The 53413-nt window shown below is 69.7% G+C and carries 60 protein-coding genes and 5 pseudogenes (2 of these 65 cut by a window edge); 35 read left to right on the top strand and 30 right to left on the bottom strand.

Going from position 1 to position 53413, the window contains the following annotated elements:
- The 3 genes from ACWFR3_RS06770 to ACWFR3_RS06760 all read right to left on the bottom strand — a co-directional run.
- Nucleotides 1–304, bottom strand: the 5' portion of a protein-coding gene (locus tag ACWFR3_RS06770) for a hypothetical protein (protein ID WP_453733475.1). 818 nt of this gene lie to the left of the window's left edge; only the first 304 of its 1122 coding nucleotides appear in the window; its start codon is at nucleotides 302–304; the stop codon falls past the left edge of the window.
- Nucleotides 305–491: 187 nt separating this feature from the next.
- A complete protein-coding gene (locus ACWFR3_RS06765; RefSeq protein ID WP_453733474.1) occupies nucleotides 492–1541 on the bottom strand; it encodes an AraC family transcriptional regulator in 1050 nt (349 codons plus the stop codon).
- A 530-nt stretch (nucleotides 1542–2071) separates the two neighbouring features.
- A complete protein-coding gene (locus tag ACWFR3_RS06760; protein ID WP_453733473.1) occupies nucleotides 2072–2221 on the bottom strand; it encodes a hypothetical protein in 150 nt (49 codons plus the stop codon).
- A gap of 339 nt (nucleotides 2222–2560) precedes the next feature.
- Between ACWFR3_RS06760 and ACWFR3_RS06755 the strand changes: the two genes are divergently transcribed.
- The gene (locus tag ACWFR3_RS06755) at nucleotides 2561–5053 is read left to right on the top strand and encodes an ATP-dependent Clp protease ATP-binding subunit (protein WP_453733472.1); all 2493 of its coding nucleotides are present in this window, start codon (nucleotides 2561–2563) and stop codon (nucleotides 5051–5053) included.
- Nucleotides 5052–5270, top strand: a pseudogene (locus tag ACWFR3_RS06750) (ATP-binding protein); the annotation flags it as partial. The gene ACWFR3_RS06755 and the pseudogene ACWFR3_RS06750, both read left to right, overlap by 2 nt.
- Nucleotides 5271–5339: 69 nt before the next feature.
- On the opposite strand, the gene ACWFR3_RS06745 reads toward ACWFR3_RS06750, so the two are convergent.
- The gene (locus ACWFR3_RS06745) at nucleotides 5340–5654 is read right to left on the bottom strand and encodes a DUF1330 domain-containing protein (RefSeq protein WP_453733471.1); all 315 of its coding nucleotides are present in this window, start codon (nucleotides 5652–5654) and stop codon (nucleotides 5340–5342) included.
- A 188-nt stretch (nucleotides 5655–5842) separates the two neighbouring features.
- Here ACWFR3_RS06745 and ACWFR3_RS06740 point away from each other — a divergent pair, with 188 nt between their 5' ends.
- Entirely contained in the window at nucleotides 5843–6745 is a 903-nt protein-coding gene (locus ACWFR3_RS06740; RefSeq protein ID WP_453733470.1) for a LysR family transcriptional regulator, read from the top strand.
- 165 nt (nucleotides 6746–6910) lie between these two features.
- On the opposite strand, the gene ACWFR3_RS06735 is transcribed toward ACWFR3_RS06740, so the two are convergent.
- On the bottom strand, nucleotides 6911–7336 hold the full coding sequence (locus tag ACWFR3_RS06735; protein ID WP_453733469.1) for a hypothetical protein: 426 nt from the start codon (nucleotides 7334–7336) through the stop codon (nucleotides 6911–6913).
- A 1132-nt stretch (nucleotides 7337–8468) separates the two neighbouring features.
- On the opposite strand from ACWFR3_RS06735, the gene ACWFR3_RS06730 reads away from it, so the two are divergent.
- Entirely contained in the window at nucleotides 8469–8795 is a 327-nt protein-coding gene (locus ACWFR3_RS06730; protein ID WP_453733468.1) for a hypothetical protein, read from the top strand.
- A 54-nt stretch (nucleotides 8796–8849) separates the two neighbouring features.
- On the opposite strand, the gene ACWFR3_RS06725 is transcribed toward ACWFR3_RS06730, so the two are convergent.
- Entirely contained in the window at nucleotides 8850–8993 is a 144-nt protein-coding gene (locus ACWFR3_RS06725) for a hypothetical protein (protein ID WP_453733467.1), read from the bottom strand.
- Nucleotides 8994–9359: 366 nt separating this feature from the next.
- A complete protein-coding gene (locus tag ACWFR3_RS06720) occupies nucleotides 9360–9800 on the bottom strand; it encodes a MarR family winged helix-turn-helix transcriptional regulator (RefSeq protein ID WP_453733466.1) in 441 nt (146 codons plus the stop codon).
- A 107-nt stretch (nucleotides 9801–9907) separates the two neighbouring features.
- Between ACWFR3_RS06720 and ACWFR3_RS06715 the strand changes: the two genes are divergently transcribed.
- A complete protein-coding gene (locus ACWFR3_RS06715) occupies nucleotides 9908–10822 on the top strand; it encodes an alpha/beta hydrolase (RefSeq protein ID WP_453733465.1) in 915 nt (304 codons plus the stop codon).
- 1 nt (nucleotide 10823) lies between these two features.
- On the opposite strand, the gene ACWFR3_RS06710 is transcribed toward ACWFR3_RS06715, so the two are convergent.
- The 6 genes from ACWFR3_RS06710 to ACWFR3_RS06685 all read right to left on the bottom strand — a co-directional run bounded on the left by ACWFR3_RS06710 (nucleotide 10824) and on the right by ACWFR3_RS06685 (nucleotide 15352).
- Nucleotides 10824–11255, bottom strand: coding sequence for a (R)-mandelonitrile lyase (locus ACWFR3_RS06710; protein ID WP_453733464.1), 432 nt, complete (start codon nucleotides 11253–11255; stop codon nucleotides 10824–10826).
- Nucleotides 11256–11302: 47 nt separating this feature from the next.
- Nucleotides 11303–11626: a carboxymuconolactone decarboxylase family protein gene (locus ACWFR3_RS06705; RefSeq protein WP_453733463.1), complete on the bottom strand. Its 324-nt coding sequence runs from the start codon at nucleotides 11624–11626 to the stop codon at nucleotides 11303–11305.
- A 169-nt stretch (nucleotides 11627–11795) separates the two neighbouring features.
- A complete protein-coding gene (locus tag ACWFR3_RS06700) occupies nucleotides 11796–13049 on the bottom strand; it encodes an MFS transporter (protein WP_453733462.1) in 1254 nt (417 codons plus the stop codon).
- 36 nt (nucleotides 13050–13085) lie between these two features.
- Complete coding sequence (locus ACWFR3_RS06695; RefSeq protein ID WP_453733461.1) at nucleotides 13086–13616, bottom strand: cyclophilin-like fold protein; 531 nt, start codon at nucleotides 13614–13616, stop codon at nucleotides 13086–13088.
- On the bottom strand, nucleotides 13613–14281 hold the full coding sequence (locus ACWFR3_RS06690) for an SDR family NAD(P)-dependent oxidoreductase (RefSeq protein ID WP_453733460.1): 669 nt from the start codon (nucleotides 14279–14281) through the stop codon (nucleotides 13613–13615). Before ACWFR3_RS06690 ends, ACWFR3_RS06695 begins: the two co-directional genes overlap by 4 nt.
- Nucleotides 14282–14335: 54 nt before the next feature.
- Nucleotides 14336–15352, bottom strand: a complete 1017-nt coding sequence (locus ACWFR3_RS06685; protein ID WP_453733459.1) for a zinc-dependent alcohol dehydrogenase family protein — start codon at nucleotides 15350–15352, stop codon at nucleotides 14336–14338.
- A gap of 248 nt (nucleotides 15353–15600) precedes the next feature.
- Between ACWFR3_RS06685 and ACWFR3_RS06680 the strand changes: the two genes are divergently transcribed.
- On the top strand, nucleotides 15601–16497 hold the full coding sequence (locus tag ACWFR3_RS06680) for a helix-turn-helix transcriptional regulator (RefSeq protein WP_453733458.1): 897 nt from the start codon (nucleotides 15601–15603) through the stop codon (nucleotides 16495–16497).
- A gap of 104 nt (nucleotides 16498–16601) precedes the next feature.
- A pseudogene (locus ACWFR3_RS06675) lies at nucleotides 16602–16895 on the top strand (EF-Tu C-terminal domain-related protein); the annotation flags it as partial.
- Nucleotides 16896–16983: 88 nt separating this feature from the next.
- Here the strand turns inward: ACWFR3_RS06675 and ACWFR3_RS06670 are convergent.
- From ACWFR3_RS06670 to ACWFR3_RS06660, 3 genes are all read right to left on the bottom strand, one after another.
- Nucleotides 16984–17316: an STAS domain-containing protein gene (locus ACWFR3_RS06670; protein ID WP_453733457.1), complete on the bottom strand. Its 333-nt coding sequence runs from the start codon at nucleotides 17314–17316 to the stop codon at nucleotides 16984–16986.
- A 264-nt stretch (nucleotides 17317–17580) separates the two neighbouring features.
- Nucleotides 17581–18309, bottom strand: a complete 729-nt coding sequence (locus ACWFR3_RS06665; protein ID WP_453733456.1) for an ANTAR domain-containing protein — start codon at nucleotides 18307–18309, stop codon at nucleotides 17581–17583.
- Nucleotides 18310–19107: 798 nt separating this feature from the next.
- On the bottom strand, nucleotides 19108–19341 hold the full coding sequence (locus ACWFR3_RS06660) for a hypothetical protein (protein WP_453733455.1): 234 nt from the start codon (nucleotides 19339–19341) through the stop codon (nucleotides 19108–19110).
- A 369-nt stretch (nucleotides 19342–19710) separates the two neighbouring features.
- Here ACWFR3_RS06660 and ACWFR3_RS06655 point away from each other — a divergent pair, with 369 nt between their 5' ends.
- Together ACWFR3_RS06655 and ACWFR3_RS06650 are read left to right on the top strand one after the other, a co-directional pair.
- Nucleotides 19711–20445, top strand: a complete 735-nt coding sequence (locus tag ACWFR3_RS06655) for a hypothetical protein (protein ID WP_453733454.1) — start codon at nucleotides 19711–19713, stop codon at nucleotides 20443–20445.
- A 19-nt stretch (nucleotides 20446–20464) separates the two neighbouring features.
- Complete coding sequence (locus ACWFR3_RS06650) at nucleotides 20465–20857, top strand: hypothetical protein (protein ID WP_453733453.1); 393 nt, start codon at nucleotides 20465–20467, stop codon at nucleotides 20855–20857.
- A gap of 82 nt (nucleotides 20858–20939) precedes the next feature.
- Here the strand turns inward: ACWFR3_RS06650 and ACWFR3_RS06645 are convergent, their stop codons facing one another.
- The 5 genes and pseudogenes from ACWFR3_RS06645 to ACWFR3_RS06625 form a co-directional block, all read right to left on the bottom strand.
- Nucleotides 20940–21086 (bottom strand): DUF6233 domain-containing protein, encoded by a 147-nt coding sequence (locus tag ACWFR3_RS06645; protein ID WP_453733452.1) that lies wholly within the window; start codon nucleotides 21084–21086, stop codon nucleotides 20940–20942.
- Nucleotides 21016–21823 (bottom strand): annotated as a pseudogene (locus ACWFR3_RS06640) (Tn3 family transposase); the annotation flags it as partial. The pseudogene ACWFR3_RS06640 and the gene ACWFR3_RS06645, both read right to left, overlap by 71 nt.
- 69 nt (nucleotides 21824–21892) lie before the next feature.
- A complete protein-coding gene (locus ACWFR3_RS06635; RefSeq protein WP_453733451.1) occupies nucleotides 21893–22597 on the bottom strand; it encodes a class I SAM-dependent DNA methyltransferase in 705 nt (234 codons plus the stop codon).
- Between the two features lie 602 nt (nucleotides 22598–23199).
- Nucleotides 23200–23859, bottom strand: coding sequence for a response regulator (locus tag ACWFR3_RS06630; protein WP_453733450.1), 660 nt, complete (start codon nucleotides 23857–23859; stop codon nucleotides 23200–23202).
- Nucleotides 23856–25046, bottom strand: a complete 1191-nt coding sequence (locus tag ACWFR3_RS06625) for a sensor histidine kinase (protein ID WP_453733449.1) — start codon at nucleotides 25044–25046, stop codon at nucleotides 23856–23858. The genes ACWFR3_RS06630 and ACWFR3_RS06625 overlap by 4 nt, the downstream gene beginning before the upstream one ends.
- Nucleotides 25047–25261: 215 nt before the next feature.
- On the opposite strand from ACWFR3_RS06625, the gene ACWFR3_RS06620 reads away from it, so the two are divergent.
- The 4 genes and pseudogenes from ACWFR3_RS06620 to ACWFR3_RS06605 form a co-directional block, all read left to right on the top strand.
- Complete coding sequence (locus ACWFR3_RS06620; RefSeq protein WP_453733448.1) at nucleotides 25262–25519, top strand: hypothetical protein; 258 nt, start codon at nucleotides 25262–25264, stop codon at nucleotides 25517–25519.
- Between the two features lie 8 nt (nucleotides 25520–25527).
- Complete coding sequence (locus tag ACWFR3_RS06615) at nucleotides 25528–26277, top strand: polysaccharide deacetylase family protein (RefSeq protein ID WP_453733447.1); 750 nt, start codon at nucleotides 25528–25530, stop codon at nucleotides 26275–26277.
- Between the two features lie 202 nt (nucleotides 26278–26479).
- The gene (locus ACWFR3_RS06610; protein ID WP_453733446.1) at nucleotides 26480–26944 is read left to right on the top strand and encodes an SRPBCC family protein; all 465 of its coding nucleotides are present in this window, start codon (nucleotides 26480–26482) and stop codon (nucleotides 26942–26944) included.
- Nucleotides 26937–27035 (top strand): annotated as a pseudogene (locus tag ACWFR3_RS06605) (FAD-dependent monooxygenase); the annotation flags it as partial. The gene ACWFR3_RS06610 and the pseudogene ACWFR3_RS06605, both read left to right, overlap by 8 nt.
- A 450-nt stretch (nucleotides 27036–27485) precedes the next feature.
- On the opposite strand, the gene ACWFR3_RS06600 reads toward ACWFR3_RS06605, so the two are convergent.
- On the bottom strand, nucleotides 27486–27947 hold the full coding sequence (locus tag ACWFR3_RS06600) for an SRPBCC family protein (protein WP_453733445.1): 462 nt from the start codon (nucleotides 27945–27947) through the stop codon (nucleotides 27486–27488).
- A 631-nt stretch (nucleotides 27948–28578) separates the two neighbouring features.
- Nucleotides 28579–29556: an esterase/lipase family protein gene (locus ACWFR3_RS06595; protein ID WP_453733444.1), complete on the bottom strand. Its 978-nt coding sequence runs from the start codon at nucleotides 29554–29556 to the stop codon at nucleotides 28579–28581.
- 665 nt (nucleotides 29557–30221) lie between these two features.
- Between ACWFR3_RS06595 and gvpO the strand changes: the two genes are divergently transcribed.
- The 10 genes from gvpO to ACWFR3_RS06545 are packed head-to-tail and all read left to right on the top strand — an operon-like array spanning nucleotide 30222 to nucleotide 35684.
- The gene (gene gvpO, locus ACWFR3_RS06590; RefSeq protein WP_453733443.1) at nucleotides 30222–30542 is read left to right on the top strand and encodes a gas vesicle protein GvpO; all 321 of its coding nucleotides are present in this window, start codon (nucleotides 30222–30224) and stop codon (nucleotides 30540–30542) included.
- 31 nt (nucleotides 30543–30573) lie between these two features.
- Nucleotides 30574–31038 (top strand): gas vesicle structural protein GvpA, encoded by a 465-nt coding sequence (locus ACWFR3_RS06585; protein WP_453733442.1) that lies wholly within the window; start codon nucleotides 30574–30576, stop codon nucleotides 31036–31038.
- A 2-nt stretch (nucleotides 31039–31040) separates the two neighbouring features.
- Nucleotides 31041–31793 (top strand): GvpL/GvpF family gas vesicle protein, encoded by a 753-nt coding sequence (locus ACWFR3_RS06580; protein WP_453733441.1) that lies wholly within the window; start codon nucleotides 31041–31043, stop codon nucleotides 31791–31793.
- Between the two features lie 2 nt (nucleotides 31794–31795).
- On the top strand, nucleotides 31796–32050 hold the full coding sequence (locus tag ACWFR3_RS06575) for a gas vesicle protein GvpG (RefSeq protein WP_453733440.1): 255 nt from the start codon (nucleotides 31796–31798) through the stop codon (nucleotides 32048–32050).
- Nucleotides 32051–32055: 5 nt separating this feature from the next.
- Nucleotides 32056–32892 (top strand): histone protein, encoded by an 837-nt coding sequence (locus tag ACWFR3_RS06570; RefSeq protein WP_453733439.1) that lies wholly within the window; start codon nucleotides 32056–32058, stop codon nucleotides 32890–32892.
- A gap of 6 nt (nucleotides 32893–32898) precedes the next feature.
- Nucleotides 32899–33960, top strand: coding sequence for an SRPBCC family protein (locus tag ACWFR3_RS06565; protein ID WP_453733438.1), 1062 nt, complete (start codon nucleotides 32899–32901; stop codon nucleotides 33958–33960).
- Nucleotides 33957–34346, top strand: a complete 390-nt coding sequence (locus ACWFR3_RS06560; RefSeq protein WP_453733437.1) for a gas vesicle protein — start codon at nucleotides 33957–33959, stop codon at nucleotides 34344–34346. Before ACWFR3_RS06565 ends, ACWFR3_RS06560 begins: the two co-directional genes overlap by 4 nt.
- The gene (locus tag ACWFR3_RS06555; RefSeq protein WP_453733436.1) at nucleotides 34343–35179 is read left to right on the top strand and encodes a GvpL/GvpF family gas vesicle protein; all 837 of its coding nucleotides are present in this window, start codon (nucleotides 34343–34345) and stop codon (nucleotides 35177–35179) included. Before ACWFR3_RS06560 ends, ACWFR3_RS06555 begins: the two co-directional genes overlap by 4 nt.
- A gap of 2 nt (nucleotides 35180–35181) precedes the next feature.
- On the top strand, nucleotides 35182–35409 hold the full coding sequence (locus ACWFR3_RS06550; RefSeq protein WP_453733435.1) for a gas vesicle protein: 228 nt from the start codon (nucleotides 35182–35184) through the stop codon (nucleotides 35407–35409).
- Nucleotides 35406–35684, top strand: coding sequence for a gas vesicle protein K (locus ACWFR3_RS06545; RefSeq protein ID WP_453733434.1), 279 nt, complete (start codon nucleotides 35406–35408; stop codon nucleotides 35682–35684). The genes ACWFR3_RS06550 and ACWFR3_RS06545 overlap by 4 nt, the downstream gene beginning before the upstream one ends.
- Before the next feature lie 262 nt (nucleotides 35685–35946).
- On the opposite strand, the gene ACWFR3_RS06540 is transcribed toward ACWFR3_RS06545, so the two are convergent.
- Both ACWFR3_RS06540 and ACWFR3_RS06535 read right to left on the bottom strand, forming a co-directional pair.
- Nucleotides 35947–36459: an ATP-binding protein gene (locus ACWFR3_RS06540; protein ID WP_453733433.1), complete on the bottom strand. Its 513-nt coding sequence runs from the start codon at nucleotides 36457–36459 to the stop codon at nucleotides 35947–35949.
- A complete protein-coding gene (locus ACWFR3_RS06535; protein ID WP_453733432.1) occupies nucleotides 36456–36884 on the bottom strand; it encodes a hypothetical protein in 429 nt (142 codons plus the stop codon). The genes ACWFR3_RS06540 and ACWFR3_RS06535 overlap by 4 nt, the downstream gene beginning before the upstream one ends.
- Before the next feature lie 272 nt (nucleotides 36885–37156).
- Between ACWFR3_RS06535 and ACWFR3_RS06530 the strand changes: the two genes are divergently transcribed.
- The 3 genes and pseudogenes from ACWFR3_RS06530 to ACWFR3_RS06520 form a co-directional block, all read left to right on the top strand.
- A complete protein-coding gene (locus ACWFR3_RS06530; RefSeq protein ID WP_453733431.1) occupies nucleotides 37157–38434 on the top strand; it encodes a hypothetical protein in 1278 nt (425 codons plus the stop codon).
- On the top strand, nucleotides 38431–38979 hold the full coding sequence (locus ACWFR3_RS06525; RefSeq protein ID WP_453733430.1) for an N-acetyltransferase family protein: 549 nt from the start codon (nucleotides 38431–38433) through the stop codon (nucleotides 38977–38979). The genes ACWFR3_RS06530 and ACWFR3_RS06525 overlap by 4 nt, the downstream gene beginning before the upstream one ends.
- A gap of 55 nt (nucleotides 38980–39034) precedes the next feature.
- A pseudogene (locus tag ACWFR3_RS06520) lies at nucleotides 39035–39222 on the top strand (IS5/IS1182 family transposase); the annotation flags it as partial.
- Nucleotides 39223–39231: 9 nt separating this feature from the next.
- Here ACWFR3_RS06520 and ACWFR3_RS06515 read toward each other — a convergent pair.
- Together ACWFR3_RS06515 and ACWFR3_RS06510 are read right to left on the bottom strand one after the other, a co-directional pair.
- Nucleotides 39232–41358: an ATP-binding protein gene (locus ACWFR3_RS06515; protein ID WP_453733429.1), complete on the bottom strand. Its 2127-nt coding sequence runs from the start codon at nucleotides 41356–41358 to the stop codon at nucleotides 39232–39234.
- A gap of 419 nt (nucleotides 41359–41777) precedes the next feature.
- Nucleotides 41778–42371, bottom strand: coding sequence for a TetR/AcrR family transcriptional regulator C-terminal domain-containing protein (locus ACWFR3_RS06510; RefSeq protein ID WP_453733570.1), 594 nt, complete (start codon nucleotides 42369–42371; stop codon nucleotides 41778–41780).
- A gap of 80 nt (nucleotides 42372–42451) precedes the next feature.
- On the opposite strand from ACWFR3_RS06510, the gene ACWFR3_RS06505 reads away from it, so the two are divergent.
- The 6 genes from ACWFR3_RS06505 to ACWFR3_RS06480 all read left to right on the top strand — a co-directional run bounded on the left by ACWFR3_RS06505 (nucleotide 42452) and on the right by ACWFR3_RS06480 (nucleotide 48927).
- Nucleotides 42452–43696: an FAD-dependent monooxygenase gene (locus tag ACWFR3_RS06505; RefSeq protein WP_453733428.1), complete on the top strand. Its 1245-nt coding sequence runs from the start codon at nucleotides 42452–42454 to the stop codon at nucleotides 43694–43696.
- Nucleotides 43697–44857: 1161 nt separating this feature from the next.
- Nucleotides 44858–45286: a hypothetical protein gene (locus ACWFR3_RS06500; RefSeq protein ID WP_453733427.1), complete on the top strand. Its 429-nt coding sequence runs from the start codon at nucleotides 44858–44860 to the stop codon at nucleotides 45284–45286.
- Nucleotides 45287–46035: 749 nt separating this feature from the next.
- The gene (locus ACWFR3_RS06495) at nucleotides 46036–46284 is read left to right on the top strand and encodes a hypothetical protein (RefSeq protein WP_453733426.1); all 249 of its coding nucleotides are present in this window, start codon (nucleotides 46036–46038) and stop codon (nucleotides 46282–46284) included.
- 203 nt (nucleotides 46285–46487) lie between these two features.
- On the top strand, nucleotides 46488–47288 hold the full coding sequence (locus tag ACWFR3_RS06490) for an alpha/beta fold hydrolase (protein ID WP_453733425.1): 801 nt from the start codon (nucleotides 46488–46490) through the stop codon (nucleotides 47286–47288).
- A complete protein-coding gene (locus tag ACWFR3_RS06485; protein ID WP_453733424.1) occupies nucleotides 47288–48577 on the top strand; it encodes a PP2C family protein-serine/threonine phosphatase in 1290 nt (429 codons plus the stop codon). The genes ACWFR3_RS06490 and ACWFR3_RS06485 overlap by 1 nt, the downstream gene beginning before the upstream one ends.
- Nucleotides 48574–48927: an STAS domain-containing protein gene (locus ACWFR3_RS06480; RefSeq protein ID WP_453733423.1), complete on the top strand. Its 354-nt coding sequence runs from the start codon at nucleotides 48574–48576 to the stop codon at nucleotides 48925–48927. Before ACWFR3_RS06485 ends, ACWFR3_RS06480 begins: the two co-directional genes overlap by 4 nt.
- On the opposite strand, the gene ACWFR3_RS06475 is transcribed toward ACWFR3_RS06480, so the two are convergent.
- On the bottom strand, nucleotides 48872–49249 hold the full coding sequence (locus ACWFR3_RS06475; protein WP_453733569.1) for a barstar family protein: 378 nt from the start codon (nucleotides 49247–49249) through the stop codon (nucleotides 48872–48874). The two genes, ACWFR3_RS06480 and ACWFR3_RS06475, sit on opposite strands and share 56 nt — an antisense overlap.
- A 488-nt stretch (nucleotides 49250–49737) precedes the next feature.
- Here ACWFR3_RS06475 and ACWFR3_RS06470 point away from each other — a divergent pair, with 488 nt between their 5' ends.
- The 3 genes from ACWFR3_RS06470 to ACWFR3_RS06460 all read left to right on the top strand — a co-directional run bounded on the left by ACWFR3_RS06470 (nucleotide 49738) and on the right by ACWFR3_RS06460 (nucleotide 52076).
- Nucleotides 49738–50352, top strand: coding sequence for an NUDIX hydrolase (locus ACWFR3_RS06470; RefSeq protein WP_453733422.1), 615 nt, complete (start codon nucleotides 49738–49740; stop codon nucleotides 50350–50352).
- Between the two features lie 172 nt (nucleotides 50353–50524).
- Nucleotides 50525–50713 carry a hypothetical protein gene (locus ACWFR3_RS06465; RefSeq protein WP_453733421.1) on the top strand — a complete coding sequence of 63 codons (189 nt, stop codon included), beginning with the start codon at nucleotides 50525–50527 and terminating at the stop codon, nucleotides 50711–50713.
- A 1003-nt stretch (nucleotides 50714–51716) separates the two neighbouring features.
- A complete protein-coding gene (locus ACWFR3_RS06460; protein ID WP_453733420.1) occupies nucleotides 51717–52076 on the top strand; it encodes a hypothetical protein in 360 nt (119 codons plus the stop codon).
- A gap of 337 nt (nucleotides 52077–52413) precedes the next feature.
- On the opposite strand, the gene ACWFR3_RS06455 is transcribed toward ACWFR3_RS06460, so the two are convergent.
- A complete protein-coding gene (locus ACWFR3_RS06455) occupies nucleotides 52414–53388 on the bottom strand; it encodes a transporter (protein ID WP_453733419.1) in 975 nt (324 codons plus the stop codon).
- Nucleotides 53385–53413, bottom strand: partial view of an ABC transporter ATP-binding protein gene (locus ACWFR3_RS06450; protein WP_453733418.1) — the 3' portion only. The gene runs 868 nt beyond the window's last position; the window shows 29 of its 897 coding nt (coding positions 869–897); its start codon lies beyond the right edge, outside the window; its stop codon occupies nucleotides 53385–53387. The genes ACWFR3_RS06455 and ACWFR3_RS06450 overlap by 4 nt, the downstream gene beginning before the upstream one ends.

The raw sequence follows: 53413 nt of genomic DNA, 5'->3' as shown, positions 1-53413 counted from the left end.
CGCGCTGCACGCCCACGACCAACGTGTGCCCGTCGGCGTGCAGGGGAAGGTCGGTGAGAGCCACGACGACGTCCCAGTTCTCCGCACTTGCGCGGGCCCTGATCCGGCTCATCAGCGTGGGCGGGTCCTCGCTGCCCGAGGTGAAGGGCTCGCTCACCACCTCGACGTCGAACCGTCGTCCCGGGCCGGATCTGCCGGCGAGCCGAGCCGGGAGGACGCGTGCCATCCGCCGCGCGACCTCTGTCGGCGCGTCCGGATCCGCCAGAAGAGCGACGACGGTGACCCTCGAAGACGAGATCCGCACGGCCCGACCCCTCACGGCTGCTGCTGGAGCACATGTGCCGACAGGATGCCCCACCGGGGGCCGGGATTCGCGGTGACACGCTTCCCCGCACACATGGTGCCGCCTTCGTCGTCGCGGTCGCGGTGGTGCTGCTCGTACTGGTTCTCCGCGCTGCTCTCCGGATCGGCCGGAGCGGGGTTCGCCGCTCCTACGGGCGCGTCTCGGACAGGGTTGTCGAGGGTGTCACGCCATAGCGCTGACGGTAGGCGGCGGCGAACCTGCCCAGGTGGGTGAAGCCCCAGCGGAAGGCGACATCAGTGACGGTCACCTGACCTGGTTCCTTCGCGCGCAGCTCCTCATAGACACGTGCCAGCCGTGCCCGGCGCAGGTAATCCATGGGAGACATGCCCACGTGGTGGCCAAATCCCTGCTGCAGCCGTCGAATGCCCACCCCGGCGATCTCCGCGAGGGCCGCCACGGTGAACGGATGCTCCGGGTGTGCCTCCATGGCGTCGATGGCGCGTTTTACGGGGGCAGGACGGCTGGGCCGGACCGGACGCGCCAGCTCTTCGCGGTAAGGATGATCCGCTGCCAGCAGCAGGCCGATCAGCAGCGCCTCGTGCAGTCGGTCGGCCACCAGTTCCTGCCCGGTGAGCCCTTGGGATGTCTGAGCGTCCTCCGCCGCCATCTGGGCCATCCGGACCCAACTGCGCCCATGGCCGCGAGAGATGTCCATGGCGGGGCGCAGCCGTAGGGGCAAGCGGATCGGGGCGTCGAGCAGACGCTCCATCTGGAGTTCCAGCGCGGGCCGCTCGATCTTCACCGCGAGAAGCCTGCAGTCAGCGCTCCACCGGTCCAGCACCGTGGTGCGGCCCGGCTGGAAGACGGCGGCTTCGTCCACAGTCGCCACAAGTGGATCGAGGTGTCCCTGGTGCCATGCCACGGCCCCGGAAAGGGGTATGTCGACGTGGTAGGCGCCAAGCTCGCCGAACCGCATCCGCAGATCCGCACCAAAGTGCAGGACGCCGAGCGTCACGCCGCGCAGCCGACTGACCGCGAAGTGCCCGGAGAGGGCGTCCGCCGGCTGGAGCAGGTCGACAGCATTGCCGTAGAAGTTCTGCTCGATGATCTGCCGGGCCTCGTCCAGGTCGCCGGTGCGGAACCGGACCGGCGACCTGGCTTCGGCACGGAGAGCCGCACCCGCCCGAGCGGCCGGGCGGGCCGGCGGCTCTGACGTCTCATGCCTGCAGGCCGACATGGGGTGCTTGTCTGTCTCAACATCTAGGCGCAATGCCGTGACTCCGTCTGTGACATGGGCGGGGCTGGTACGAGAGCGATCCGGACGGAGGACGCGGTCCTCCCCGGCAGCCGGCTCGCGGGCCGACGCCGGGTCGGCAGGCCGGGGCCAGAGCGGCGGAATCACGCATTCCTGGGGAACACCGGCCACAGAATAGTTCGGCATTCATACAAGTCTGCCGTGCTGGCGCCCCAGTTCACGCCGGGCCTCCGCCCCAGCGATGAAACAGTTGCGCTTAAAGGATCATGTCGTGCGCTGACCGGATCATGTCTGCCGGGAGCACTGCCTAACGTGGGACCAGGGCGATCTCCAGCCCTTCCGCAGTACCGGCCAAAGGCACACCGCTCCGTGCGCCCGCGGCCGCCGCGTCCCGGGTGCCCGGACCCCGCACCCGGGACGTGGGACTGCCCGGCGTCGGCATCGGCATCGGCATCGGCATCGGCATCGGCATCGGCAGCTGATAGCGTCCGCGCCCCCGCCGGACGGCTGCGTCACACCGTACGGTCCACGCCGGCCGGGACAGGAGCCGTGCGCCCGGATCCGGACTTCCCGTACAGGAACCGAGCACCGCCGTCCGCGATCAGCGAGCCGTGCGCCCCGTCCGGCGCCCGCCGTTCCGGCTCGTCCACCGGTTCAGCCATGATCCGCTTGCCCGGCCCCGAGATCCTCCGCAACCGAAGGGCAGGGCGTCGCGGGTGACATACCGGCCAGAGGCCTCGCCCCGGGCTCCCCCGGACGCGAGTGCCGCGCCGCGCACACTCCGCCGAAAAGCGCGAGGCACCCGCGTGGTCGAACGGCGCGGCGGCCGACGTGCGCAGACACTGCCCGGCTCCCAAGGTGGGAAAAGGCCCGCACACCGGCAGCCCCTGACACCGCCGGACAGCATGACTCCCGTGCCCGCGAGCCGCCTCCTTCTCGACAACGAATACGGCATCCGGCACGTCAGGCGGACCGGATGCCGTCATGATCGGACATCCGCTGTGACCACTTCGCCCTTCGGGTCCGGTGACCCTTTCTCGGACCTGTTCAACCGCTTCTTCGGCACGAGTCCGGCGGCCTCCCCGCCGGCGGTCCAGCGAGTGCCCATCGGCCGCCTGCTCAGTGATGCCTCCCAGGAACTCCTGGCGACGGCCGGCGGGCGTGCCGCCGAGGACGGGGCCGATCTCGACACCGTGCACCTGCTGTGGGCCGCCACCCAGGCCGAGCCCGGCCGCCAACTGCTCGCACAGGCAGGCGCCGACCCCGACGCGCTGGCAGCCGAGGCGGAGCAGTCGCTGCCCACCGGCGGCGCGGTGGAGGAACCGCGGCTGACCCCGGCGGCGAAGCGGGCCCTGCTCAGGGCCCACGCCAAGTCCCAGGAGGCGGGTGCCTCGTACATCGGACCCGAGCACATCCTGGCCGCGGTCGTCGAGGACCCCTCGTCCGGCGCGGCCGGCGTCCTGGGACCGGCCGGTGGTGCGGGAACGCGCCGCGGAGGCGGGGGCCATGGCGGGGCCGGCGGGCCGGCGGCGGGCGGGTCCACTGCCACGCCCACGCTGGACGAGTACGGTCGCGATCTCACGGACGAGGCCCGCGCAGGGCAGTTGGACCCGGTGGTGGGCCGGGCGCAGGAGATCGAGCAGACGGTGGAGATCCTCTCCCGGCGTTCGAAGAACAACCCGGTACTGCTGGGCGATCCAGGAGTCGGCAAGACCGCCATCGTGGAGGGTCTCGCACAGCGCGTCGTCTCCGGCGACGTGCCCAAGACCCTGCGGGACCGGCGGGTGGTGGCCCTGGACCTGTCGGGTCTGGTGGCCGGTTCGAAGTACCGCGGAGAGTTCGAGGAGCGCCTGAAGAAGGTCATCGACGAGGTCACCGACGCGCAGGAGAGCATCATCCTGTTCATCGACGAACTCCACACGGTCGTCGGCGCCGGTGGCGGCGGTGAGGGCGCCATGGACGCGGGCAACATCCTCAAACCCGCTCTGGCGCGCGGCGACCTCAGCCTGGTCGGCGCCACGACCTTGGACGAGTACCGCAAGAACATCGAGAAGGACGCCGCACTCGCACGCCGTTTCCAGCCGGTCATCGTGCCCGAACCCACGGTTGAGGAGACCGTGGAGATCCTTCAGGGCCTGCGCGACTCCTACGAGGCCCACCACGGCGTCCGCTTCACCGACACGGCACTGGAGAGCGCGGCCACCCTCTCCGACCGCTACATCACCGACCGCTTCCTGCCCGACAAGGCCATCGACCTGATGGACCAGGCCGGCGCCCGGGTGGCGCTGCGCGGCGGCGCCGACAGCCCCGAGGCGGACGAGATCCACCAAGAACTGACCCGGCTGAACCGGGAGAAGGACGAGGCCGTCCACAACGAGGACTACGAGCGAGCCGCCGGGCTCAAGAAACAGATCGGCGAGTCGGAGGGCAGGCTCTCGGCCCTGGACGGCGAACGGGCACCCGCCGCCGAGGTCACCGAGGAAGACATCGCCGAAGTCGTCTCCCGGCGCACCGGTATCCCCGTCGCCCAGTTGACGGCCACCGAGCGCGAACGCCTGATCCGCCTCGAGGAGACCCTGCACGAGCGGGTAATCGGCCAGGACGAGGCGGTCACCGCGGTGGCACAGGCGGTACGGCGCGGCCGTGCCGGGATGGGCGATCCCGACCGGCCCACCGGCAGCTTCCTCTTCCTCGGCCCCACCGGCGTCGGCAAGACCGAACTCGCCAAAGCCATCGCCGACATCCTCTTCGGCCAGGAGGACCGGCTGATCCGCTTCGACATGAGCGAGTTCCAGGAACGCCACACCGTCTCACGCCTCGTCGGTTCTCCCCCGGGGTACGTGGGCTACGACGAAGCCGGCCAGCTCACCGAGGCCGTCCGCCGCAAGCCCTACAGCGTGGTGTTGTTCGACGAGGTGGAGAAGGCGCACCCGGACGTCTTCAACCTGCTGCTGCAAGTACTCGACGACGGGCGGCTGACCGACGCACAAGGCCGTACCATCGACTTCCGCCAAACGGTCGTCATCATGACCAGCAACCTCGCCTCCCAACTCATCCTGAACCACCAGGGCGCCGTGGAGGAGATCCGCGACGAGCTGATGGCCGAGCTGCGCAGCCACTTCCGTCCCGAGTTCCTCAACCGCATCGACGAGGTGGTCGTCTTCCACGCGCTCACCCGCGATGACCTCGTGCGGATCGTCGACCTGCTCCTGGAACGCAGCCGCCGCAGGCTGCACGCCCAGCAGGTCTCTCTGCAGGTGACCGACGCAGCCAAGGAATGGCTCGCAAACCAGGGCTACCAGCCGGAGTTCGGGGCCAGGCCGCTGCGCCGCACCATCCAGACCGAACTCGACAACCGGCTGTCCACCATGCTCCTCGACGGACAGGTGAGTCCCGGCGACACCGTCACCTGCGACGTGCGGGACGGCCAGATCCAGTGCACGGTCTCACCCGGCAACCGCGAGGAGTCCGGCGAACCGGCCACAACGGACTGACAAGACAGCCGACGCGCGCAGCCGACGCCTGTGCCCAGCCCTCCCCCAGGACAAGCCGCTGAGGGCCTTCGACTTCGCCTTCGCTGCCAACCCCAATACCGACCCGTCCACGGCCAACACACTGGCCACCTGCGACTGGGTCAAGAAGGGCGAGCCGCTCTGCCTGCTCGGCGACACCGGCACCGGCACCGGCAAATCCCACCTGCTGATCGCGCTGAGGAGCCTGTGGTGTGGCTGGCCGGCCGGCTCCGGCTTACGGATGCTCAGCGACGGCTGGGCCCGACGGTCAGTCGATGCCGTCGACGCCGTCGATGATGCGGAAGTCGCGCTCGACGCCGTCGGGGAGGGCCACCAGCGCCTTCTGGTATGCCTCGCTCTCGTATGCCGCGACGGCCTGTTCGAAGCTGTCGAACTCGATCAGAACGACGCGTTGCGTGAGTCCGGCCTCGTGGGCGACGACCCGCCCGCCACGGGACGGGAGGCGGGACAGGACGCGCCCGCCCCCGGCCTGGACAGCCGGACCGGCCAGCTTGTCGTAGGCAGTCAGCCTCTCAGGGTCGGAAATGGCGGGGTAGACACTCACCCAATACCCCTTAGCCATGGAGACCTCCTGTGTTCGGCCGGACACGCCCAGCGTCGAACTGACACTCGGATCGACCGGTCCCGGCGACGGGCACTGCGGGCAGTGGAATCGTCATACGCGCAGGTTAGGGCTTGATATGAGGTCAGGGGAAAGACCGGTACGGGATAGACTCAGAACGGATCGTTATCAATCGACAGGGAGGAAACGTGGCGCCGGATACGGTGAGCCTGCGCTACTTCCTGGTGCTGGCGCAGGAGTTGAACTTCACCCGCGCGGCCGCACGGATCGGCATCGCACAACCCGCACTCAGCGCCCGGATGCGCCGGCTGGAGGCGCAACTCGGTACGGCCCTGCTGGTCCGCAACACGCGCAGCGTCGTACTGACCACGGCCGGTGCGGCTTTGGCGGAGTCCGCGCCGCCCGCGCTGGCGGCGCTTGACCGGGCATGGGACACCGCCCGGAGCGCGGCGGCCGGTGAACTGGGCACGCTGCGCATCGGATACAGCCTCAGCACCGGATCCCAGACGACCCCCGCCCTGGTGAACAGACTGATTCGCAGCAACAGCGGACTCGAGGTCGGCGCGGTCCCGATGGCGACACCGGAGATCACCCCCGCGGTCGCCGACGGCCGCATCGACGCCGGGATCACCCGCGGTGAACAGCCGGGCCGTGGCGTGCGCCGGTCCCTGCTGCGGCGTGCGCGCATCGGAGTCCAGCTGGCGCAGCACCATCCGCTGGCCGAACACCCGGAGATCGAGATCGCCGACGCGGCCGCGTATCCGCTGCGACTCCCGGATCGCGCGGCCAACCCCGTGATCCACGATCAGCTGTCCGCACTGTTCCGAGACACCCGGCCACACCCCCAATTCCTCACGCCCGCAGACTCTTTCGACATGTCCCAGCGGGACCTGCGCGACGGGCTCACCCTCGCCCCGGCCGGAGAAGCCGCAGCCACGGCACAACCGGCCGGCCTCACCTGGCGACCGCTGCGGGGCGCGCCCAGCCTGACGATCCACCTGGTCCTCCCCCGCGAGCAGTCGCCGCTGCACCGCCGCCTCCGTGCCGTCGCCAAAACCCTGGCGCACGAGCTGCACTGGCTGCCGGACTGAGGCGCAAGAGATCAAGCGGGACGGATGCCTGCAGTGGCAGGGACGAGGACCCTGCGCCCGGCGGACTTCGCGGTGACCATCCCCGCGTGCGCGGGGGTGCAGATCGGCCAGCAACCGCACCACCCACAGGCCTTGGAGTCATCCCGGCACGGGCCCGGCGGACGGTCACTCTCTTGCGTACCGACGTACAGACTCCCGGAACGCTGTGACGCCTGCCTCGTAGTCGTCCACGAGGCCTGCCGGCACCCCGTCATGCGCAGCCACGGCGCCCTGCACGGCGATAGCAAGCGCATGCACTTGTGCGGCTGTTGTGTACACCGCTCTGTGGTCGTGAAGGCGTGAGTACGCCGCCAGCCTGCCCAGTTCACGGATCTGGTCGTGGGTAGCACTCTCACTGAGGAAGAGACGGCTCAGCTCCTCCGCCACGGCCAGGAGTTCCGCGTTCCGATCACGCCGCGCCTGCCGCTTGCGACTGCCCTCCTCTCGCTCCCACTGACGCCGCTGAATAAGAGCCGTGAGGAGACCGCCAGTCCACACCCCTGTCAGCGTCGCGCCCGCCGTGATCAGAACCGTCCACGTGTTGTCGGCCATCGTTGCATCGTCTGGCGCGACCGGAGTTCCCGGAAGTGCTCAACCAACAGCAAGGCTTGGCTGCCACCGACGCGCGTCCGTCAAGTCACGCGGGCGGCCGGCGGGCCGGGGCCTCCGACCATCCGGTCGGCGCCGAACATACCGATCGTCCTCGGGCGGCAAGGCCTTGCCCCGCCCACGCTCCCCGCGAGCCGCCCGTGGAGCGGTGCGGCGTTCTGGCCGCCGCAACGGCGGCAGACGCAGACGGGAGTTCACGGCGGTGAAGCGGGGTCCGCCAACTGTGCGGCACCGTCGATGTGGCAGCAATCCGTCTGTGGCTACGATCCCGATCGTGCATGGACCGTCTGCTTCCGCAATCTGACCCACGCGGCGAAATCCTCTATGCCGTCGATGAGCGCCTCGAAGCGGAAGGAGTGGAAGAGGTCGAAGGCGTGCTGCCCGCCGGGGAGTTCGGCGTAGACGACCGGGGAGGTGGAGACGGAGCGCAGGGCAGTAACGAGGGCTCGGTGTCCACCAGTTCGTCCAGGTCGCCGTGCGCGATGAGGAAGGCTGGTGCATCTGCCGTGACGAGGTTCACCGGCGAGGTCGCGGGGTCCCCCTCGAAGTACGCCCCGAGGAAGCCGTTGAACGCGATGGCGGCAGTCACCGAGGCGTCCGGTTCCCCGAGCAGTACGAAGGGACCGGGCGTTGGGGTTGGGGGGTGCGCCGCACTGCAATACACAGGTGCTGCCCCCGACCGGCACCCACATACCCCACTCCCCGCAACGCCGCGTTGAGGCGACGGCGGCGGCGAAGGCACCCACCGCCGCAAGCAGTTCGAGGGGAATCACCCAGGCGCTGGACAGAATGGCCGGCACATACCAACCCCGCAGCAATCGACGAGGATTTCGAGTGCTCTTGCCGTTGCTCGCACTGGAGTGGTCAGGGATGACCTGCTGGCGGCGTCTGGCGGCCTGGAATGAGGCCGACGACTGGGACCCGCTCCACGTCGGGCGCGTCCGGGGAGGTCCGGGACACGGCCCGGACATGTCCCGGACAGGATCGGTCTTGAGCGGCTTCCCGGCGGCCGAGAAGAGTGGCGATCCATCAGGCCCCGGCATCACCGGGCCCCACTCCCGACAGAGGAGCTTTCATGCGTATCCGTATGCTCGCAGCGGCAGGAGTTCTCGCCGGCACCGCGCTGACCGCGACGGCGGTAGTCCCCGCCCAGGCAGCACCCACCCAGCCTGCGCCCGCCTCGGCGGCCGCCGCGCAGGGGGCGGTCGGCTGGGACATGTCGATCGGCGGGCCCATCAGGAGCTGTGCGGCCGCCAGTTGCGGCGTCGTCTACCAGACGTCGTACGGGCAGGACGTCTACTGGGACTACAGCCGGATCAACTCCGCCGGCAACCGCTGGTACCACGTCACGTCCCCCGCCACCGGCTGGATCTACTGCGCCAACATCAGCGCTCCCTGCTGACCGCACAGCCCGTTCGCACGGGTTGACTGCGCGGATCACGATTCCCGGAGCGGGTCAGACCGGGCGATCGCTGCCGTCCACGTACTCACCTTCGTGGTCGCGGCGGGGCCCGGTGCACTCCCGCGCCACCAGGCCGTCGACCGTACGGTCTGCATGCCGCACCGTGTGCTGCAGGGCCAGCAGGTAGTCGCCGGACATGACCGCGCCGGCGGGTGCTTGCTGCCGGCGGCGCCATACGCTGCCTCGCGCACGGCGATCCGGCGGGCCAAGAACCCACCGGGGCGGGCGGGCGGCGCTGCGCTGGGGGCCGCGGTGCCAGCAGATTAACGCCCGGGCGGCCGGCTTGTGTGCGTCGCAGGCCGGACAGAGTTCCCTTCACACGCCGGTCATCAGCGGTCCGTGCCGGTGCAGCAGGAGATCGGTGCCGCTGCGTGAGCAGGGCCAGGCCGGCTGATCGTCGCCGTCAGCGTCCCGTTCGGCACGCACCTGCCCGCGCAGCCTCAATGATCTGACGCATCCATGCGGCCGCAGACCGTACGTGCGGCGGGCCACCGGACGGCCGTATCACTCGCGCGTACGGTCTGAAGCAGAAGCAGGCGAGGCGAGCATCGCCATGAGAATGCGTTGCAGCTCGACGCGGTCCCGGGGGGTGATCCTGGCCAGCCTGCGGTCGTATTCCGCCGCAAGGGCTGCCAGTGCTCGATCGCGCGCCTGTGTGCCTTCGGCGGTCAGCACGAGCCGATGGCGCCGCAGGTCCGCGTCGTCGATCTCGCGGCGGATGAAGCCTTTGGCCACGAGGTTGCGAACATAGACCGTCACGCTGGCCTTTGGGAGCAGCAGTGCAGTCGCAATCTGGGCCGGGTACGGCGAGGCTTCCACTTCGGCCAGGACGAAAAACTCTTTCGTCTCCAAACCGCACTCGGCCAGCTCCTGCGTGCAGGCATCCATCACGACGCCCAGCAGCCGCTGATTCAGCGTCCACAACTGCGCCCCGTCGACCGGCATACGAGCCCTCCACCCAGGTGGTACCGTTTCGTAGTAGTTCCAAACTGTACCAGTTGCTGTCTCGTGCTGGACGTTTATGAACAACGTCCTCCGGAAGGGCGCCACACATGGTCAAGCACCTCACGATCCCGCGCGGTCCCATCGAACTCGCAGCCGACCTCCACCTGCCCGACAACGCCGACAGCAGCGTGCCGCTGCGCGCCGTCGTGCTGTCCACCCCGGGCAGCAGCGTGAAGGAACAGATCGGTGCCAACTACGCCTCGCGTCTGGCCGCCCGCGGCATCGCGGCGCTCGTTTTCGACCCCGCCCACCAGGGCCAGAGCGGTGGCGAGCCCCGCGACCTCGAAGACCCCTACCGCCGGGGCGAGGACATCTCCTACGCCATCGACGCGCTCACGACGATCCCCGGCATCGATCACCGTCGCATCGGCGTTCTGGGCATCTGCGCCGGTGGCGGCTACGCCGTGCACACCGCCCGCACCGACCACCGCATCAGGGCGGTCAGCACGGTCGTCCCCGGCAACATGGGCACCTCGTTCCGCAGCTTCCAGCCCGACGGCCCGGCCGCCGCACTCAATACCCTCGCCGACGCACGTATCGAAGAGACCCGCTCGGGCGAGCCGACCCGGGTGAACTGGCTGCCCGACACCCTGGAGGACGCCGCGGCGGCGGGCCTGACCGACATCGACACCACCCAGGCCATCACGTACTACCGCACCGAGCGCGGCGGCAACGAGCACTCCACCAACCGCCGCCTCGCGCGCAGCGACTCCCTCCTGCTGGGCTACGACGCGTTCTACCTGGCCGATCAGCTCATGACCCAGCCCCTACAGGTCGTCCTCGCCGGACGCATCGGCAACACCGGCTCCTACGACACCGGCATGCAACTGTGGAAGCTGGCCCCCAACCCCGCCGACCTCTTGGTCATCGACGGCGCCGGCCACTACGAGATGTATGACGAGCCCGAGTACGTCGACGCCGCCGTCGAACGGATCACCGAGTTCTGTCTCGCCCACCTGTAAGTCATCTGCCCGTCGGTACAGGTGCTGCGGTGTTGTTGAGGGCCATGGCGTACTGCTCGTCGGTGACCGGCTCCAGCCATGTGGTGCCATCACCCGCGCCGTCGCCGACGACCATGGCGATGTGGGCCATGAGGGTGGTGTCCGTGCCGCCGTGCCAGTGTTCCTCACCGGGCGGGCACCTGACGATCTGTCCGGCGCTGACCCGCACGACGCTGCCGTCGCGGGTACCGACCAGGCCGGTGCCGTCGGTGATGTAGAGGGTCTGGCCGTTGGCGTGGCGGTGCCAGTTGGTGCGGGCTCCGGGGGTGAAGCGGACCAGTGCGGTGGCCAGGCGGGCGGGCTCGGTGGGGGCCTCGATCATGTTGAGGTAGACGTCGCCGGTGAACCGCTCGGCCGGGGCCTTGGCCGTGGAGGTCGAGGTGATGTGATCCATGCCGGTTTTCCTTGTCGCTCGCGGATGCTGGGGGGGGTGGGGTGGGTTCAGGAGGAGTTGCGCTGCTCGGCGATGTTCTTGAGCTGGGTGATGGCGGTCATGGCGTTGGGCCAGCCGGCGTAGAAGGCGAGGTGGGTGATGGCTTCGGACAGTTCCTCCACGCTCAGTCCGTTGTCCAGGGCGACGCCGAGGTGGTAGCCGAGTTGTTCGGTGCGGTAGAGCGCGGCCAGCGTGCTCACCGTGACCAGGCTTCGGTCGCGAGGTGAGAGGCCGGGGCGTTCCCAGATGTCGCCGAAGAGGACGTCGTTGGTGATGTCGACGAGCTTGGGGGCGATCGTCCTGAGTTCTTCGGGAGCGGACTGCTTGGGCATGGCGTGTTCTCCTGGCTGTGCGAGATGGGGCGTGTGGTGGGCAGCGGCTCGCCGGTTACTGGGTCGTGTAGCCGCCGTCGACGGGCAGGGCGACTTGCCCGGTGAAGTCGTAGGTGGGGTTCATGAAAATTTCTCCAGACAGGTTCGGTGCGGGGCGGACGGTCAGGGTTCAGTGCGCGCTCACGCGTGGCTTCTCATCCGTGGGGTGGCCGGCGGGAGCGGTGCGCGGGGCGACGATCCGCGCCGGGCGGGCTGAGTTGCTGAGTGCGAGAGCGATGAGGGGCAGCAGGGTGAGCGCCGCGGAGACGGCGCCGACCAGGGCCGGGCCGGTCAGGCCGAGGGAGGAGTCCAGGGCTTGTCCTGCGATCGCGGAACCGGCAGCGATGCCGGTGTTGTAGGCCGAGGTGGTCAGGGCCGCGGTGAGGGTGGGCGCGTCGCCGGCGAAGCGGACGGCCAGCGAGGTGACGACCGGGTTGACGGTGAATCCGGTCAGTGCCATCAGGAAGACCAGGCCGATGGCTGCCACCGGGTTGGTCGACCCAGGGATGAGCACCAGCAGGGTCAGTGCGGTGGCCGCGGCGGCGGTGATCGTTGTCGTCATGGGGTGGCGGTCCCCCAGTCGGCCGCCGACGGCGGTGCCGCCCAGAGCGCCGACGCCGAAGGCGATCAGCACCAGGGGCACGGCGCCGGCCGCGATGCCGGTGCGGTCGGTCAGCAGCGGTGTGATGTAGGTGTACGTGGCCAGCACACCGCCCATGATCAGTACTGCGGCGGCCAGTGCCAGCCAGAGCCGGCCCTGCCGCAGTGCCCGGATCTCGGCGCGTACGGAAATCTGTCCCGGCTGCTGTGTCCGCGGGATGAAGCGGCCGGCGAACGTCGCTGCCAGGGCGGCCAGAACGGCCAGGGCCCAGAACGGGCCGCGCCAGCCGGTGACTTGTCCGGCGAGCGATCCGAGGGGTACACCGACGACGTTGGCCAGGGTCAGGCCGCCCATCATGACGCCGACCGCACGGGTGGCGTTTGCCGGACCTGCGGCGGCGGTGGCGATGACGAATCCGACAGCCCAGAACGCTCCGGTGGCCAGTGCGGTCACCACCCGGGCGGTGAGCACCACGGCGAACGAGGAGCTCAGCGCGGCAACGACGTGGCCGAGCACGAAGACGGCCAGGGCCAGGACCAGCGTGCGGCGTTGTGGCAGGCGCAGAGTGGCCAGGGCCATGGCCGGCCCGCCGATGATCATGCCGACGGCGAAGGCAGTGATCAGCAGGCCGGAATGCGCGACGCTGACGCCGAGGTCGTCGGCGATCTCGGGGAGCAGGCCGGCGATGACGAACTCGGTGGTTCCCATGAGGAACGTGCCGGCAGCGAGCACCCAGACGACGAGGGGCAGCTTTCCGGGAGCGGACCGGGCTGCGGAGGCCATGCGAGAACTTCTTTCCATGCGAGGGGTCCGGTGTGGTCAGGCGGGTGTGAGGGTGATCCGCTCGGCTCGGGCCAACTGCTCGGCACCGGCCTCGAGGTGGCCCAGGATGAGCAGGTCCGCATCGGCTGCGGGGCCGTCCGCGGAGAAGAGGGCGAGGTTGCCCCAGGGCGCGTAGTAGGCCAGGTCTCCGGCCGTGGCCGCGGCCGGTTCGGGGGCACCGTCGGTGGTGAGTGTGCGGGGCGGGTAGCCGATCCGCTCGATCCCGTGGAAGTCCTTCAGCTCCAGGGTGAGCGGGAGCAGGGCGGCCAGGTCCCAGGCGGCGGGGCTGTCGTTCAAGAAGGCCTCGACGGGGTGGCCGTCGAGGGCGACGCGGATGTCCATGGCGGGGTTCCTGTCGGAGCCGGGCGGGGTGTGCTGCGGTGGGGTCTGCCGCTCCCCGGCTGATGCAGCCCCGGCGGGATGGGACGGCGCGGCGGCGTCCGGCGGGGCGGTGGTGCAGGCGGTCAGGGCCAGCAGCAGGGCGGCTGCTGGTGTGAGGCGCAGGAAGGGGCGGGTGAAGCGGGTCATGGCGTGGGCATGGGCTCGGCGTAGTGCCGGAATCCGTCGCGCTCCAGGTGCATGCCGTACAGGCGCTCGGCCAGCGCGGTGGGGCTGGAGTGCTCGGCGTCGGGGCGGATCGCGCCGGGGACGATCAGCTGTGCGGCGTGGATGTCCTCGGCGGCGAGGGCGTCGTGCAGCATGGCCGCGTAGGCGCTCTCGGCGGCGAAGGCGATCGAGGTGCCGGCCCGTTCGGGGTGCGGGCGCACTGCGCTGCCGCCGTTGACGAACAGCAAGGTGCCGCGCCCGAGGGCCCGCATGCCGGGCAGGACCGCGTTCACGCAGGTGAGCGGGCCTTTCACGGAAAAGGCCAGCGGGGCGTCCAGGTCGGCGATGGTGGTGTCCAGGACCGGTTTCATGAAGTCGGCTCGCGGCACCGGGCTGTACTGCAGGACCTCGATGGCCCCCAGCTCGTCGGCGGCCGCCGTCAGGGCCGTGGTGAGAGCGTCCGGATCGAGGACGTCCGCGGTGTAGCCGCGCGTCCGGAGGCCGTCTTCGCGCAGCGTGCGCGCGAGCTGCTCGAGGTGGCCGGCGTGGCGGGCGATGAGCGCGATGCTGTGGCCGGCCCGGCCGAAGCGTCGGGCCGTGGCCAGGCCCAGTCCGGGGCCGGCGCCGACGAGAGCGAACGTGGTCATGGTGAGTCCTTCGAACGAGTGCGGTGTCCGGCGCCGGTCAGGTAGGCGGCGGGATCAGGGCTTGAGGAGGGTCTTGATGGCGCGGCGCTCGTCCATCGCCCGGTAGCCCTCGGCGACCTGCGCCAGGGGCAGGGCGAGGTCGAAGACCCGGCCCGGGTCGATGCGGCCCCTCTGGACCAGCTCGATGAGGTCCGGCAGGTAGCGGCGCACGGGCGCCGGGCCGCCGCGCAGGCCGACGTGGGAGAAGAACAGCTCCTGCCCGTCGACGGCGACCTCGTGGGGAACGCCGACGAAGCCGACGTTGCCGCCGGGGCGGGCCGAGTGCAGTGCCTGCTGCATGGCCTGGGCCGTGCCGACGCACTCCAGCACGCTGTCGGCGCCGATGCCGCCGGTCAGCTCCTTGATCCGCTCGATGCCCTCGTCGCCGCGCTCGGTGACGATGTCGGTGGCGCCGAACGCACGGGCCAGCTTCTGCCGGGGCTCGTGCCGGCTCATGGCGATGATGCGCTGCGCGCCCATCTCCCTGGCGGCGATCACCGCGCACAGGCCGACCGCGCCGTCACCGACGACGACGGCCGTGGAGCCGGGCTTCACTTCGGCGGCGTCCGCGGCCCACCAGCCGGTGCCCATGACGTCGGAGACGGCCAGCAGGCTCGGCCACAGCTCCTCACCCGGGATCTCGTCCGTGGCCACCAGGGTGCCCTGGGCGTGGGGAATGCGGACGTAATCGGCCTGGCAGGTGGACATGAACTCGCGGTGCAGGCAGCTGGACTGGAAGCCGTTCTCGCAGTTCACGCAGGTGTTGTCCGAAGTCGCGAAGGAGCCGACGACGAACTGGCCCGGCTTGACCGCGGTGACCTCGGAGCCGACCTCCTCCACGAAGCCGACATACTCATGGCCCATCGGGTGCGGCTCATCCGTGGGCTCCAGGCCGCGGTAGGGCCACAGGTCCGAGCCGCACACACAGGTGACAGCGGTGCGGATGACCGCGTCGGTCGGCTGGAGGATCTTCGGGTCCTCCAGGGTCTCGAAGCGGATGTCGCCGGGGGCGTGGATCATGGCTCCGCGCATGAGAGGGGCTCCTTACGTGCCGGGGCGTACGCCAGACGGGTGAGTGGCGGCGCCAAGTGTGGGGCGCACCGGCCGCAGCGGAGGTGAACCGTCCAGGCCGGGCATGGACTCCCCGCCGGTCCTCGCACGGTGGGCGAGGAGCGCCACGTCATCCAGGTAACCGGCACTTCGCGCGCGCAGCGAGTCACCATCAAGGGGTGTACCGGCAGTACATCCCTCAGCTCGCGTTCCGGACGTAACGTCGAGGTGTGGACAACCATGAAGAGGTCCGCGAGTTTCTGACCTCGCGGCGCGCAAAGATCAGCCCGGAGCAGGCAGGACTGCCCTCCGGCAGTCGGCGGCGCGTGCCCGGCCTGCGCAGGAGCGAGGTCGCTGCGCTCGCCGACATGAGCGTCGAGTACTACGCCAAGCTGGAGCGCGGCAACCTCGCCGGAGTCTCCCCGGCCGTCCTCGAAGCCGTCGCCCGCGCGCTCCAGCTCGACGAAGCCGAGCGCGCCCACCTGCTGAACCTCGCCCAGGCCGCCGACGGCACCGACGCCCTCACCCGCCCCAGGCGCCGCACCGCCCGGCAGTGGACCCCGCACCCCAGCCTGCAATGGACCCTGGACGCCATCACCGCCGGGCCCGCCTTCGTCCGCAACGGCCGCCTGGACATCCTCGCCGCCAACCCGCTCGCCCGGGCCTTCTACGCAGACATCTACGCCTCGCGGCACAACCAAGCGAACCTGGCGCGCTTCAACTTCCTCGACCCGGCCTCACGCCGCTTCTACCCGGACTGGGACCTCTTCGCCGACGTCGCCGTCGCCATCCTGCGCACCGAGGCCGGCCGCAATCCCCACGACAAGGAACTGCACGACCTGGTGGGTGAGTTGTCGACCCGCAGCGATGAATTCCGCACCCGCTGGGGCGCCCACAACGTCCGCCACCACGGCACCGGCACCAAACGCTTCCACCACCAGGCCGTCGGCGACCTGACCCTCGCCTTCGAAGGACTGGAGATGGCCGCCGAACCCGGACTCACCCTGACCATCTACACCGCCGAACCCGGCTCACCCTCCGAAGAGGGGCTGCGCCTCCTGGCCTCCTGGGCCGCCACGCAGCAGGCCGACACTGCTGCAGAACGAGCTGAAGGACCTCTGCGCTGAACCTCGCGGTCCTCCGCGGTCCGAACTTCCGCAGCTCGCTGGGCAGGTGGTCCTTCGCGCAGCCGCCGGTCATGAGGCAGGCAGAAGCCTGAGGGCCGCCTGCCGTGCGGCAGAGCGCCGGACCAGCCACCGCCGCAACTGCACCGCCACAGGCTCGGGAAGGAGAGCTGCGGCGGCGGAGGCTCGGCCGTCCGGTCTGCCGTTCCAGCAGGAGGAGTCACGTGGGGAGCAAGCGCGAGGACGTCGAGCGCGGCCGGTGCATCATCAAGCCCGGCTCGCTCACCCCGCGCAGCGGATTCACGGCCACCGCCTGCATCCTCTCGACGGACGAGGGCGGCCGCGCTTTCCCCATTTCGACCAACCACCGTGCCCAGTTGTGCTTCCGTACCGCTGACGTTGCCGGCGTGCTGATCCTCGCCGGGGGACGGCGCACCCTCCCGTCCGTCCCGGCAGACAGCCGGACCCCGCGCCTTTGCCTCCCGGGCTTCAGCCGCAGGGCGGTACCCGCTGCTGTGCCCGCACGGTCGTCTCGCACCGGTGTTCCAGCTCGGCCGTCAGATGCAGCCGCACCTCGCCGCCGCCCCGACGGGCCCGCTCGTCCACAGCCACCAGCAACGCGGCGGCCGCCACACTCACCGACGACACCGCGGTGAGGTCCACATGGACCACCCGGCCGCGATGACGGGCCAGCAGTTCGGCCAGGCACTCCTCCAGCGCCCGCTCCGTGTCCGTGTCGAGGACGCCGGCCAACCGCACCCCCAGCGGGCGCGAGGTCCAGAAAACCACCAGCCGGGCCGACGAAAAGGGAGAAAACGACATGGCCCACCGCTCCGAGGTCCGGGGAGCTGTTGACGGAAGACTGCTGTCTCTCCTCCTTCCCTCTCACTACGGCAGGGAACCTCCCGGCGCGGTCCTCCGCCGCACGTCCGACAGGCGGCCGCCTTCGCCCCGGCGCAGCAGCCAGCGCACATCACGCCAACGAAGTGACCTGGGGTCGCGGCGGCCGGGGCCGGACACCTGCCCCCGGCACCGCCGGCACCGCGGTCACATCGGCGGACGCCTCCGCCGACAGCACGCCCCTGGTCACCGTCCCCTCAGGGCCGAGGACTTGAGCGACCCGTCGATGAACTGCCGGCACAGCACAGCCAGCGGCAGGCGGTGCCTGCGGGCGTACCGGCGCAGGGCGTCGAAAGCCTCGTCGGGGCTGGTGTGCCAGCGTTCGGCCAGGATGCCCTTGGCCTGCTCGACGACGATGCGGCTGGACAAGGCCGACCGCAGCTGGGCCCGTTCGAGGTCGGCCTGCACCAGGGTGCGGTGTTGCAGGATGGCGATGGTCGCCACGTCGGCCAGTGCTTGTGCGACCCGGGCATCGCTGGCGCTGAGCTTCTGTTCCCGGCTGTCGAAAAGGTTCAGCGCACCCACCACCTGGTGCCGCAGCCGCATCGGCAGCGCGTGGGTGATGGCAAAACCCTGCTGCCGGGCACGCGCGGCGAAGCGGGGGAACTGGTCGCTGTGCGCGGCGGGTTCGAGGAGGACGTTGAGCCGGGCCGTTCCGTCGCGGTAGCACGCCACGCACGGCCCCCGGCCGGTTCGCACAGCAAACAGCTCCAGCAGCCGGGTTGCTTCGTCCGAGGCGGCAACCAGATGCAGTTCGCCGAGCGGGTCGGCGAGCATGATGCCGGCCGCCGACACGCCCAGCAGGTCATTGCAGCGGTCACACATCCGGTACAGGAAGTCGATCAGGTCGAAATCATCGACCATCGTGTCCACGGCCTGCACCATGGCCGCCAGCACTCGCTCTTCGCGCTTCATCACCCGATCCCTTCGCCGGCAGCGCCGTCCGGCCCGCCCCCATCATGGTGCAAGGGCGACCGGCCGGGCCAGCATGTCCCCGGCGGAATCCGTCACGGAACCCCGGCCCAAACGCAGGGGCCGCAGCCGTAACAGGTGGTGTTGCGAGACCACTTCGGCCTCGGGACTGGTGGGCTCGCATGTTGAGGTGTCGCCAATTCCTCGGTGAGGTCGGCCCTGGCGTCACCGTGAGTGGTCGCCGGGGGTGTATCGGGACCAAGTTCCTCCGGCTTCGGTGACCAGTCTGGTGGCGGTCTTGTCGTGGTAACCGAGGGCCTCCGCGATGACGGGGCCGGGGCCTGGAGGACGAGTTGTCGGATCGCGGATGTCCTGCCGGGCTGCGGCGGAACGCCGATCTCCCGCAAGTGGACTTGGAGGCTGACCGGGTTCATCGGCTGTCCGGGTTGGCGACCGGGGAAGAGCCACTGTGAGCTTCTGCTGCTGGCGTAGGGCAGGTGCTGGCGGGACTGGATGTAGGCCCGCACGAGGTCAGCGACGGGCTCCGGAAGCGGGGACGGCGGATCTCCCAGCCGGACCGCGACGGTGGCCCCGTCGTCGAGGACGTCGTCGACCGTGAGGCGGACGATGCTGGTCTGGTGACGGGTTGCGCGTAGAGGAGAACGAGCGCGGCGGCAACCCCGGCCCGCAGGGGCAGAGAGTCGTCGTTGAGGACCCGCTCGTCTTCATGCACCAGCGCAGGAACGTCTGGGCCGGGCGCCGGGTGGCCAGCTTCTCCGCGTGCCAGGCGTCGAGGTCGGCCTACTGCCAGTGTTCGATCGTGCGGCCTCGGTCGGCAAGCCAGGTGAGGAAGGCGCCTGCCTGAGTGATCTCCTGTTTCGTCTGGTCGGTCTGGGAGCGCCCCAACGGTGTCCTCTCCGCCTTGCTCCGCAGGCGCCGCGTTTGGTGCCAAGTGGCGAAGTGCTGGAGATGACGTCGGTGTTCGGGGTCCTCGATGGTGGCGAGCCGTTCGGTCAGCCAACGCTGATAGAGCATGAGCTGGCGGTCGACGCGCGGCAGCGGCTCTTGGACGCGAAGCCGACGAGCAGCGTCCCGGCCTCGCAGCGCGGGCCCAACTGGACAGCCACCCTGGACGGTGCGCGGCGCGTAGGCACTGGATCGCCGACGTACCCCGCCATTTGAAGGTTCCTGAGAGCGAAAGGCTGGGATCGAATGGTTAGCAAGGCGTTATCTCCGTGGATCATTCGAGATTCGCAGGCGGAATCGTGACTTCCACCACAGCGTTGCCGATCTTGATCTGTTTTGGTTGATCTCGACCACAAGGGCACACATAGCCCCTTCCCGCCCTAGCGGGCAGGGCAGTTCATTGCGCTCGAATTTAAGAAGTTAGAGATACGGGGACAAATGTCCATCGGCACGACCAACCGCACCCTCTCCAACCGTGGCGCCGCCATGCTCGTCTCAGCCCTGACCGCAGGCGCAATCTTCGCGGCCGCCTCCGGGGCCCGGGCCCAGGCCCAGACCGCGCCCCAGCAGCGCACCGTTGCCGTCGCCGCACAGCCCGACGATGGCGGCTTCACCCAGGAGGAGCAGGAGCAGGCCAGGAACCTCGCGCGGGCCTTTGACGAACTCGGGGTGAGCGAGCAGCAGTTCGCCGACGCGATGGAAGCTGCCCTCAACGACGCCCCTCCGGCCGGGGGTCTGCGCGAGCGCCTGGCTGCCCTGCCTGATGCGCCGACTGCCGAGCAGACAGCAGAGGCTGCCTACCCCGGCAACACCCGGGCCCAGAAGGCCATGCTGCCCATCCTGGCCAACAACGAGGTCCGCTATACGGCGCTTCGCGATCTGGCCGATCGGTCGGGAGAGCAGAGCCCGGCGGTGGCCTTCGGATGGTGGGACGAGACGAAGTTCTATGTCGGGTGCGCCGCCGCCGTCGCAGGTGTGTTCATCTCGTTCGTCCCTGCCGGCTCCAGCATCAAGGTCGTTCGCGCGGTGGCGCTGTTCAAGAAGTACGGCGCGAAAAAGACCGTGAACATCATCTATCGGTTCGTCCGCGGCAAGCACGTCGGCTCCAAGGAGCGCGAGGCCGTGAAGGCGTTCATCGGCATCAGCGCCATCAGCAAGGCATGCTCCCGCTAACGACGTTCAAGGTGATCCAATGACGATTGAGCACGTCGCCTACATCGCCCTGGCGGCCGAGGTCATCCTCATGGTGTGGTCGCGGTTTGGTACAGAGCGACGGCACTGGAAGCACTACAAGAAGGAAGGCCAGGCCCCGGACAAGCGGGATGACCAGAGTCTGGTGCCACTGGTGACCTACGCCGTCGCGGCCTTGGCGCTGGCCGTCGGCGTGGTTTTGAAACCGGTCGAGTGGAGCTTGTCGACTGTCGGTACGTTCGCGTTCTGCGGCATTCTGATTCCCGCGTTCGCCGCGAACTCGGTCATGGTGATGGTCACGCGAGGGCACACACGCAAGCTTGCCGTGTGGCAGCAGGCGCTCGCGTATGCCGTCGCGGCGGCGGGGGGAGCTGTCTCCGTCGGGCTCGTGTGAGTCAGCCAGGTAAGTCTGACGGCCCGCTCTCTCGCGAGGGCGGGCCGTCATCCTCGCGTCAGCCAATGGTGCTCCGAGTCGCTCACTCCAGCACCCCGAGCTCGGTGTCGGGGCGGCAGTGCGGGCAAGCCTTGATCTGATCAACGGTGAGCCGGCGCCACGCCGGCTCGCGCGTGACGCCCCGCGATCGCTTCCCCGCCATCTGACAGCCGCCGACGTGGACGTACACCGCGGCGCGGCCGTCGAGGCCCTGCTCGATGAGCCAGTCCGGCGCCGGCGGTCGGGCCTGCTCGCCACGGAGCCGCTCGGCCTCGCGCCGCTCCTCGCCCGCGATCCGCCCGCGGGTACGCTGCCCACAGCGCGGCCACGTCCAGGTCCGCCTCTTGCTCCTCGACCAGCTCCAGCTCCTCGAACAGCACCTTCGCCGCCCGCGCCAGCACCCGCGACGCCTTCTCCAGCTGCGGCAGCGTCGACAGCCGCTCCTTCCCCGTCTTGCGCTTCGCGGTGTTCAGCAGCCGGGTGGCCATCAGGACCTGGAACAGGTCCAGGGCCTCGTCGATCGCCTTCGCCTCCAGGTGTCGCATCACCGCGGTGAGCATCGCCGTGCGCTTGGGCTCCGCCGCCCGCTCCAGCAGCGGCGCCTTCGACCCCAGCGCGTACCGGGCCAGCGCCGCCATCCGGTTCGGCGGGATCTGCGACAGCCTCAGCCGCCCCAGCCGGTAGGCGCCGATCTCATCCACCCGCTCCAGCGCGCGGGCGAACGCCGTGCCCGTCGTCCGCGTCGACGGCCGGCGCAGCCGCTCCAGCTCGGAGAACCGCGAGCCCTCCGGCGTTTTCAGCGTCGCCACCAGATCACCGGGCAGCGCCGGGGTCCGTGCGGCGGACGGCGCCCGCGACGGTGGCGTGCAGCCGCTTGTCCGCGATCTTCCGTACCTCCGACACCTGCCGGGCCAGCACTGAAACCCCCCGGCAGCATGCCCACCGGACAGCCCGCCGAGGCGCGATGCTGCACCACGCGGCGGCCCGGCGAGGTGGTCATCGCCGGATGTACTGCCTCAGCAGGCCGCCGTGTCCCCGGAAGGCGAAGCCGTGGCGCTGCAGCAGCCTGTCGGCGTGATCCTGGGGGAAGAGGCGGAAGCGCAGACGCTGGTGGGCCACTACCGCGCCATCGCGTTCGATGTAGTAGTCCTTGGTGCAGCGGCCGTCGGCATCGGTGACAACGTCCTGCACGTAGCGCAGTCCGCCGGGAAGCGAACGCTCCAGAGGCCGATGCGGGCCCTGGACCGAGAGCAGGAACAGGGCGCCGGGCCGCAGGACAGCAGCCAGCTTGTCCAGAGCTGCGGCATTGTCCTCTTCGTCCATCAGATGACTGCCCAGCCTGGGGCCGTCCTCGTCCTGGATGATGCACCAGACGCCTCCCACGGAGTAGGCGACGTCGAACGTGCGCGGGAGGTGCAGGTCCAGAATGTCCTGCCCGAATAGCCGGGCGCGGTCCCCGAGCCGCTCGCGCGCCCGGGCCAGCATGCCCTCGGTGTGGTCGATGCCGGTGACCGACAGGTCGGCCGGGCCCAGGTCGAGGATCCGTTCGCAGGCCAGCCCCGTGCCCACCCCGAGTTCCAGCAGGTGTCTGCGGGTACCGATGCAGGCCAGCAGGTCGTGGGCGTAGGCGCCGTAGTCGTAATAGCCCGAGGTCATGAGGAGGTCGTAGTGGTGCGAGAGGTCGGCGTAGGAATCAGGCACAAGCGGCAGTATCCCCGGCATGTGCAAACCGCGACGGTCCGCCGGCCGAAAGAGCCGGCAGGGCAAGCGATACGCCGCACGCGAGGCCCGCAGTCCGTTGCCGGCCGAAGTCTGGATCCTCGTGGCCGGCAGCGGCCTCGACCAGCCTGACCGCAGCTCAGGGGCGCCAGGCCTGACGCCACCGGGGATGCAGTTCCTGGGGCAGGGCCAGGGTCATGAGGTCCGTGGGAGCGGCCTGTTCGCTGCCCGGCCACAGGCACGAGTGCCGGGCACGAGTACCGGTCGGCCCTCAGGATGCCTGCTGCACACTGCCGCACTGTGCTCCGGGAGTTGGGGATACCCCTCAGCAGCTCGCCATGTGTCGGCGTACGGAGCAGCGGCACCAGGTCGCGGCCGTTGCACCCGCATCGGGGCATCCCTTTCCGTGCACGCGCTCGGCCGCGACGGCATCCTCGGACAGGCGCTCGTAGAGGAGACCGGTGAGTTCCGCGAGAACGACGATGGCGCCCCCTCGATCGGCCTTCCAGGTGCACGCGCGACGAGCGCATCCGCCCTCCGCCTGCGCACCCCGCTCCCCCGCCGCCCAAGGGGTTAGCCGCGGGTCAGATCCGGCCTGCGCGGTAGACGAGGAGAGCGATCTGAACGCGGTTGTTGAGTTCGAGTCTGGCCAAGATGTGGGAGATATGGGATTTGACGGTGGGGACGCTCATGTAAAGCTCGGTGGCGATCTGGGCGTTGGTCTTGCCCTGGCTGACGGCAAGGGCGACTTCATGCTCGCGGGTTCCCAGCAGGGAAAGCTGGCGCCGGGCCTCTGCATGGGTGACGGGCTGCGGGGTCGGTTCGCGGGTGACGACGGCTCCGATGAGCTGGCTGAGAGCGTCGGGAGACATGACTGGTTCCCCTGCCGTGGCCCGGCGCACGGCTTCGATGATTTGGTGGGGCGGGGTGTGCTTGAGGAGGAATCCGGCGGCTCCGGCCTGCAGTGCACGCAGGACGTATCCGTCGGTGGTGAACGTGGTCAGCATGACGATCTCGGGTGCGGCGGGATGAGTGCGCAGGAGGCGGGTGGCCTCCAGGCCGTCCATCCCGGGCATGCGGATGTCCATGAGGACCAGGTCAGGCCGGTGCTGTTCGACCAGGGCCGTGACTTCGGTGCCGTCGGCGGCCTCAGCGATGACGGTGATGTCCTCGGTGGAGGCGAGCATCAGGCGCAGGCCGGCGCGGACCAGGGCATCGTCGTCGACGAGCAGCACGCGGATCATGCGGGCCACGGCAGGTGCGCGCGCACGTAGTGGGTCTGCTCCTGGCGGCCGGCGGTGAGGGTGCCGCCGACCAGGGCGGTACGTGCCTCCAGGCCGGGGAGGCCCGATCCGCCGCCGGGCAGGCGGGGACTGCCCGGGGTGGGCAGGGGGTTGGTGATCTCCACGGTCAGTCCTGTTCCCGGGGCGCCGTGCAGACGGATGTGAACGGGGTGCCCCTGTGCGTGCTTGTGGGCGTTGGTGAGGGCTTCCTGAACGATCCGGTAGGCCGTGCGTCCGGCGGTGGCCGGGGCCGCGGCCGGGCGGGTGAGGTCTTCGTCGAGGTCGATGCGCATGCCTGCGCGGCGGGAGTCCTCCAGGAGGCGCGGCAGGTCGGCGAGGGTGGGCTGGGGCGGCTCGGGGCTTAGTTCCCGGGGCCGCAGTGGGGTGCGCAGGACCCCGAGGACCTGCTGCAGATCTTCCATGGCCTGGTGGGCGCTGGAGCGGATGACGCCCATGGCCTCGGATACCTGCTCCGGGGAGGCGGCACGGTTCACTTCCAGGGCGCCGGCGTGCACGCTCAGCAGCGACAGCCGGTGGGCGAGCACGTCGTGCATCTCCCGCGCCAAGGACTCCCGCTCGCGCTGGCGGATCTGCTCGGCTCGCCACAGGGCCTGCGCCCGGCTGTGTTCGCTGCGCTCGTGCAGGGCGCGCAGGAGCAGTCCCCAGACCACCGCGGCCGCCACCAGGACCCCGCCGGTCACCGTGGTGGCCAGGGCGATGGCGGAGGGCGGAACCGTCACGGCCAGGTAGAGCGGCAGCGGCAGGAGGGCCAGTGCGGTGACCGCTGCGGTGCTCCGGGCCGGGCGCAGGGTGGCGACAGTGAACAGCGCGACAAGCGCGGCAGGGATCAGAGAGGTCAGCGTCGCGGCGACGATCAGCGTGACGGCGACGGCGACCGGCCACCTGCGCCGCCACAACAGCAAGGTGCTGCCCGTCACCGCGACCGTCCCGTAGTGCACGAAGCCGGCTACGGGCCACGGCGCCATGCCGTCCACCGCGAAGGTGGGGATGGTCGGCGAGGCAAGCCGCGGATACACGCCCAGACCGCGTGTCTGCGCGAAGCCGACCGTCACGCACAGCGCCGCGCTGCCGACCGCGACCATCAGGTCCCCGGCCCTGCGGGCACGCCGTGTCCTTCCCCATTCCATAACGCCCCAGCGTACGGCCCGCTAAAAGCTGCTCACGCCGCCAGACCCGTCACCGAGTTTATCTACGGACCTTCATATACCAAAGTATAGAAGTTTCCGGGGACTCCATCTTTAGTCACGCATACTCCGCATACTTTCCGCCGAAGAAATGCGCGCCCCGCGATTCGTAGCTTGTTTCCTGTCGAAAAGATTCACCCCTATCCAAGGAAACAACTATGAATCACCCGCCGACGTTTCTGCGCCCCCTGCTGGCTGCGGCCGCCGCCGTCATCGGTGTCTTCGCCGTGGCGGGAGGTCTGCCGCTGGCCTCCCGTCTGGCCGGCTTGATATCCCACGCCGTGTTCCGTGACGCCTTCTTCGGTCCCGCTCTGGCGCAGCTGCTTTTGCTGCTCGCGGGATGCTTCGCCTTCGCGGTCGCGCTCCAGCGCGGCATGCGGTCCCTGACGGGTGCCTACAGCAACACGGGCCGGTGACCGCCGTCATGAGGCGCACCGCCCCGGTCATCGGCGCGACCACGGCCCTGGCCCTTGCCCTGTCCGCGTGCAGCACCCTCACCGGTGTCACCTCACCTGCCGACGCCCGCAACAAGGCCACCGGCGATACGCACCACGCCGGCCCCGTCGACTGCTCCGAAGCCAAGTGCGTGGCCCTCACCTTTGACGGCGGACCCAGCGCTCCCACGCCAAAGCTCCTGGACATCCTGAAGAAGGAGAAAGTCCATGCGACATTCTTCCTGCAGGGAAAGGGGCATACCAGGAAGTATCCGCAGACGATACGGCGCATGGCCGCAGAGGGGCACGAGATCGGTAACCACACCTGGTCGCACAAGGACCTGACGAAACTCGACGCATGGCAAATCCGTGCAGAAATCAATCCGGTACAGCAGGACATCAAGGCTGCGACCGGCAAAGCCCCCACTCTCATGCGCCCGCCGCACGGGACCACCAACGACGACGTGTCCACGACCCTCAAGGAGCTCGGGCTGTCGCAGATCCTGTGGAGCGTCACGGCGAAGGACTTCGCGACCACCGATACCGCCCTGATCAAGAAGCGAGTCCTCGATCAGACCCACCGCGACGGGATCATCCTGCTGCACGAGCGCTATGCCGGGACCATTCCCGCCGTCCCCGGCATCATCAAGGACCTGCGACGCCAGGGATACACGTTCGTCACCGTGCCCCAGCTGATGTCCCCGGCCGCACCCCGGCCCGGCAAGGTGTACCGGCCCTGACCCAGCTCTGCGGCCACCGGCCCCGCAGGGCCCTCACCCGTGCAAGACCGCCCCCACAGGCGGCGGCCACACCGGGTGGTGGGCCATGGGGGCCGAACCGGGAAGGAGGTGTGTAGAGCGTGCGCAGGCGGTCACTCGGCATCCGCGCGACGATCAGCAGTGTTCGGGCCCATAGAGACGGGCCGCTTCATCTGGAGGCGTCATGGCAGTACGGCACCAGCTCATCCGCCGCCCGCCGCAAGCCCTGTGGTCGGTGCTCGAAGACGAGTCACGCTTTCACGAATGGGTGGTCGGCACGCACTCCTCTTGTCCGGGCGAGGGCCACTGGCCCAAGCAGGGATCCACTCTGAACTACACCGTGCGGCTCGGTCCCAAGGAGTTCGCGGGCTTCACCGTCGTACGCCGCCACGAGTTCCCGCGCTTCCTGGAGCTGGAGGCCTACAGCGGACCGCTCGGCACCGCGCGCATCGCCTTCGATATCCGGCCGTGGGGCGAGAACACGCTGGTCATCCTGGACGAGCACCCGCTGCGCGGCCTGGGCGGCACCCTGCACAACGGCGCACTGGACACCCTGCTGCAGCTGCGCCACCGCCGCCTGCTGCAGCGACTGGCCCGCGTCGTCGAAGAGTCGACACCCAGCCGGGGCAGGGAGGCAGCCGATGCCTGATGCCGTGGTCATCGGCAGCGGGCCCAACGGCCTCATCGCCGCGAACCTGCTGGCCGACGCCGGCTGGAGCGTGACGGTTTTGGAGGCGCAGAACGCATGACATCGGGCCCCGGCCCGCACCGCAGGCTCCCTGACCCCCGAGCCGTGACAGACACACGCCTCTCACGAGACCGGATGGAGCCGCACCACCCGCAGCCCTGCCGCCGGGCGGGCAACCCGCGCGGCCGCCTTGCCCCCGTTCTCCACCGGCGGAGCAGGGCGGATCGAAACACCGTTGGTCGAACGGCTGGAGCGACAACGGGACGAGTGACCGTCAGCGCACCCGTACGAGCGCCATCGTCGCCTGGCCGGTCGTGCCCACACGACCCCACCGCCCGGGCCCAGCGCGCCGCCACAGCCTCTTCGCCGTCATCAATCCGTGCGGGCCCAGCGGCCAAGCCTGCGACCGGCGTCTACGGCTGTCCCGCCGTGGCCGGTGAACCCGGGTCGGGGCCCTTGCTGCCCGCGGACGCTGTGCATGCTCGTCACGTGGCCGTGAGTTTCACGGCTGCCCGGGCCGATGTGAGGGCCCCAGCGCCTGGTCGATCGCGCGCGGCAGTTGCTGGGAGACCTGATCACCCAGCCGTTCGAACTCCCGCTTGAGCAGGGGCGTTGCCAGGCGTGCGATCCCGTGGAACTCGATGCGCGCCCGGTAAGTGAGCCGGGTGCCGCCGCGGCGCTGCTCGAAGAGCATGTTGTCTGTGGAGGTGGCGGTCTTGTTGCGCCCCACAAAGGTCAGCTGGTCCGGGTCGATGAGCGTCAGCGTGTAGCGGAGTTCGGTTCGGCGGCCGCGGAATTCGGAGACGTTGTGCCATTGGGTGCCCGCTGCCACGGGCCCGGGGCTGGTCTGTCGGCAGGTGATGGTGCCCGGGTCCCAGCTTTCCGCATGGGAGAAGTCCGACAGATACTCCACCACCCGCTCAAGGGGGTGCTCTGTGAACAGGACACGCTCAACTTCGATCATGCTGGTTCCCTTCGCGGCCAATCGTGCATGCGTGCGCCGGGGCGCCTCCAGACTTCCCGGTGGAGCCCGTCCGTGGATGCACCTGGACCGGTATCCGCCGCCCCGCCGGCGACCGGTATCCGCCGCCCCGACGGCGCTCGCCGCCCGACCGGGGCTGTCCGATCAGCTCGGTCGCCCCGGGCCGGGCGGCCGAGAAGGGCACCAGCCCCAGGGGACAAAGCGCCGCGGATCCAGATGATCGGCCCCGGCCATGACGGCGCACCCAGCCGGACGCTGCATGAGGGGCGGTACGCTCACGCCGTGGTCTGACGCCCTGGAGCACGTGCACCGGGTGACGCCGGCGCAGCCCCTCTTTTCGCCCGGGGCCGGGCCGGGCCTCCGGCAGCCCGCCGGCACAACGCGAAGGGCGTCTTCGTGCCATCGAGATAGCCGTCCTGGTGGAGTTGCCGCATCACCGTATTCAGCAGCACAGCCGTCGCCCCGGCCGGCCACAGGGCGGGCACCCGCCAAAACTCCTGCCAGCTCGGCCCGTGCCCGTGCGCCAGGCGGTAGGTGTCGATCCATGCCAGAGCACGCTGGCGACAGGGCGGATGGGCCCACCGCCAGCCGTCCGTGCCCCTGAGCCGCCTCCTCAGGGCAGCGGCACCAGCGGTGTGACGCTCCGGCAGCTCCAGGTGGCGCGATGGGCCGGGTCGAGGGCGTCCAGCGTCAGATTGATGACATTGGGCGAGTACGGGGTGGCGCTGTGGCCCGACCGGTCACCGGGGCACACCTGCTGGAGCGTGATGTTGTCGACCGCCCGCGGGCGGACGGCGGGGGAGGTGAGAAACCCCGAGGTGTAGGGGGTGACCATTTTGTCGTAGGTGGTGGCCACCACCGTGTAGGAGACCCCGGGCACGGTGTCGCCGCCCTCGTTGAGCCGGTTCAAGAACGAGGATCCCGCCAGCTGTTGCTTGATGGCCGGGCCCACCGCCACGTCGGTGACCGGGGTGATCATCCTGACCAGGGTGTCGAGCCCGTTCGCGGTCGTCCCGTGATTGTCCGGGGCAAGACCGACCAGCCGGTGCACCTTCGAGGCGCCGCCCTCGAACTTCAGATACTGGCGGGGCATGAGCCCGCCCAGCGAATGCCCCACCAGGTCCACCGTGCGGGCCCCGGTGGTGCGCCGCACCCGCTCGACGTAGGCAGCCAGTTCCCTGGCCGAGTCCTCGATGCGTCCGGTGCCCTTTGCGCCCAGGGCAGTGAGGGGGCCGCCGTGGGCGCCGTAGTTCAGGGCGTAGACGCAGTACCCGGCGTCGGAGAGCGCGGGCGCCATCGCGTTCCAGGTGTTGTACGCGTTCATGGCGGTGCCGTGGACCAGCACGACCGGCCGGGGATGGGCGCGCCGGTCCGTGCCGGCCGGGCAGGGCCTGCTGGGGTCCGTCCGGGCGCCGGGCGGGCTGGAGTTGGCGATCGCGGGTGAGAGCAGGGTGGGCACGATGGCGCTGAGGGCGGTGTCGTGATGGGGGCGCGGCTGGGCAGGCGCGCTCGCCGCAGCAGGCGCTGCCGGGCAGGCGAGAGCGGCGAAGGAGCAGACGGCGGCGGCCGTCGCGGCGAAACGCAAAAACACGGGATAGCTTTCCGGCAGGCGGGCCAGGGCGGGAGGTACCCGTCCGCGTCTCGCGCACCGGGCACCGGGCACCGGGCACCGGGCACCGGGCACCGGGCACCGGGCACCGGGCACTGCACCGGCAACGCCGTGAGCGCGTCGGGGTAACGGCGCATCACCCAGGTGCCTCACCACCGCGCGGGCTCTCGCGGTGGCACACCGCCTTTCGGCCCGGCCCACCGGTGCGCCGGGCCGGAAGGCTTGCACGGCGTGCTTGAGATCGCTCGCCGGGGTGATGTGCTCGCGGGCCTGCCGGGCACTCCTCATGCGTAGACGTCACGGCGGTCAGGGACCAGGCCGCCCGTGCGACGGCGTCGGCCAGACTGTGACGGCGGGGCGCACGGATTCTGCCGACTGCGCACCCCGGTGCCGGCAGAAGGGTCGGACCGCAGCCAGTCCGACGACATCATGGCCAGCGCCCACGTGCAGGCGCCGTCCCCATCGGGTTCTGACGGAAGTCGTCCCGGGCAGCCGACGTCGCCCGGTACGCGGGCCCGCGTACCGGCCGAATGGCCATAGCCATGCGTGCTTGGCGGGCGTAACAGCAACCGTTGCCTGCCTCGCCAGCGCTCCCCGCCCGGCTCGCCCAAGATGCGAGCCGCTCCATGGTGACGAGACTGGTCAGCATGGCAGACCAACATTCCCGGGCCGGGGGCTCCGCGACGGCATCCCGGAGACGAGCAGCGCCTCGCAAGGGGCCCGAGTACGCCGCCCGCGCCGCCTGCCAGAGCCTCGAAGGGCTGATCGGCCACCGCACCGAGGGCGTCTCTGCGGTGCGGCGCTCGGACGACGACGGCTGGTGCGTCGTCGTGGATGTCCTGGAAGTGGCCCGTATCCCGGACACGACGAGCCTGCTGGCCTCCTACGAGGTGCGGCTCGATCGGTCCTGCGAGCTCCTGGAATACCGACGGCTTCGCCGATACCGGCGCGGTGCCGCTGACGAGTGACCCACTTTCGTCCGACCACGGGAAGGCCCTCATGACGACCACGACCTACGCCGACGAGATCGCCCCGTGTCCTCCGCGCGCCGGCACGCTCTACGACGTGCTCGAACTCATCCTCGACCGGGGCATGGTGATCGACGTATTCGTGCGGGTCTCCCTGGTCGGCATCGAGATCCTCAAGATCGACGCACGCATAGTCGTGGCGAGTGTGGACACCTACCTCCGCTTCGCCGAGGCGTGCAACCGCCTGGACCTCGAACGGGACTCCGGCAGCACCACCGTGCCCGAACTGATCGGCGGCGGGGCCGCCAAGAAGATGGGCAAGCGCAAGGTGCGCCAGGCCGCGGAGAGTGTCGGTGACACCGTGCGCAAGGTCGTCGGCGCCGACGATTCGGACGACGACGAGGCGGAAGAGCAGTCCGAGCGGCCCGGGAAGCGGCGCGCTCCAGCCCGTAACACCACGGGCGGCGCGAGCCGGCGCCGCAGAGCGGAGGCCTGATCGTGTCGGCCGACGGGCTGTACGTCTACGGAATCGTGCGGGCCGGGACCCCGCTGCCCGCCGGGGCCGCCGGGGTGGGCAGCCCGCCCGCCACGCTGCGCACGGTCGGGACCGAATCGGTGGCCGCGATCGTCAGCGCCGCACCCGCGCAGCTGCGCGCCCGGCGCCGAGATCTGCTGGCGCACCAGACCCTCCTGATGGGGCTTGCGGAGGCCGGGCCGGTGCTGCCCATGCGCTTCGGTGCGGTGGCGCCGGACGAGGCGGCGCTGCGTGCCCAGCTGGCCGCCGCGGAGGCGAGCCACCTGGCCACGCTGGAACAGCTCTCCGGGCACATCGAGATCAACGTCAAGGCCCTGCCCGCCCGGGACTCGCTGGCCTCGCTGGTGGCCGGTGACTCCACCGTGCGGCGGCTGCGCGACGAGGCACGCCGGCATCCCGGCTACGAGGCCGACGTACGCCTGGGGCAGGCCGTCGCCTCCGCCTTGTCCCGCCGGGCGGCCGAGGCCGGCCGGAAGGTGCTGCGTGATCTCGCGGCGATGGCCCGCGCGACGGCGGCGGGGCCGGACGTGCAGGGGTGCGCGCTCAACGTGTCCTTCCTCGTGGGCCGGTCGGACGCCGACCGCTTCCGCGCTACAGCCGAGCGTTTCGCCGCCGCGCACCAGGAGCACGTCGAACTCCGCCTGGCCGGGCCCCTCCCCTGCTACAGCTTCGTCGACACCGCTCCGATTTCGCCGGTCGCGGCCGGTGGAGGGTGACGATGGGGCTGATCTCCGGACTTCTGCTCCTGCCTCTCGCGCCCGCCCGCGGCGTGATGTGGGTCGCCGAACGGCTTCAGGACGCCGCCGAGCGCGAGCTCTATGACCCCGGCGTGCTCCGCGCCCAACTCGCCGCGCTCAACCAGGACCTCGACGAGGGGCACATCTCCCTGGCCGAGTTCGAAGTGGAAGAGGAGCGGCTGCTCGACCGGCTGTATGCCGCGCAGACCGGCCCGACGCCGACAAACAGAAGGTGACAGGCATGGATGACCAGAGCAAAGTGGCGCTCGCGACCGCTGTGGTGGGCGGATACGTACTGGGGCGGACGAAGAAGGGCCGGCTCGCTCTGACCGTGGCCACCTATCTGGCGGGCCGCCGGTTCCCGCTCGAACCCCGTCAGCTGGCAGCCGAAGGCATGCGCAAGCTGGGTGAGGTCCCCCAGTTCGCGGAATTGCAGGAACAGCTGCGGGGCGAGGTTCTCGGAGCCGGCCGCCAGGCCCTGACCGCTGCCGCCAACAGGGGCATGAACACGCTGGCGGACGCCCTCGGCGACCGTACGGCCCGGCTCTCGGGAGCGGCATACGACGAGGACGAGCCCGAAGACGAGTACGAGGACGAGGAATACGAGGACGAAGAAGACGGCGAAGACCCGGACGATGAGGAGTCCACCGGCCGGGACGAGGAATACGACGAGGACGATGAGGAATACGAGGAGGACGAGGAGCCGGAAGAGCAGGCGCCTGCTCCACCCACCCGGCGCAAGAGAGCCTCCGCACCTGCCGCCACGAGGGCCAGGCCGCCCCGTAAGTCCTCCTCCGCGAAGAAGACGGCGCCCCCGGCCAAGAAGTCGCCGTCGGGCAGTAAATCTTCTTCGAAGAAGAGCGCCTCGAAGAAGACCGCTTCCGCAAAGAAGGCCGTCTCGAAGAAGTCGGCCCCGGCCAAGAAGGCGGCTCCCGCGAAGAAGCGGACCTCGGCCACGAAGCAGGCCCCGGCCAAGAAGAGCGCCCCGGCGAAGAAGTCAACGGCCAAGAAGTCCGCCGGCAAGAAGACGGCATCAGCGAAGCGGACAGCATCCAAGCGCGCCGATCGGCGGAGGTAGCCAGCCATGGCAAAGAACGACAGGGACAAGTCCGCGGCCTCCGAGGAGTCGGGAGCAGGCCGGCTGAAGGAAGAGCTGTCCAAGTTCGCCAGTGCCCAGGTCCAGGACTGGGCCGGGAAGGCGGGCGACAAACTCACCGACCTCACCGGGAAGTTGGGCGATGCAGCCGAGAACGGCGGCTCGCTGCCGGCCATCGGTTCGCGGGTGCTCCAAGGGGAGTCTCCGGTGAAGGCGTTCATGTCGGAGAAGGCCAAAGGGGCCAAGGACGCCATTGTGGACAAGGCGAAGGAAGCCTTCGGCGCCGGCGGAGGGGGCAAGCGCAAGTCCGGCGGAGGCAAGCTCATGAACATCATCGAGGTGCTCGATGTGGGCGTGCCGCTGCGCACCGCCTATGACGCCTGGACGCAGTACGACCAGTTCAGCAGCTTCGCCAAGGGCGTCAACGATGTCTCCACGAGTGACGAGACGGAGAGCGACTGGAAGGTCAAGGTGGGGCCTTCCTCCCGCAGCTTCAAGGCCACCGTGCAGGAACAGGTGCCCGACGACCGGATCGTGTGGACCTCCGAGGGCGCCAAGGGCACCACGCGCGGCGCCGTCAGCTTCCACGAACTGGCACCGAACCTGACACGGGTCGTCCTGGTCATGGAGTACTACCCGTCCGGGTTCTTCGAAAAGACCGGCAATCTCTGGCGCGCCCAGGGTCGGCGCGTACGGCTGGACTTCAAGCACTTCCAGCGTTACGTCACGCTCACCGACGAAGAGCCCGAAGGGTGGCGCGGGGAGATCCGTGACGGCGAGGTGGTCCTTTCCCACGAGGACGCCGTCGAACAGGAGGAAGAGGACGCGGAGAACGCGGAGAACGCCGGGGATCAGGAGGGCGAAGCCGAGGACGAGTGGGACGAAGAAGACGACGAAGAGGCCGGGGGCGGCGAGGGAGAAGACGAGGAGGACGAAGACGAGGACCCCGAGGACGAGTTCGAAGAGGAAGCGGAAGAGGAAGAAGACGAGGAGGAGCCTGCCCCTCCCCGGCGCCCGAGTCGTAAGAACCGCCGAGGGGCCGCCCGGTGACCGACCTCGACTTCAGGGCGGGCGAGCAGCCAGTGCCCGGCCCCGCCAACACCAACCTGGCCGACATCCTCGAACGGGTGCTGGACAAGGGCATCGTCATCGCCGGGGACATCAAGATCGACCTCCTCGACATCGAGCTGCTCACCATCCGCCTGCGCCTCTTCGTCGCCTCCGTCGACACCGCGAAGAAGGCGGGCATCGACTGGTGGGAGAACGACCCGGCGCTCAGCTCGCGGGCATCGCGCAACGCACTGCAGGACGAAAACCGTGAGCTGCGCGAACGCCTGGACGCCCTCGAAGCGTCCACGGATGCGCCCGTCGCCCGGGACGCGACCACGAAGAACACGAAGGCGACGAAGAAGCAGGCGGAGGACGAGCAGACATGACGCACCCCGGCCCCCGGGCACAGGCTCCCGGTGCAGACACCGCCACCTATGTGTTCGCCGTATGCCGCGCCACCCGTGCCACGACGACAGCCGACCTCACCGCTCTGCCGGGCATGCCCGGCGGTGCACCCGTACGTTTTCTGACCTCCGCGACTCTGACGGCCGTGGTCCAGAGCGTGCCTGCCGCCGACTTCACCGACGAGGCCTGGCAGCTGCGACTGTCCGACCGGCAGGAGATCGCGCGCTACGCCCGCGCCCACCACGAAGTGGTCTCCGCCGCAGCCGCAACGGGGGCCACCGTCCCGCTGCCCCTCGCCACGCTGTACCACGACGACGAGCGGGCCTGCCGGGTTCTCGACGACGAGGCGGCCCGCTTCCACGGCGCGCTCAAGCGCATCGCGCATCACGCCGAGTGGGGCGTGAAGGTGTACGGACCGCAGACGCCGCCGCAATCCGCAGAACCGGTGCCGGACCCGGTTACCGCAGGCACGAGGCGCCGTGAGGCCCCGGTTCCCGGCGCCGGGCTCGCCTATCTGAACCGCAAGCGCGGTGTCCAGCAGGGCAGGGAAAGGCGCCGCCAGGAGGCGTTGAGCGTCGCGGAGTCCGTGGACGCCGAATTCCGGCAACTGGCCGCGGCATCACGACGGCTGCGCACCCACGACGCCAGCCTGTCGGGCGACCAGCGCGTGCACGTACTCAATGCCACCTACCTGGTCGCCGAGGAGCGGGCGGATGACTTCATGCGGATGACGACAGCCCTGCGCGAGCGCACGGACGCGCACATCGAGCTGTCCGGGCCGTGGGTTCCCTACTCCTTCGTCGGCGAGGTGTAGAGGTGGAAAGGGATGTCGTGCCCTGGGACAGTCCGGAGCCCCTGTCGGGTCCCCTCGGCGTGCCGCTCGTTGACCTGCTGGACCGGGTGCTTGCCACGGGCGTTGTGGTCAGCGGCGACCTCGTCATCGCCATCGCCGACGTGCCCCTCGTACGCCTGTCGCTGCACGCTCTGCTGTCCTCGGTCAACGAGCGGGTGCCCGCGCCGTGGGCCGACGGGGGGCCGCTGTGACGAGATCACGCGTTGACCTGGACTCCGAGAAGATGGGGCGCGACCTGGTGGCCCTGGTCCTGACGGTGGTCGAACTGCTGCGGCAGCTGATGGAGCGGCAGGCCATCCGCCGGGTGGAACAGGGAGGGCTGAGCGACGAGCAGGTCGAGGAGATCGGCACCACCCTCATGCTGCTCGACCAGCGTATGCAGGAACTCTGCGACCAGCACGGGGTACTCCCGGAGGACCTGAACTTGGACCTCGGCCCTCTTGGCTCGCTCCTGCCTCGGGACTGAGGGTGTTCCTCCTGTGCCCTGAGGGCAGGCGCTGCGGGAGGACCTGAAGTGATCTCTGCAGGGAACCCCTTGAACACCTTGGCAACCGGCCCGTCGACAGGAAGCCCGTCGGAGCGCGGCAATACGAATGTTCCCGCAGAGGTTGCAAAGACTGATTCTGCCGACCGGGTTCGCTGCAACGTGCGCGGCGGGGTAGTCAGGTCCGTGCGCAAGAGGCCGCGCAAAGGCGAGGGCCCTCTCCTCGCACAGCACCCGGGCATGGTCAGAAGTGCTTTCGGGGGACATCGGGGGTGTCCTCGGTGGTACGGGGAGGGGCCAGCGCCTGTTGGGCGGGCAGGTCGATTTCCGCTCGCACGATGGTGCCGCCACCGTCGTCCCGGCTCTGCTCCCACCGGCTCGCCAGGGCTTCGACGATCAGCAGGCCGCGGCCGTGCTCGGCATTGGGCTCCGCCTGCTGGGCGCGGAGTCGGCGGTTGGGGCCATGGTCGCCGACGCTCACGGCGGCCTCGGCATCGGTGAGGATGACCTCGACCATGATCTCCGGACTCTGCGTGTAGGTCACCGCGTTGGTGGCCAGCTCGCTGACGATCAACTGCAGATCCGCGCACACGGCCTCGCACACACCCCAGTCGGCCAGGATGAGCCCGACATAGGCGCGGGCCTCCCCCGGCGTGCGTTCGGAATATCCGGACAGCCGCCAGCGAGCGCTCAACGACTGCGAGATACCGGCGGGCGGCTCGGCCGCGTGCCTCCCGGGTCCTGCGGGATACCTCACGCCGGCGCCCCCTCCGGCCGCATCGGAGCACAGTCCGTCCGGCGGAGGCCGTCCGGCGGATAGAGCGCGCAGGCTGCTGCCCCGCACAGCCACGCCCGCAGCGCGATCCGCTCGGCAGGTGTCCGGGCGATTTCCCGCTCCGCCGGGGCGATGAGGACGTTCACCTCACCTCGCAGCACCAGCTGCTCCACCGCGCACCAGCCGATCCGTCGGCGGCGCGGGACAGAAGGCGGCGCCAGGTCATACACCTCGTGGACGACCGGCCAGCCGCACGCATCAGCGCAGTTGCGGAGACTCACGAGCATCCGGGCCGCTGTCTGCGAGTTTTGGCTGCAGGTATAGAGCACGCTGTGGGGGTGATCGGGCACCGCAGCCGACAGCGCGGTGACCGCCACATCGGGTGCAGGTGCCGGGGTCTTGGGCATCGTGCCTCAGCTCCAGAGCTTGCGAGAGGAAGGCCGTTGGCACGAACCCCGGAACGCGGTGAAGGGGTGCTGGGGTTCCGTGCACAAGCTGGCTGGGGCTCATAGATCGCCCCGGCGGGAACGGCCCGGACATCCGCTCTGATATCCGTGTGAAGCAAACCGCCAACTGCGCCGAGCAGCCAGGCAATTCCGTCGGCGTTCACCCACGCTGAGACCGGTAATTTTTGCCCTGCCGGGACTACGGACCGTACGGTGCGCACTACCGTTGGCGCATGACAGGCAATGTGCTCCTCGCCGCCCGGATGCAGGCAGCCGGCCTGCGGCAGCAGGAGCTCGCACAGGCCCTGAACCGGCGGATCGAGGCGTTCTGCGGCACGCCGGGGAAGCTGCAGGACAGGCACGTGCGGAACTGGCTGACCGGCAGAACCCTGTGGCCCCAGGCGCGACAACGGCGTGCTCTCGAAGAGGAATTCGGGTGCCCCGCCGAGGAGCTGGGTTTCTGCCGACCCGCTCGGTTATCCGCTGCCCATCCCGTGCCACTGGAGGATTCCGTGCGGCGACGCACCTTCGCCGGCGCTGCGGCCGGACTCGCCGCCGCGGCTGCCCTCCCCGCTGCCCCGCGACCCCATCACATCGGGATGGGGGATGCTGCCCGGCTGGAAACCCAGTTCACCGCCCTGGTCGCCGATGACAACGCACACGGCGGCACGATCAAACTCGAGACCCGTGCGCTCGCTTTCGCCCACCACGCCGCAGAACTACAGGCCGTCGGATCCGCCACGCAGCGCGTACGCGCACGCCTGTACTCTTTGGCCGCCTCCTTCACCGGTACCGCGGTGTGGGCCGCGGTCGACGCGCGCGTACCCGAGCGCGCGCAGCAGCACCTCGGGCGCGCGATGACCCTGGCCGGCCTCGCCGCGGACCCGCAGGTCCAGCTGCGTCTGTGGGGTCTGGCCACCCTCCTGGCGAGCCAGCAGCAGCTTCCGCACGACGCATTCGCCGCGGCGCGGGCGGGCAGTGCTTCTCCCGCCTGCCGCCGTGATCCCCTCTTCCGCTCCTTCGCCGCCGCCCGCCTCTGCCTGGTCCAGGCAGCATCCGGGGATGCCTCCGCCGCGCTGCGCAGTCTGGACCAGGCCCGCACCTCCTTCGTCCACGCCGACCCGCAGGACCGGCGGCCCTCCTGGATCGGCTTCTACGACCTGGCCGAACTGGAGGGCATCTCGGCCCTGGCCATGGCCTACCTCGGCCGGCATCAGCAGTCCGAGGCCTACCTGCACCGCACACTGGCCCGGCTGCGCCCGCAGTACACCCGCAACCGGGCCTACTACCGCGCCCAGCTGGCGCTGGCCCAGCTCCGCCAGGGCGACGCCGAGCACGCCTGCACGACCGCCGCCTCTGTACTGCCTCCCGCCGGCGGTGATTCACTGACCGCGCGTACCGGCAGGCTACTGGCCACCTTCACCGGCACTCTGCCGACGGCCGCGCCCGGCGCCCGGTGCGCCGCCCAGTGGGCCCAGTTGTACGACAGCAGGAAGGGCAGGACCTCGTGACCGTCGAGATCAGGCACTACACCGCGCAGCAACTGCCCGGCATCCGGCAACTACTCAGCGAAATCCACGTCGAGGTACGCCTGCACGACTTCGGCCTCACCAGCGAGTTCAACAAAGCCGAACGCTTCGACCAACGGCTGCGCAGCTACAGCGCACGGCCGGGATTCACCGCCGTGGTCGGCTTCGAGGACGACCAGGCCGTCGGCTTCGCCTTCGGCCTCACCCTGGCAGCCGACACCCGCTGGTGGTCCTCCATGACCACTCCCCTGCCCGGCGGGTTCACCGACGAGGACGGCACCCGCACCGCCGCACTCAACGAGATCGTGGTCCGCAAGCCCTGGCGCGGCCGCGGCATCGCTTGGCAGATCCACCAGGAATGGCTGGCCAAACGCACCGAACAGCGAGTAACACTGCTGGTCAACCCCCAAGCCGGCGACGGAGCCGTCCAGGCGGTCTACGAAGCCTGGGGCTACCGCACCGTCGGCCACCAACAGCCCTTCCCCGACTCCCCCCACTACGCGGCGATGATCCGCCCCCTGACCTGACCAAGACGGAATTGAAAACATCGCCTGGAGCTGACAGACCCCTTCCGCCTTCGACCGGAAGAGAATCGAGTCCAGCGAGCGATTGGGACGTCGCCGCTGGATGATCGAGCGCATCCCGTCCCTGCTGTCCGGCTACCGTGGCCTCAGCCCACGATGCCAGTGCAACCCCCGCAGCTATCTGGCCTTTTCGGCCTCGCCGCGGCCCTGTGCTGCTACAAACGACTGGTCCGCCCCACCACGTAGGACGCGGTTTTATGTGGCGTGCAGGACGGTGGCGAGGCCGTCGTCGACGGTGGTTTCCAGGCCCTTGCGGAAGGCCGTCTCGTAGGCCGTGTCACCGATGGTCTGCTGGGCGCGGCGCTCGCAGGCCTGGCGGATGGCGACGAGGCCCGGTGAGTCCATCTGAGCGCTGCCGATGATCTGCCAGACGTGTCCGCCGAGGCCGAGCAGCCAGGCCGCCTGTTCCGCGTTGCCGTCGGCCAGGACTGCCGAGGCCAGCGCGTCCAGGACTACGGCGATTCCCGTGGTGTTGTGGAGTGCGTAGTGTCCTTCGAGCGCCGCCCGGGCGTGCCTGGTTGCCGCGTCCGGGTTGTCCTGGCCGAGATCGACCATCGCCCGTAGGTAGTCGGCGTAGGAACACACCCAGCGCTCGCCGTAGCGTCGGCAGTCCGCCCGCAGGGCATCGGCCACGGCCCGGGCACGGGTGAACTCCCGCAGGTGAAGGTGGGCGTACAGGCGCGAGAGGCGGATTTGCAGCGGGGCGATCTCGTAGCGGGCTTCGCCCACACGCCGGTACGGGGCGCCGTCCAGGACCTCGGCCGCACGGGCCAGCTCCCCCCGCATCGCCAGGCCCATGCCCAGGACCGCGGCAGCTGCTGCGGCGGCGCCGCTGTTTTCCTGCCCCGGCTCCGACGCCGCGTGCGTGCAGGAATCTCCCCAGTGGACCGCGGCCTTGAGGTCCCCGCGCGCGAACGCGAGGGAGCTGCGGGCGAACAGCGCCCAGGTGCGGGCGGGGCCCGGCCCGGGATCCCGGCCCAGGACCAGGTCCAGATAGCGCTCCCCGTCCCGGCTCAACCCGCAGTGCCGCCAGAGGAACCCCAGGCACCCCGCCATCTCCAGGCAGGTGTCCTGTCCCTGAGTCTTGAGGCAGAAGTCCATCGCGGCCCGCATGTTGGCGTGCTCGAGGAGGCTGCGCTCGCACCACAGGACCTGGTCCGGCCCTGTCCACTCGTCGCAGCCTCGTCGGGCCAGGCGCAGGTAGTGCTCCTGGTGGCGCCGGCGTGCCTGCTGCTCCTCGCCGAGCCCGTGCAGCCACTGCTCGCCGTACTCGCGAAGGGTGTCGAGCATCGTGTACCGAGGACCGTGCGCAGCGTCCGTGCGCTGCATGATGGATTTGCCGACCAGTCCGGACAGCAGTTCCGGTGCCCGCGCGTCGCTGATCGGCCCTTCGGAGCAGACACGTACGGCCGCCTGTTCGTCGAAGCCGCCGGCGAACACCGAGAGCCGGGCCCAGGCCAGTCGCTCCAGCGGCGTACACAACTCGTGGCTCCAGCCGATGGTGGTATGCAGCGCCCGGTGCCGGGGCTCGCCCTCGCCTCCCGGTGCGCGCTGTGCGGTGAGCGTTTCGAAACGGGTGTGCAGGCGATCGCTGAGTTGCTCCAGGGACATCTCCAGGAGTCGGCTGGCGGCAAGTTCGATAGCGAGGGGGATGCCTTCCAGACGGGCGCAGATCCCGCCGATGGCCGGACCGTCCTCCTTGGAGAGGACTGTCCCGGGTGCGGCACTGCGGACTCGTTCCTGGAAGAGCAGGGCCGCGTCACTGTCCGCGCCGGCGGGGAGGCCGCGGGGTGAGGCGACCGGCAGCGGGGGGACCCACAGCACACGCTCACCGCTCAGGCCCAGGGCGCGGCGGCTGGTGGCCAGGATGCGCACACCGGGAGCAGTCGCCAGCAGCGCCTGCACCACCTCGCCGACTGCGGTGACCAGGTGTTCGCAGCAGTCCAGGATCAGCAACAGCCGTTTGTCGGCCAGCCGTTCGGCCACCATCTCGATCGCAGGCCTGGTGGTCTGGTCGGTCAGCTGAAGGGCCTCGTAGATGGTGAGTGCGATCAGGTTCGGGGTCGGGGCGTGCAGCGGGGAGAACTCGGCCAGCCATACGCCGTCGGGGAAGGCGGCCCGGGCCTCGGCTCCGGCGCGACGGGCCAGGCGGGTCTTGCCCGCCCCGCCCACTCCGGTCAGCGTGACCAGCCGAGCCTCGGCCAAGCCGTCCGCTACGGCGGCCAGTTCGGCCCTCCGCCCGACGAAACTTGTCACCTCGGCAGGCAGATTCCCCGCCGCCCACCCCGGCCGGACCTCTCCCATGGTGGTCGCCTCCCGCACGCCGGCCACGATCCGTGGCCCGGGCCGAGTCTGGTCCCCGGGGCGCCGTCCCGCGGCCGGGATGCCAGGTGATGCCCGATTCTTCGCACGGAGCGCTCACATAGTCACAGCACCGCGCCTCGTCGCGGTCATTTTCTGTATGTCACCGGTCAGCGAGTTCTGCGCACGGTAGGCACGAAGTCTCGCAACGAATCAATTCCCCGCATCCGCCACCCAATCCGATGCAGCACCGACCGGATCACAGACCTCATCCGCACCGTCCTCACCCCTCCTCCCGCAGGCCAGAGACATGATGAAGGGGCTCACCGAGACGACCCGCACCCCGTGCCGCCCCTCGTGGAGTGCGGCCGGAGCCGCGGCAGCGAGCCGGTCCAGGGCGGCCTGGCCGAGGAAGACCGGGACTGCGGGCCCGTGCCGGGTCAGGCCGGCGACGGTGCGCGGGAGGCCGGGCCGGTTGGCGCGGTGTGCTGGTCGAGGCCGCCGAGGATGAGTGCCAGGCCCGCCTCGAATGCCTCTTCGTGACCGAGTACGGGCACGTCGTCCGGCAGGTTCTGGCGGCCGGGCGGGTCCGTGTCCGCCTGCTCCTCCAGGACGCAGCCGACGGTGTAGCGGCCGGCGGCCAGCATGGCCATCTGCGCGTGGCGCCGGGGCACGCCGGAGGTGACCAGGAAGGCGATCTTGCGGCGGATGCGGTCGAGGTCGCCGGTCGGAGTGCTGCCGGCGTGCAGCCGGGCACCGTCGCGTCGCATCAGCAGCGTGCGGCGCAAGCTGCGGGAGTTGTCGAGGAACCAGGTACGCCAGTCGTCGCCGGGCGAGGGCAGCGGCGCGTCGGCGTGCGGGGCCATGGCCGCCTGCGCCATCGCCGCCAGGAGGTCCTTCTTGGTTTTGAAGTGGTAGTAGAGCGAGGGCTGCTCGACACCCAGGCGCCTGGCCAGCCGCCGGGTGCTGACTGTCTCCAGGCCCACCTCGTCCAGCAGGTCCAGCGCCTGGGTGACGACGGTTTCACGGTTCATCTTGGTCACGTTGACAATCTATCGCTGATAGAAGACTGTGGAAAGGAATCAATCACCGATAGATTTTGAGGTGGCCGGACATGACGAAGACGACCGCGAAGCGTCCGCTGCGCATCCTCGTCGCCGGCGGCGGCATCGCGGGACAGGCGCTGGCCTTCTGGCTCACCCGCGGCGGCCACCGGGTGACGGTCCTCGAGCGCTTCCCGCAGCTGCGCGCCCAGGGCGCGCAGGTCGACCTGCGCGGGCAGGGCATCGAGGCCGTCGAGCGCATGGGGCTGCTGGAAACGGTGCGCAGCCGGCTGGTGGACGAGGCGGGCGTCGCGTTCGTCGACTCCCGCGGCAGGCCGAAGGCGACGATCATGGCGAACACCTCCGGCAGGGGGCGCCAGAGCCTGACCTCGGAGTTCGAGATCATGCGCGGCGACCTCGTGCGCATCCTGCACGAGGCGACCGGGGACGACGCCCAGTACGTCTTCGGCAAGAGCCTCGACGGCTTCGACCAGCACGGCGACCAGGTCACGGCCCGCTTCTCGGACAACACCCGCGGCGAGTACGACCTGCTGATCGGCGCCGACGGACAGGGCTCGCGCACCCGCCGGGCGCTGCTCCCGGAAGGCTTGGACCCGTACTGGCGCACGGGCATGCACATGGCCTACTGGTTCGTGCCGCGCACCGCCTCCGACAGCAACATCCGCGACACCTACATGGTCCCGGGCGGCCGGCAGATCATGCGCCGCAGCCACAACGCGACCGAAACCCAGGTGTACTTCGTGATGCGCGACTCGTCGGCGCAGGCCTCCGCGGTCCACCGCGCGCCCGTCGAGCAGCAGCAGACATTCTGGGCCGAGCGGTTCCGGAACGCCGGCTGGCAGACCGGCCGCTTCATCAAGGGCATGAAGGACAGCCCGTTCTTCTACTCCCAGGAGATCGCCCAGGTGCGCATCGACACATGGTCACAGGGCCGCGTGGTCCTGGCCGGCGACGCCGCGCACTGCGCCTCCCCCTACAGCGGCATGGGCATCTCCGGCGCACTCGCCGGCGCCTACGTCCTGGCCGGGGAAATCAACCGGCACCCGCACGACCTGCCCACCGCCCTGGCCAACTACGACCGCATCCTGCGGCCCTTCACCGACCAGATCCAGGCCACGGTCAACCCCCGCATCCTGCGCATCGGCATGCCCCGCAGCAGACACGCCATCAGCGCCTTCCAGAACGCCACCGCGCTGGCCTGCCTCCTCCGTATCCCCGACCTGGCCGCACGGTGCTCCAAGGAAGACCGCGGTGGCCACTGGCAACTGCCCGCCTACACCGCCGCCTCCACCTGAGCCAGCCCGCGCTGCCCCCGACGGCGCGGCGGGCAGGAGCGGCCACCGCCTTCACCGCCGGGTGCACCGTGCCGACTGCGGACACGGCCGGATACAGCACCGCACATACCCTGGATGCCCGTCTCGCTGCGACAATCGTGCGGAGCCCGGGTGACCTGCTTTCCGGGCTCCGGCATACGCCCGCGTTACGGATCCGGCCCCGCCACACGGCACGGCCGCTGCCCGGCCCGCCGCGGAACCAGCCAGGGCATCGCAGGGACCGCCGCCCCCTTGACCGGCACTCAAGTACTCCAGCACCGGGGAGTGATCACCTGGTGCATCTCGATGTCCGCATCCTGCCCCACCCCGGCGACCGCCCGGCCATGCCCGGCCCGCGCCGACGCGCGCACATCTTGACCGGCTGCGCAGCCGTCCCCCGGGCTGTCGTCGAGCCAGCAGGCTGAGCCGGCCGGTCTCCTGATCGGTGCCCGGCATCCTGAGGAATTCGTCGGCGACGGGCACGGGGCCGGCATCGCATGGCGCCGCGGACGACGACTTTCCCCGGACCCCTGCGCATCACGCGGTGGCGCGCGAAAACACCATGCCCCTTGCACAGTTGCTTGCGGACGGCGACGATCCCTCCGAGCGTTACCTGATCACCAGACGGTTCACGGCCGGAGAGCGCCTCGCCTTTCGCAACACACCCATCCTGCACGCCCGCCACGCCTTCAACCCCGCCACCGGCACCCGCCGCCTCATCACCGCCTACACCCCCGGGACCAGCTCCAAGCCCGCACCCGATACCACCGCGATAGCCCCAACTAGCGCATGCTCCTGCCCCCGTAGCAACAGCGGCATCCCGACCGGTCACCCCTGCCGGCGCCCCGGACAGCGACAACGGATGCAGCGCTGCCATCACATCGTGCGGACAACGCAGGAGATACGCCAGGAGATGCGTGAGCAACCGGCGGCGCCGGGGTGCAGCCGGATACCCCCGGGACGAAAACACCGGAGCCGAACGCCCTCTTGGCGGGCCGGGGCAGCATTGTCGTACACCTCAGGTTTACGGGCCACATACCGCACTGGGTTGATGAGATGCCTTCTCCTTGGCCATAGCCTGCGTCCACTTCAATGCGCCGGGAAGTCACGGCACCCGGCTCGACGAGACTCAGGGGAAAAATCATGCGAGGTCTGCTCAAGCCCGCTGTTCGCACCGCCGGAGTCGCCATTGCGGGGGCGGCCATGCTGGTCGGGTTCGCCGGGCCGGGACACGCGGCGGGTGGGTATTACAAGGCCTCCACCAAGGACGACTGCGCGGACATGAGGGGGCACTACTACTACGACTATGTCGTCCACCAACAGGGCAGGGCGACCTACAACACTCGCTGGGACTTCATTGTCGACGCCTACGCCAACTCCTGCGGCTGGGGGCGGTCGTTCGCGCCATACGCCACATACAGCAAGTGGACGGGAACCAAGTGGGACTACTCCCACACCACTAAGTACACCCGGATCGGCACGAAGGGCACGGGCCGCAACGTGGCCGACGTGATGATCTACCTCTGTGAAGTCGGGAAGCCAAGCACCTGTGGAAGGATCCACGGAGCTTAGCGAGAGGCCACGGACATAGCAGCGCCTCGTGAGGACCGGGAGTTCGGCCCCTCCATGCGGCGGGGCGGGGCGGGGCGGCGAGTATGCCGATGTCCCAGTGTTCAGAACGTGCCGGGCAGCCGACAGCCGGTGCCCGGATTGCGCCCGCACGCCGGCGGGGTGCATCCCGTCCGGGCAGCGGTGCCAGTACCGCTTCGCATGCTGTCGGACGCGGTCCGTTCCTGGACGCGACTGCACGAGCGCCTCGGTACACCGGCCGGCCCGCTGGCCTTCGACACGGGCAACAAGGTCGTACGGACCGGAGGCCACCGCCTCACGAACGCCTTGCGAACAGCAAGCCCAGCGAGTCCCTCGCCACGAGCACGGCTGACGCGACCCTGTCCGAAACTCACCGGTCCGATGACACTGACCGCGATCCCATCCCCTTCGAGCGGAGGAACGCAATGCGCAAACATGCGACGAGGAACCTGATCCGTGGTGTCCTCGCTGGGCTGTCGGGCATCACCGCCACGAGTACCGGCGGCTCGCGACGGCCCATCATGCACGGCTGGCTCATCTGCACCGAGCGCTCGGCAGCCTGCGCGGGGTCGTGGAACCGGCTGTGAGGGAGGCCGACTGGGCCCAGGCTCATGCCTGGCTCAGCGATCTGCGCGACCGTCTTGGACAGGCCGCCTGGACAGCGCGCTGGACGAGGTCACTTCCTCGGACGGGGCCCGGATCGATCAGCTCTTGAACGGGGACTTCGACCTGTGGCCCTCGCCGCCGCCCAGTCCCTCCCGTCGCCAGACCTGACGACACCTGTGATCCTGCCCGGAGTCCGGATCGCCGGCTACAACAGGCCGGTCGCGGCCTTCGGCGACCGGCTCTGGCCGCTGGACCCGCTGGTCGCCAACCCGAGTGCGACGCGCAAACGCATCGACTGGGCCAGCTTCCCGCCCCGTACTCGCGAAGAACGGCGCCTGGTGGCCTGGGTAATGATCAACAAGCCGCAACTGTAAAGCCAGCAGCTTCGCGGCCGACCCGGCACGAACAGGCGCGTGCTCCCGGCGACAGGACCGTCACCGCAGCAACGCGAGTGAGACGCAGTCCGCACTCAGCACTGCGCCCCGGCACGTCAGCCACGGCGGATCTATCACCGCGAATGACCCGTGGCTGCGGGCCACTTCCTGGGACCGGGCCAGGGGATGGGAAACTGGCGGGTATGGATATCCGTCGCAGGAACAACGTCACCGTCACCGGCCGTGCAGACGGGCCGGTGCTCCTGCTGGCGCACGGGTTCGGCTGCGACCAGAACATGTGGCGCCTGGTGGTTCCTGCGCTGGCCGAGCACTACCGGCTGGTGCTCTTCGACTATGTGGGCTCGGGCCGGGCCGACCCGTCGGCTTGGGACGAGCAGCGCTACAGCTCCCTGCAGGGCTACGCACAGGATGTGCTGGAGGTCTGCGAGGAGCTGGACCTGAGCGAGGTCACGTTCGTGGGGCACTCGGTCTCCGCGATGGTCGGCGTCCTCGCGGCGGCGAAGGCGCCGCAGCGTCTGTCCCGGCTGGTGATGGTCGCTCCCTCCCCGCGCTACATCGACGAGGACGGCTACCGCGGCGGGTTCAGCGCCGACGACATCGATGAGCTGCTGGAGTCGCTGGAGTCGAACTACCTGGGCTGGTCGGCGGCGATGGCCCCGATCATCATGGGCAACGCGGAGCGCCCCGAGCTCGGTCAGGAGCTGACGACGTCGTTCTGCGCGACCGACCCGGACATGGCCCGCGTCTTCGCCCGCACCACGTTCCTGTCCGACAGCCGCAAAGACCTCAAGACGGTCACCGCGCCGACGCTGGTCCTGGAATGCCGGCAGGACGTGATCGCGCCCCGGGAGGTCGGCGCCTACGTCCGCGATGCGATCCCCGGCAGCCGGCTGGTCACCCTGGAGGCGACGGGGCACTGCCCGCAGCTGAGCGCACCGCAGGCCACCGCGGAGGCGATCACCGAGTTCCTGGGAGCGGCCTGATGATGTGCCGCACCGACCAGTCGGCGCCGGAGCCGGGCGAGGGGCATGACGTGGACGCCACGGACGCGGTGTTCACGTCGCTGCTGGAGGACAGTGCCGAGGAACTGTACGAGCAGGCGCCCTGCGGGTATCTGTCGACGCTGATGGACGGCACCATCGCGAAGATCAACACCACGCTGCTGGACTGGCTGGGTCTGGACCGCTCCCAGGTGGTGGGGCGGATGCGGTTCACCGACCTGCTGACCGTGGGCGGCAAGCTCTATCACGAGACGCACTTCGCGCCGCTGCTGCAGATGAAGGGCGAGGCCAGCGGCATCGCCATGGACATCAAGGCCGCAGGCAAGCGGCGGATGCCGGTGCTGGTCACCTCCAAGGTGAAGACCAGCGAAGACGGCGAGCCCATGCTGATCCGCACCACCGTCTTCGACGCCCGCGACCGCCGCGCCTACGAGGCCGAACTACTGCGCGGCCGCAAGGCAGCCGAAGAAGCACACCGGCAGTCCGAGGCTGACCGTACCCGGCTCCAGGAAGCACTCGCCGTTCTCCAGCAGAGCCTGCTGCCCAGCGCACTGCCCGTCGTGCCGGGACTCGAAGCCGGCTCCCACTACCACACCGCCTCCCCGGACCTGCTGGGCGGAGACTTCTACGACCTGTTCCCCCTGGACGGCGGCCGGTGGGCGTTCTTCCTCGGCGACGTGTGCGGCAAGGGCCCCCAGGCCGCTGCCGTCACCTCGCTGGCCCGCTACACCCTGCGCGCCGCCGCCCTGCACGACGCCGACCCCGTCACCGTGCTGACCACCCTGAACACGGTGCTCCACGAGCGGTACGCCAGCGGCGAGGGACGCTACTGCACCGCCATATTCGGCGTCCTCGAACCCGACGACGACCGCGTCCGGGTCCACCTGGCCTCCGGCGGCCACCCCTCCGCACTGATCCAGCGCGCCGACGGCAGCGCCGACTACCTCCCCACCCCCGGCGGACTCCTCGTCGGCGTCCTGCCCAAGGCACCATTCGCCGCCGCCCGCACCGACCTGCTCCCCGGCGACACCCTGCTCCTGTACACCGACGGCCTCACCGAGGCCCGCATCGGAGCCGAGCGCGAGCTGTACGGCGAAGACGCCCTGCGCGCCTTCACTGCCGCCCAGCCGTCAACGGGCCCGCAGGCCCTGATCACCGCCCTGTCCGGACTGCTGACCTCGTTCGGCGAGGGACTCGACGACGACACCGCGCTGCTCGCCCTCGGTGTACCCGCTAACCATCCCGTCTCCGCGAATGTAGACCTGTCATGAGTGCACTGACGATCACCACCCGAGACGCCGACACCGGTCCCGTATTGGGCATCGCCGGTGACCTCGACTACGACACGGCACCCGAACTCCGCAAGGCCGTCGACGGCCTGGCTGTTACCGCAGGGCAACTGTTGGTCGTAGATCTGGCTGGTCTGGCCTTCTGCGACTCCAGCGGAATCAGCGCCCTGCTGTCCGCGCGCAGCCTGACCAGTGAACGAGGTGCCGACATAGCCCTGGCAGCAGTCCCCGTCAACACCGCCCGCATCCTGCGCATCGTCGGCCTGGACCAGGTCTTCACCATCTACCCGGACACCGCAGTGGCCACTGCCACCCGCTCCACCACTCACTGACCCTGTCGAGCAGCAGCATTCCGAGCCGGGTTCGAGTTCCGCGCTCCTCACGTGCCTCGGTCAGTTCGGCACGGACAGGAAAGCGATTCGCGGGGTGGCAGCGTGCAAGGTGCATCTCCAGCTGGCGCGCCGTTTCCGCATGGCTCAGATGCTCACGAGACACCTGGTGATCCCGCCACTCAACCACGTAGTCATCGTCGTCAGGAGTCCCGAAACCGCCGCTGAGGCAGTCGGCGAAAGCGTCGAGATTCTTGCCGAAGTAGCCCTCGGGGCCGTTGATCGCCTCTCCGATGACCTGCCAGAAGTCCTCGAGTGTCCCGATCCGGGCGCCTCACAGTACATATATTGCTGTCACATCCTGCAGGATATGTGGCACGTCGACGTCTACCGAGCGCGACGCAGTCGTCGGACAGCTGGTCTCCCCGGGTAGCCGATCCCGCCCCGGCCCTGCTGTAACTGCACACGATGCCGAACTGCGCGCGATGCGCCTGGCCGTTGTGCCGCTCGTGCGTCCGGAGCGCGATGCCGGGAACGCTTGCCCTGGAGCACGCGGACACGTGGGGGCACCGTGCGCGCGCCATGAGGCCTCCCCGTATCCGCGGGCCGGCCCGGCGCTCGGCTGTCAGTTCGCCATCCTGTGCGCACCTCAGAGAGACGCAATGCCGACGGGATCTCCCGCGGTCACCCTTCAGCATCATGCTTCGGAGCCAAAGGGGCCGAGTCCCCCACCCCTCCACCGTCGTCGGCCAGCCGTACGGAGGCTGCTGGTGCCGGACCTCCGTTGTCAGTCCTCCATGCCAAGATCCGCGCATGACCTCAACGGACTGTCCACTCATCACCCCGGACGATCAGCCGCGTGCGCATCTTCTGGAGCTGGTGGACGCGATCGAACCGTGGGACGACCTGGAACGCACCCATCTCAGGACTGCCAAGCAGTGGCTCCAGAGCGGAGCGCCCGCCTACCGGGTACGCAAGCCGGATGTTCCGGCGATGCACTTGGTGTGCTACTTCGTCGCCCTCGACGACTCGGCCGGGCGACAGCTGCTCGTCGCACACCGCAAGGCGGGCCTGTGGCTGCCGACAGGCGGACACGTCGAGCCGGACGAGGACCCGTGGGCCGCGGTGGTCCGCGAATGCAGCGAGGAACTGGGGATCGACGCCGTGGCATCGCCGATCGCTGGCGAGCATCCCTTCTTCCTCACCGTCACCCGAACCCGTGGGCAGGGCCAGCACACCGATGTCTCGCTCTGGTACCTCCTCAGCGCTGACCCCAACACCATCGCTTCTTTTGACCAGGGCGAGTTCGACGCGATCCGGTGGCTGACCGACGAGGAGGTACTCCAGGAGCAGGACGAGGTACTCGACCCGCACATGCACCGCTTCACTCGCAAGCTGCAGCACGCCCGCGCCGGTTCCTGGGGATAGCAGCCAGCGCTTTCCACGACGTGGGCCCTCCGTCGCCACCATGAGGTGAAGGGCCGCCAGGCTGGGGAGTTGCCTGACGCTCAGGCCCTCGGAAGTGAGGCATCTCTAGACCCCTGACAGCCGACGCAACCTGAGAGGATGACGCGGACCACCATACGAACATAGGGGGAGCATGCTCACGCTCATATTCTCGGTCGTCGTCCTGCTCGGCATCGGCGGCTGCATCTGCGTCTTCTGGGAGGCCCGGGGCGACGCTCCTCGCTGGGCACGTGGCGTGGCCAAGGTGACGTTGATCTGCAGCGATCTGGCCCGCAGCGCAGGCCGGAACTCCCGCTCACAGCGCGGAAGTTCGAACGAGTAGACCCCGTCCGGCGTACCGCGGCCAATGCGATAGCCGGATCGCTGCTGCGGTAATCGTGCCGTGGAAGACACAGGCCCGCTTGTCACAAAAGGCGGCGCTTGGCGCCCCCAGCCGACTCTGTCCGGACGCCCTGCCGGGTGGCTGACGGCGGGACGTCCGCTCACGATGGCTTGCCGACTCACGCTGTCGCCTCTCCTGCAAACTGCGTTCCGCGCTGACGCACTCGTCGGCCAGGGCCCGTAGCCGGTGCGTCAGATCGGGGTGGTCGCCCCGGGAGGCGGGCCGAAGGAGCTCGGCGCAGACAATGAGGAAAGCCGTGGGGCCGCTCTCCGTCCAGGACGGCGCGGGGTTCGCGGCGGAACTTCCGGGCGGTGGCAGGGGCGAGTTGGGCGTAGGCGTGGAAGCTGGAGGCGTCCCAGCCGCGGGGGGCGTTGCCCCAGCCTTCCCAGTCGAGGATGGTGGCGCCCCAGGTGAGGTTGGCGGCGTGGGAGTCGCCGTGGGCACAGGTCCAGTCGGTGACCTGGGGTGCGGGGTGGCCGGTGTACTGGGGGACGGGTGGTCCACTGCTGGCGTACGGCGGTGCGGCCGGCGGGGGTTTGGAGATCGGGGCCGTCGCCCCGAAGCCCTGGGCCCCTTCCACGGCGGTTCAACGGGCCGATCACCCGGTACCGCCAAGGTTTACCCGCTGATGCGCTGGGTGCAGCGGGAGGTCATACGGCCGCGGGATGCGAACCGCATATCGCTGTCAGTAGTTTTCGTCTTGACCGCACCAACTCGTGGCAGGGGGAACACCTTGACCGAGGTTATGTCCTGGCAGCGCATGCTCTACGACGCAACCACCGCAAGGGTCCTGCCGGACGAGCGCCCGGACCGCTGAACTGGGCACTATCTCGGGCCGGGTTGAAGGGCCGGCACGGCGTCGCCCCACAGCGCTCCGTACCGACGACGCGGCTCCCGCGCCGTCTTCTCACCATCACATCACCAGCAGAAACAGGGGGAAATTATGCGTACTGCCCGACGAGTCGCCGTCGGCACGGCCGGTCTGATCTTGGTGGGTGCTGCCGGCGCGATCCCGGCCAACGCAAGCACCTCAACCTCAACGTCCGCACCAGTCTCCACCGTATCGGCAGCAGACATCAGCGTCCGCGCGGGCGGCACTGCGCCCGCGTGTATCGAGCGCACCGCCGTCAACATCCCCGACGGCGGCACCAAGGTCTACATTCGCAACCTGTGCGGCAAGACGATGCGCGTGAGGGTCATCGTGAAGCACTGGCCCGACAGCGGATGCAAGACCATGGCCAACCGCACCGGCTGGCTCTACCGCTCCCTGGGCGGCCAGTACGACCGCACCGCGGTCTGCTGAAACCGGAGCCACCTTGCGGGTCCCATCGCGCTTCGAACGCCGCGAGGGGGCAGGCAACCTGCGGCATGACGGCCTGCGCAGTCCCCCCTCGGGGTTGCGCAGGCCGGCAAGGCCAACAAACACGCGGCGCTCTCTTCACAGGACGGGAAGGGCTCCGTGAGGGCGGTCGTCGTGCCCCCACCCACCGGTGCGGAGAGCCGGACCGCCTGCCTCGAGGCTCGACTGGCCACGCTGGAAGGGTGAGCCAGTGTGCGTTCATTGACCATCCGAAGCAATCGCGAAGGGCAGCCGAATCTCGGCTGTCCTTCGCGATTGCTCTGGTAGGCGGACAGGTCTGTCAGGTGAGGCGGCGGCGGATCCACCAGGTGCAGAACCCGGTCAGGGCCAGGGCGAGGCCGAGGTAGAGGCCGGTCTCTGCCCACTGCAGGGTCCAGAAGTTCCCGGCGGGCTGGTAGGTGAGCTGTTGCCGGTAGCCGGCTTGTGTCAGGGCGGTGGTGCAGTCCGCCATGGAGGGGCAGTCGGTGAGCGAGGCGGGCAGGATGGCCGGTCGGCCGGAGGTGTTGACGGTTTGTTGGGACAGGATCCAGGCGCCGGGCTGGCCGAAGTCCACTGCGCGTACGGCGTCGACGCCGATGTTCACCGGCCTGGCCTCGGTGAACGGCAGGGTCGTGTGCACGGACGGGGCCAGGTGCGGCCGGATCCACAGGGGTGTGGCGATCTGTACGGCGGCATAGGCGGCCAGGGTGACGGCCATCGCGGGCACGGCGCGGCGGATGAGCACGCCGAGGGTGACGCCGAGGATGAAGGCGAAGGCCGCATAGCCGATCGGGGCGACGCCGCGGCCGGCGAAGACCAGGGGGTCGATGCGTGGGTAGAAGGGGTCCGCGCCGCTGCCGCCGCTGTTGACGGCCCGGTCGATCGGGCTGCTCCACCAGGTCACCGCGAGGGAGGCCAGTGCGGCGGCGGTCACGGTGGCGGTGCCGGTGAGGGTGAGCTTGGTGGTCAGCCAGCGGGTGCGGGTGATGCTCTGGTTCCACACCAGGCGGAAGGTGCCGGTCTCCAGCTCCCGGGTGACCAGGGGTGCTCCCCAGAACATGCCGATGGCGGCCGGCAGGAGTACGACGACCAAAAGGCCCAGGTAGTACACGCTCTGGTCGGCGCTGGTGATCCGGGCGAACAGGTCGTCTCCGGCGGTGGCGTAGAGGTCGGCCAGCTGCGGGCCGGTGACCGCCAGCAGCATCGCGAGGAAGGCCAGGGCGAGGTAGACGACGGCGGCCTGGGTGCGGAGCTGTCGCCAGGTCAGCCAGATCATCGCAGCACCTCAAGGACGGGTCGGG

This window comes from Streptomyces sp. NPDC055189 (assembly GCF_053606765.1).
This window is presented reverse-complemented; position numbering and strand designations above follow the sequence as displayed.

What these genes read in the sequence shown, in the direction of transcription:
- ACWFR3_RS06455 (WP_453733419.1), bottom strand. Translation starts at nt 53,388, where the DNA reads ATGATCTGGCTGACCTGGCGACAGCTCCGCACCCAGGCCGCCGTCGTC.
- ACWFR3_RS06655 (WP_453733454.1), top strand. Translation starts at nt 19,711, where the DNA reads ATGTCCATCGGCACGACCAACCGCACCCTCTCCAACCGTGGCGCCGCC.
- ACWFR3_RS06470 (WP_453733422.1), top strand. Translation starts at nt 49,738, where the DNA reads ATGACCTCAACGGACTGTCCACTCATCACCCCGGACGATCAGCCGCGT.
- gvpO (WP_453733443.1), top strand. Translation starts at nt 30,222, where the DNA reads ATGGCAGACCAACATTCCCGGGCCGGGGGCTCCGCGACGGCATCCCGG.
- ACWFR3_RS06500 (WP_453733427.1), top strand. Translation starts at nt 44,858, where the DNA reads ATGCGAGGTCTGCTCAAGCCCGCTGTTCGCACCGCCGGAGTCGCCATT.
- ACWFR3_RS06665 (WP_453733456.1), bottom strand. Translation starts at nt 18,309, where the DNA reads ATGAAGCGCGAAGAGCGAGTGCTGGCGGCCATGGTGCAGGCCGTGGAC.
- ACWFR3_RS06565 (WP_453733438.1), top strand. Translation starts at nt 32,899, where the DNA reads ATGGCAAAGAACGACAGGGACAAGTCCGCGGCCTCCGAGGAGTCGGGA.
- ACWFR3_RS06460 (WP_453733420.1), top strand. Translation starts at nt 51,717, where the DNA reads ATGCGTACTGCCCGACGAGTCGCCGTCGGCACGGCCGGTCTGATCTTG.
- ACWFR3_RS06570 (WP_453733439.1), top strand. Translation starts at nt 32,056, where the DNA reads ATGGATGACCAGAGCAAAGTGGCGCTCGCGACCGCTGTGGTGGGCGGA.
- ACWFR3_RS06705 (WP_453733463.1), bottom strand. Translation starts at nt 11,626, where the DNA reads ATGCCCAAGCAGTCCGCTCCCGAAGAACTCAGGACGATCGCCCCCAAG.
- ACWFR3_RS06555 (WP_453733436.1), top strand. Translation starts at nt 34,343, where the DNA reads ATGACGCACCCCGGCCCCCGGGCACAGGCTCCCGGTGCAGACACCGCC.
- ACWFR3_RS06685 (WP_453733459.1), bottom strand. Translation starts at nt 15,352, where the DNA reads ATGCGCGGAGCCATGATCCACGCCCCCGGCGACATCCGCTTCGAGACC.
- ACWFR3_RS06490 (WP_453733425.1), top strand. Translation starts at nt 46,488, where the DNA reads ATGGATATCCGTCGCAGGAACAACGTCACCGTCACCGGCCGTGCAGAC.
- ACWFR3_RS06730 (WP_453733468.1), top strand. Translation starts at nt 8,469, where the DNA reads ATGCGTATCCGTATGCTCGCAGCGGCAGGAGTTCTCGCCGGCACCGCG.
- ACWFR3_RS06610 (WP_453733446.1), top strand. Translation starts at nt 26,480, where the DNA reads ATGGCAGTACGGCACCAGCTCATCCGCCGCCCGCCGCAAGCCCTGTGG.
- ACWFR3_RS06735 (WP_453733469.1), bottom strand. Translation starts at nt 7,336, where the DNA reads ATGGCCGACAACACGTGGACGGTTCTGATCACGGCGGGCGCGACGCTG.
- ACWFR3_RS06480 (WP_453733423.1), top strand. Translation starts at nt 48,574, where the DNA reads ATGAGTGCACTGACGATCACCACCCGAGACGCCGACACCGGTCCCGTA.
- ACWFR3_RS06700 (WP_453733462.1), bottom strand. Translation starts at nt 13,049, where the DNA reads ATGGCCTCCGCAGCCCGGTCCGCTCCCGGAAAGCTGCCCCTCGTCGTC.
- ACWFR3_RS06615 (WP_453733447.1), top strand. Translation starts at nt 25,528, where the DNA reads ATGAGGCGCACCGCCCCGGTCATCGGCGCGACCACGGCCCTGGCCCTT.
- ACWFR3_RS06695 (WP_453733461.1), bottom strand. Translation starts at nt 13,616, where the DNA reads ATGACCCGCTTCACCCGCCCCTTCCTGCGCCTCACACCAGCAGCCGCC.
- ACWFR3_RS06585 (WP_453733442.1), top strand. Translation starts at nt 30,574, where the DNA reads ATGACGACCACGACCTACGCCGACGAGATCGCCCCGTGTCCTCCGCGC.
- ACWFR3_RS06670 (WP_453733457.1), bottom strand. Translation starts at nt 17,316, where the DNA reads ATGTCGTTTTCTCCCTTTTCGTCGGCCCGGCTGGTGGTTTTCTGGACC.
- ACWFR3_RS06600 (WP_453733445.1), bottom strand. Translation starts at nt 27,947, where the DNA reads ATGATCGAAGTTGAGCGTGTCCTGTTCACAGAGCACCCCCTTGAGCGG.
- ACWFR3_RS06485 (WP_453733424.1), top strand. Translation starts at nt 47,288, where the DNA reads ATGATGTGCCGCACCGACCAGTCGGCGCCGGAGCCGGGCGAGGGGCAT.
- ACWFR3_RS06535 (WP_453733432.1), bottom strand. Translation starts at nt 36,884, where the DNA reads ATGCCCAAGACCCCGGCACCTGCACCCGATGTGGCGGTCACCGCGCTG.
- ACWFR3_RS06510 (WP_453733570.1), bottom strand. Translation starts at nt 42,371, where the DNA reads ATGAACCGTGAAACCGTCGTCACCCAGGCGCTGGACCTGCTGGACGAG.
- ACWFR3_RS06720 (WP_453733466.1), bottom strand. Translation starts at nt 9,800, where the DNA reads ATGCCGGTCGACGGGGCGCAGTTGTGGACGCTGAATCAGCGGCTGCTG.
- ACWFR3_RS06575 (WP_453733440.1), top strand. Translation starts at nt 31,796, where the DNA reads ATGGGGCTGATCTCCGGACTTCTGCTCCTGCCTCTCGCGCCCGCCCGC.
- ACWFR3_RS06765 (WP_453733474.1), bottom strand. Translation starts at nt 1,541, where the DNA reads ATGTCGGCCTGCAGGCATGAGACGTCAGAGCCGCCGGCCCGCCCGGCC.
- ACWFR3_RS06620 (WP_453733448.1), top strand. Translation starts at nt 25,262, where the DNA reads ATGAATCACCCGCCGACGTTTCTGCGCCCCCTGCTGGCTGCGGCCGCC.
- ACWFR3_RS06465 (WP_453733421.1), top strand. Translation starts at nt 50,525, where the DNA reads ATGCTCACGCTCATATTCTCGGTCGTCGTCCTGCTCGGCATCGGCGGC.
- ACWFR3_RS06625 (WP_453733449.1), bottom strand. Translation starts at nt 25,046, where the DNA reads ATGGAATGGGGAAGGACACGGCGTGCCCGCAGGGCCGGGGACCTGATG.
- ACWFR3_RS06690 (WP_453733460.1), bottom strand. Translation starts at nt 14,281, where the DNA reads ATGACCACGTTCGCTCTCGTCGGCGCCGGCCCCGGACTGGGCCTGGCC.
- ACWFR3_RS06660 (WP_453733455.1), bottom strand. Translation starts at nt 19,341, where the DNA reads ATGCTCTATCAGCGTTGGCTGACCGAACGGCTCGCCACCATCGAGGAC.
- ACWFR3_RS06710 (WP_453733464.1), bottom strand. Translation starts at nt 11,255, where the DNA reads ATGGATCACATCACCTCGACCTCCACGGCCAAGGCCCCGGCCGAGCGG.
- ACWFR3_RS06505 (WP_453733428.1), top strand. Translation starts at nt 42,452, where the DNA reads ATGACGAAGACGACCGCGAAGCGTCCGCTGCGCATCCTCGTCGCCGGC.
- ACWFR3_RS06530 (WP_453733431.1), top strand. Translation starts at nt 37,157, where the DNA reads ATGACAGGCAATGTGCTCCTCGCCGCCCGGATGCAGGCAGCCGGCCTG.
- ACWFR3_RS06725 (WP_453733467.1), bottom strand. Translation starts at nt 8,993, where the DNA reads ATGTCCGGCGACTACCTGCTGGCCCTGCAGCACACGGTGCGGCATGCA.
- ACWFR3_RS06745 (WP_453733471.1), bottom strand. Translation starts at nt 5,654, where the DNA reads ATGGCTAAGGGGTATTGGGTGAGTGTCTACCCCGCCATTTCCGACCCT.
- ACWFR3_RS06715 (WP_453733465.1), top strand. Translation starts at nt 9,908, where the DNA reads ATGGTCAAGCACCTCACGATCCCGCGCGGTCCCATCGAACTCGCAGCC.
- ACWFR3_RS06650 (WP_453733453.1), top strand. Translation starts at nt 20,465, where the DNA reads ATGACGATTGAGCACGTCGCCTACATCGCCCTGGCGGCCGAGGTCATC.
- ACWFR3_RS06630 (WP_453733450.1), bottom strand. Translation starts at nt 23,859, where the DNA reads ATGATCCGCGTGCTGCTCGTCGACGACGATGCCCTGGTCCGCGCCGGC.
- ACWFR3_RS06760 (WP_453733473.1), bottom strand. Translation starts at nt 2,221, where the DNA reads ATGGCTGAACCGGTGGACGAGCCGGAACGGCGGGCGCCGGACGGGGCG.